Origin of the sequence: Pseudomonas abieticivorans (genome assembly GCF_023509015.1) — a bacterium.
GTDB lineage: Bacteria > Pseudomonadota > Gammaproteobacteria > Pseudomonadales > Pseudomonadaceae > Aquipseudomonas > Aquipseudomonas abieticivorans.
Genome location: NZ_CP094975.1, coordinates 178,077 through 235,174, shown reverse-complemented (window position 1 = coordinate 235,174; position 57,098 = coordinate 178,077). Strand labels below are relative to the sequence as shown.

The 57,098-nt window shown below is 63.4% G+C and carries 49 protein-coding genes (2 of these 49 cut by a window edge); 25 read left to right on the top strand and 24 right to left on the bottom strand.

Annotated elements, in window-relative coordinates:
- A protein-coding gene (locus tag L9B60_RS01025; protein WP_249675230.1) for a FecR domain-containing protein crosses the window boundary here: on the top strand, positions 1 to 319 show its final stretch. Its footprint begins 629 nt before the window's first position; only the last 319 of its 948 coding nucleotides appear in the window; its start codon lies beyond the left edge, outside the window; it ends in the stop codon at positions 317 to 319.
- A 68-nt stretch (positions 320 to 387) separates the two neighbouring features.
- Positions 388 to 2,787: a TonB-dependent receptor gene (locus L9B60_RS01020; protein WP_249675228.1), complete on the top strand. Its 2,400-nt coding sequence runs from the start codon at positions 388 to 390 to the stop codon at positions 2,785 to 2,787.
- A gap of 553 nt (positions 2,788 to 3,340) precedes the next feature.
- Here L9B60_RS01020 and L9B60_RS01015 read toward each other — a convergent pair.
- From L9B60_RS01015 to L9B60_RS00995, 5 genes are all read right to left on the bottom strand, one after another.
- On the bottom strand, positions 3,341 to 4,696 hold the full coding sequence (locus L9B60_RS01015; RefSeq protein WP_249675226.1) for a cytochrome c: 1,356 nt from the start codon (positions 4,694 to 4,696) through the stop codon (positions 3,341 to 3,343).
- Positions 4,697 to 4,699: 3 nt separating this feature from the next.
- A complete protein-coding gene (locus L9B60_RS01010; protein ID WP_249675224.1) occupies positions 4,700 to 6,298 on the bottom strand; it encodes a GMC family oxidoreductase in 1,599 nt (532 codons plus the stop codon).
- Between the two features lie 2 nt (positions 6,299 to 6,300).
- On the bottom strand, positions 6,301 to 6,843 hold the full coding sequence (locus L9B60_RS01005; RefSeq protein ID WP_249675222.1) for a sugar dehydrogenase complex small subunit: 543 nt from the start codon (positions 6,841 to 6,843) through the stop codon (positions 6,301 to 6,303).
- 217 nt (positions 6,844 to 7,060) lie between these two features.
- Complete coding sequence (locus tag L9B60_RS01000; protein WP_249675220.1) at positions 7,061 to 7,627, bottom strand: DUF4337 domain-containing protein; 567 nt, start codon at positions 7,625 to 7,627, stop codon at positions 7,061 to 7,063.
- A 122-nt stretch (positions 7,628 to 7,749) separates the two neighbouring features.
- Complete coding sequence (locus tag L9B60_RS00995; RefSeq protein WP_249675217.1) at positions 7,750 to 9,369, bottom strand: L-lactate permease; 1,620 nt, start codon at positions 9,367 to 9,369, stop codon at positions 7,750 to 7,752.
- Between the two features lie 237 nt (positions 9,370 to 9,606).
- Between L9B60_RS00995 and L9B60_RS00990 the strand changes: the two genes are divergently transcribed.
- The 3 genes from L9B60_RS00990 to L9B60_RS00980 all read left to right on the top strand — a co-directional run bounded on the left by L9B60_RS00990 (position 9,607) and on the right by L9B60_RS00980 (position 12,891).
- On the top strand, positions 9,607 to 10,626 hold the full coding sequence (locus tag L9B60_RS00990) for a branched-chain amino acid aminotransferase (protein ID WP_249675215.1): 1,020 nt from the start codon (positions 9,607 to 9,609) through the stop codon (positions 10,624 to 10,626).
- A 150-nt stretch (positions 10,627 to 10,776) separates the two neighbouring features.
- Complete coding sequence (gene katB / locus L9B60_RS00985) at positions 10,777 to 12,306, top strand: catalase KatB (protein WP_249675214.1); 1,530 nt, start codon at positions 10,777 to 10,779, stop codon at positions 12,304 to 12,306.
- 54 nt (positions 12,307 to 12,360) lie between these two features.
- A complete protein-coding gene (locus L9B60_RS00980; RefSeq protein ID WP_249675212.1) occupies positions 12,361 to 12,891 on the top strand; it encodes an ankyrin repeat domain-containing protein in 531 nt (176 codons plus the stop codon).
- 653 nt (positions 12,892 to 13,544) lie between these two features.
- Here the strand turns inward: L9B60_RS00980 and codA are convergent.
- The 9 genes from codA to rutA form a co-directional block, all read right to left on the bottom strand.
- A complete protein-coding gene (gene codA, locus L9B60_RS00975; protein WP_249675210.1) occupies positions 13,545 to 14,780 on the bottom strand; it encodes a cytosine deaminase in 1,236 nt (411 codons plus the stop codon).
- The gene (locus L9B60_RS00970) at positions 14,777 to 16,000 is read right to left on the bottom strand and encodes a PucR family transcriptional regulator (protein WP_249675208.1); all 1,224 of its coding nucleotides are present in this window, start codon (positions 15,998 to 16,000) and stop codon (positions 14,777 to 14,779) included. Before L9B60_RS00970 ends, codA begins: the two co-directional genes overlap by 4 nt.
- Positions 15,997 to 17,262 (bottom strand): cytosine permease, encoded by a 1,266-nt coding sequence (gene codB / locus L9B60_RS00965; RefSeq protein WP_249675205.1) that lies wholly within the window; start codon positions 17,260 to 17,262, stop codon positions 15,997 to 15,999. The genes L9B60_RS00970 and codB overlap by 4 nt, the downstream gene beginning before the upstream one ends.
- Positions 17,263 to 17,541: 279 nt before the next feature.
- Positions 17,542 to 18,564, bottom strand: coding sequence for a purine-nucleoside phosphorylase (locus L9B60_RS00960; RefSeq protein WP_249675203.1), 1,023 nt, complete (start codon positions 18,562 to 18,564; stop codon positions 17,542 to 17,544).
- Positions 18,565 to 18,596: 32 nt separating this feature from the next.
- Positions 18,597 to 19,109 (bottom strand): NADH-dependent FMN reductase RutF, encoded by a 513-nt coding sequence (gene rutF / locus L9B60_RS00955; RefSeq protein WP_249675201.1) that lies wholly within the window; start codon positions 19,107 to 19,109, stop codon positions 18,597 to 18,599.
- A gap of 14 nt (positions 19,110 to 19,123) precedes the next feature.
- Positions 19,124 to 19,903 (bottom strand): pyrimidine utilization protein D, encoded by a 780-nt coding sequence (gene rutD, locus L9B60_RS00950; protein ID WP_249675199.1) that lies wholly within the window; start codon positions 19,901 to 19,903, stop codon positions 19,124 to 19,126.
- Between the two features lie 15 nt (positions 19,904 to 19,918).
- Positions 19,919 to 20,302 carry a pyrimidine utilization protein C gene (gene rutC / locus L9B60_RS00945; protein ID WP_249675197.1) on the bottom strand — a complete coding sequence of 128 codons (384 nt, stop codon included), beginning with the start codon at positions 20,300 to 20,302 and terminating at the stop codon, positions 19,919 to 19,921.
- A complete protein-coding gene (gene rutB, locus L9B60_RS00940; RefSeq protein ID WP_249675195.1) occupies positions 20,299 to 21,039 on the bottom strand; it encodes a pyrimidine utilization protein B in 741 nt (246 codons plus the stop codon). The genes rutC and rutB overlap by 4 nt, the downstream gene beginning before the upstream one ends.
- Positions 21,039 to 22,121: a pyrimidine utilization protein A gene (gene rutA / locus L9B60_RS00935; protein WP_249675193.1), complete on the bottom strand. Its 1,083-nt coding sequence runs from the start codon at positions 22,119 to 22,121 to the stop codon at positions 21,039 to 21,041. Before rutA ends, rutB begins: the two co-directional genes overlap by 1 nt.
- A 243-nt stretch (positions 22,122 to 22,364) precedes the next feature.
- On the opposite strand from rutA, the gene rutR reads away from it, so the two are divergent.
- The 5 genes from rutR (at position 22,365) to L9B60_RS00910 (ending at position 27,526) form a co-directional block, all read left to right on the top strand.
- On the top strand, positions 22,365 to 23,036 hold the full coding sequence (gene rutR / locus L9B60_RS00930) for an HTH-type transcriptional regulator RutR (RefSeq protein ID WP_249675191.1): 672 nt from the start codon (positions 22,365 to 22,367) through the stop codon (positions 23,034 to 23,036).
- A 266-nt stretch (positions 23,037 to 23,302) separates the two neighbouring features.
- Positions 23,303 to 23,701 (top strand): cytidine deaminase, encoded by a 399-nt coding sequence (locus tag L9B60_RS00925; protein WP_249675188.1) that lies wholly within the window; start codon positions 23,303 to 23,305, stop codon positions 23,699 to 23,701.
- A 28-nt stretch (positions 23,702 to 23,729) separates the two neighbouring features.
- On the top strand, positions 23,730 to 24,995 hold the full coding sequence (locus tag L9B60_RS00920; protein ID WP_249675186.1) for a NupC/NupG family nucleoside CNT transporter: 1,266 nt from the start codon (positions 23,730 to 23,732) through the stop codon (positions 24,993 to 24,995).
- A 9-nt stretch (positions 24,996 to 25,004) separates the two neighbouring features.
- Positions 25,005 to 26,312 carry a thymidine phosphorylase gene (gene deoA, locus L9B60_RS00915; protein ID WP_249675185.1) on the top strand — a complete coding sequence of 436 codons (1,308 nt, stop codon included), beginning with the start codon at positions 25,005 to 25,007 and terminating at the stop codon, positions 26,310 to 26,312.
- Positions 26,309 to 27,526, top strand: coding sequence for a phosphopentomutase (locus L9B60_RS00910; RefSeq protein WP_249675184.1), 1,218 nt, complete (start codon positions 26,309 to 26,311; stop codon positions 27,524 to 27,526). Before deoA ends, L9B60_RS00910 begins: the two co-directional genes overlap by 4 nt.
- A gap of 24 nt (positions 27,527 to 27,550) precedes the next feature.
- Here L9B60_RS00910 and L9B60_RS00905 read toward each other — a convergent pair whose 3' ends face one another.
- The gene (locus L9B60_RS00905; RefSeq protein ID WP_249675182.1) at positions 27,551 to 28,399 is read right to left on the bottom strand and encodes a LysR substrate-binding domain-containing protein; all 849 of its coding nucleotides are present in this window, start codon (positions 28,397 to 28,399) and stop codon (positions 27,551 to 27,553) included.
- 104 nt (positions 28,400 to 28,503) lie between these two features.
- Here L9B60_RS00905 and L9B60_RS00900 point away from each other — a divergent pair, with 104 nt between their 5' ends.
- A complete protein-coding gene (locus L9B60_RS00900) occupies positions 28,504 to 28,902 on the top strand; it encodes a tautomerase family protein (RefSeq protein ID WP_249675180.1) in 399 nt (132 codons plus the stop codon).
- Positions 28,899 to 29,531 (top strand): DUF4865 family protein, encoded by a 633-nt coding sequence (locus tag L9B60_RS00895; protein WP_249675178.1) that lies wholly within the window; start codon positions 28,899 to 28,901, stop codon positions 29,529 to 29,531. Before L9B60_RS00900 ends, L9B60_RS00895 begins: the two co-directional genes overlap by 4 nt.
- Here the strand turns inward: L9B60_RS00895 and L9B60_RS00890 are convergent.
- Positions 29,461 to 30,963, bottom strand: coding sequence for an NCS1 family nucleobase:cation symporter-1 (locus L9B60_RS00890; protein WP_249675177.1), 1,503 nt, complete (start codon positions 30,961 to 30,963; stop codon positions 29,461 to 29,463). The genes L9B60_RS00895 and L9B60_RS00890 overlap by 71 nt on opposite strands.
- 260 nt (positions 30,964 to 31,223) lie before the next feature.
- On the opposite strand from L9B60_RS00890, the gene L9B60_RS00885 reads away from it, so the two are divergent.
- The 4 genes from L9B60_RS00885 (at position 31,224) to L9B60_RS00870 (ending at position 35,286) form a co-directional block, all read left to right on the top strand.
- Positions 31,224 to 31,583 (top strand): hypothetical protein, encoded by a 360-nt coding sequence (locus L9B60_RS00885; protein ID WP_249675175.1) that lies wholly within the window; start codon positions 31,224 to 31,226, stop codon positions 31,581 to 31,583.
- 33 nt (positions 31,584 to 31,616) lie between these two features.
- Positions 31,617 to 32,990 (top strand): purine-cytosine permease family protein, encoded by a 1,374-nt coding sequence (locus tag L9B60_RS00880; RefSeq protein ID WP_249675173.1) that lies wholly within the window; start codon positions 31,617 to 31,619, stop codon positions 32,988 to 32,990.
- Between the two features lie 166 nt (positions 32,991 to 33,156).
- Complete coding sequence (locus tag L9B60_RS00875; protein ID WP_249675171.1) at positions 33,157 to 34,332, top strand: MFS transporter; 1,176 nt, start codon at positions 33,157 to 33,159, stop codon at positions 34,330 to 34,332.
- Between the two features lie 42 nt (positions 34,333 to 34,374).
- Positions 34,375 to 35,286, top strand: a complete 912-nt coding sequence (locus tag L9B60_RS00870; protein WP_249675169.1) for a LysR family transcriptional regulator — start codon at positions 34,375 to 34,377, stop codon at positions 35,284 to 35,286.
- Here L9B60_RS00870 and L9B60_RS00865 read toward each other — a convergent pair.
- The 3 genes from L9B60_RS00865 to L9B60_RS00855 all read right to left on the bottom strand — a co-directional run bounded on the left by L9B60_RS00865 (position 35,283) and on the right by L9B60_RS00855 (position 41,335).
- Positions 35,283 to 36,209, bottom strand: a complete 927-nt coding sequence (locus L9B60_RS00865) for a cupin domain-containing protein (protein ID WP_249675167.1) — start codon at positions 36,207 to 36,209, stop codon at positions 35,283 to 35,285. The genes L9B60_RS00870 and L9B60_RS00865 overlap by 4 nt on opposite strands.
- Before the next feature lie 128 nt (positions 36,210 to 36,337).
- The gene (locus tag L9B60_RS00860; RefSeq protein WP_249675165.1) at positions 36,338 to 37,366 is read right to left on the bottom strand and encodes a LacI family DNA-binding transcriptional regulator; all 1,029 of its coding nucleotides are present in this window, start codon (positions 37,364 to 37,366) and stop codon (positions 36,338 to 36,340) included.
- Positions 37,367 to 37,615: 249 nt separating this feature from the next.
- Positions 37,616 to 41,335 (bottom strand): immunoglobulin-like domain-containing protein, encoded by a 3,720-nt coding sequence (locus L9B60_RS00855; protein ID WP_249675163.1) that lies wholly within the window; start codon positions 41,333 to 41,335, stop codon positions 37,616 to 37,618.
- A 284-nt stretch (positions 41,336 to 41,619) separates the two neighbouring features.
- Here L9B60_RS00855 and L9B60_RS00850 point away from each other — a divergent pair, with 284 nt between their 5' ends.
- The 9 genes from L9B60_RS00850 to L9B60_RS00810 all read left to right on the top strand — a co-directional run bounded on the left by L9B60_RS00850 (position 41,620) and on the right by L9B60_RS00810 (position 50,402).
- Entirely contained in the window at positions 41,620 to 43,275 is a 1,656-nt protein-coding gene (locus L9B60_RS00850) for a choline dehydrogenase (RefSeq protein ID WP_249675160.1), read from the top strand.
- Positions 43,276 to 43,314: 39 nt separating this feature from the next.
- Positions 43,315 to 44,067: an SDR family oxidoreductase gene (locus tag L9B60_RS00845; protein WP_249675158.1), complete on the top strand. Its 753-nt coding sequence runs from the start codon at positions 43,315 to 43,317 to the stop codon at positions 44,065 to 44,067.
- A gap of 10 nt (positions 44,068 to 44,077) precedes the next feature.
- Positions 44,078 to 44,671, top strand: a complete 594-nt coding sequence (locus tag L9B60_RS00840) for an NIPSNAP family protein (protein ID WP_249675156.1) — start codon at positions 44,078 to 44,080, stop codon at positions 44,669 to 44,671.
- A gap of 46 nt (positions 44,672 to 44,717) precedes the next feature.
- Entirely contained in the window at positions 44,718 to 46,205 is a 1,488-nt protein-coding gene (locus L9B60_RS00835; RefSeq protein ID WP_249675155.1) for an aldehyde dehydrogenase family protein, read from the top strand.
- 10 nt (positions 46,206 to 46,215) lie between these two features.
- Positions 46,216 to 47,250 (top strand): proline racemase family protein, encoded by a 1,035-nt coding sequence (locus tag L9B60_RS00830; protein ID WP_249675152.1) that lies wholly within the window; start codon positions 46,216 to 46,218, stop codon positions 47,248 to 47,250.
- Positions 47,251 to 47,332: 82 nt separating this feature from the next.
- On the top strand, positions 47,333 to 47,827 hold the full coding sequence (locus L9B60_RS00825; protein WP_249675150.1) for a cupin domain-containing protein: 495 nt from the start codon (positions 47,333 to 47,335) through the stop codon (positions 47,825 to 47,827).
- An 8-nt stretch (positions 47,828 to 47,835) separates the two neighbouring features.
- Positions 47,836 to 48,603: an alpha/beta fold hydrolase gene (locus L9B60_RS00820; RefSeq protein ID WP_249675149.1), complete on the top strand. Its 768-nt coding sequence runs from the start codon at positions 47,836 to 47,838 to the stop codon at positions 48,601 to 48,603.
- Positions 48,600 to 49,412: an aspartate dehydrogenase gene (locus tag L9B60_RS00815; protein WP_249675148.1), complete on the top strand. Its 813-nt coding sequence runs from the start codon at positions 48,600 to 48,602 to the stop codon at positions 49,410 to 49,412. The genes L9B60_RS00820 and L9B60_RS00815 overlap by 4 nt, the downstream gene beginning before the upstream one ends.
- A gap of 75 nt (positions 49,413 to 49,487) precedes the next feature.
- Positions 49,488 to 50,402 (top strand): pyridoxal-phosphate dependent enzyme, encoded by a 915-nt coding sequence (locus L9B60_RS00810; RefSeq protein WP_249675146.1) that lies wholly within the window; start codon positions 49,488 to 49,490, stop codon positions 50,400 to 50,402.
- Between the two features lie 3 nt (positions 50,403 to 50,405).
- Here L9B60_RS00810 and L9B60_RS00805 read toward each other — a convergent pair whose 3' ends face one another.
- The 5 genes in view from L9B60_RS00805 to L9B60_RS00785 are tightly spaced (at most 18 nt apart) and all read right to left on the bottom strand, a layout consistent with a single transcriptional unit that may run on beyond the window.
- Positions 50,406 to 51,545, bottom strand: coding sequence for an alginate O-acetyltransferase AlgX-related protein (locus L9B60_RS00805; protein WP_249675145.1), 1,140 nt, complete (start codon positions 51,543 to 51,545; stop codon positions 50,406 to 50,408).
- A complete protein-coding gene (locus L9B60_RS00800; protein ID WP_249675143.1) occupies positions 51,545 to 52,954 on the bottom strand; it encodes an MBOAT family O-acyltransferase in 1,410 nt (469 codons plus the stop codon). Before L9B60_RS00800 ends, L9B60_RS00805 begins: the two co-directional genes overlap by 1 nt.
- An 18-nt stretch (positions 52,955 to 52,972) precedes the next feature.
- Entirely contained in the window at positions 52,973 to 53,635 is a 663-nt protein-coding gene (locus L9B60_RS00795; RefSeq protein ID WP_249675141.1) for an alginate O-acetyltransferase AlgF, read from the bottom strand.
- The gene (locus L9B60_RS00790; protein WP_249675140.1) at positions 53,632 to 54,297 is read right to left on the bottom strand and encodes an SGNH/GDSL hydrolase family protein; all 666 of its coding nucleotides are present in this window, start codon (positions 54,295 to 54,297) and stop codon (positions 53,632 to 53,634) included. The genes L9B60_RS00795 and L9B60_RS00790 overlap by 4 nt, the downstream gene beginning before the upstream one ends.
- A gap of 16 nt (positions 54,298 to 54,313) precedes the next feature.
- Positions 54,314 to 57,098, bottom strand: the 3' portion of a protein-coding gene (locus L9B60_RS00785; RefSeq protein WP_249675138.1) for a cellulose biosynthesis protein BcsC. The gene runs 440 nt beyond the window's last position; the window shows 2,785 of its 3,225 coding nt (coding positions 441-3,225); its start codon lies beyond the right edge, outside the window; it ends in the stop codon at positions 54,314 to 54,316.

Genomic DNA, 57,098 nt, shown 5'->3' with positions numbered 1-57,098 from the left:
GCGCGAAGGCCAGCAGGTCAGTTTGCAGGCCGCCGGCGCCGGGCCTGTCAGCGCGTTCGATGCCTTGTTGCCAGGCTGGCGCGACGGCGTGCTGATGGCGCAGAACCAGCCACTGGGCGATTTTTTGCGCGAACTGGGCCGCTACCGGCCAGGCCTGTTGCGCTGGGAGCCTGCGCTTGAAGCCTTGCGGGTGACTGGCAGCTTCCGCCTGGACGACACCGATCGGGTGTTGGCCCTGCTGGCCGCCAGCCTGCCGCTGGCGGTGCAGTCGCGCACCCGCTACTGGGTCACGCTGGTGCCTCGAAAAAATATCACGTGAAGGCTGTCCCTTTTTTTCACCTCGCCGGTCATTCAAGGCATGTGAACAAAATACGAGAGCTTTTGCCCATGCCCGCAGTATCGCCTTGCCGTTTGCGCCCGTTGTTGCACTTGGGCCTGTTGATGAGCCTGAGTGCCAGCCCGCTGTTCATGTCCGCCAGTTGGGCCGAGGAGGGCGCCCGGCGTACTTATCAGGTGCCTGCCGGTAGCCTGGGCGCTGCCTTGACCCGGTTTGCAGGCTTGGCCGGGGTCAGCCTGTCGGTTGACCCGGCGTTGGTCAGCGGCCGCAACAGTGCCGGGCTTACCGGCGAATATGGCGTGCAAGAGGGGTTTGCGCGACTGTTGCAAGGCTCTGGCCTGCAGCTGCAACCGGTGGGTGAGCAAGCGTTTACCCTGACGCCGGTGCCCGACGCCAGCAGCCTGCAACTGCCGGCCACCTCGATCATGGGCGCCACCGCCGCCGATACCGACCCGGTCTATGCCGGTGGCCAAGTGGCCCGCGCCGGGAGCCAGGGCATGCTCGGCGAGCAGGATTTCATGGACAGCCCGTTCAGTGTCACCTCGTACACCCAGCAGGCGTTGAAAAATCAGCAGGCGCGCACCTTGGGTGATGCCGTGGCCGCCGACCCTTCCGTGCGCACCACCAACCCGGCCAGCGGGCGCTTCGAGCAGTTCACTGTGCGCGGCTTCAGCCTGTTCAACAGCGACGTGTCGTATGGCGGCCTGTACGGCATCCTGCCCACCTATGCCATCGACATGGAAATCGCCGAACGGGTGGACATCCTCAAGGGCCCGAGTGCGGTGCTGTCCGGCATTGCGCCACGGGGCAGCGTTGGCGGTGGCATCAACATCGTGCCCAAGCGCGCCACTGACCAACCCATCACCGAACTCACCGCCAGCTATGCGTCGGCCGGGCAGTTTGGCCAGGCCATCGATATCGGCCGGCGCTTTGGCGAAGGCCAGCGCTTTGGCGTGCGCTTCAACGGCGTGCGCCAGTCCGGTGACACCGAGTGGGACGACCAGTCGGTCAAGCGCGAAACCGGCGTACTGGGCCTGGACTGGCGCGAGGACCGCATGCGCCTGTCGCTGGACGTCGGCCATCAATATCGCCGTGCCGACGCGCCGCAGGAGCGCGTAGAACTGGCCCCCGGGGCCAAGGTACCGGACGCCTCGGACATTCATCACAACTTCGCCCAGCCTTGGACCTACGCGCAATCGAAAGACTCTTTCGGCGCCCTGCGCGGTGAGTTCGACGTGAATGAGTCGTTGATGGTGTACGCCGCCTACGGCGCGCGCAAAGGCAATTACGACTTCTTGCGCCATGGCATCCAGAGCACCCAGAGCAACGGCGACTTCACCTTGGTGCCGCGCACTTTTCGCCGTGACGAAGACGTGCAGACGGCTACCCTTGGCGCCCGCCAGTGGTTCAGCACCGGCGCGGTCAACCACACGCTCAACCTGAGCCTTAACCGCTTCGACATGGATTTCGACAACGCCGGCGAGCGTTACCTGCGCAGCATCGGCAACCTCTATAACCCGGTGGACGTGGCCTACCCAGGGCGGCCAAACCGCTTTGACACCAGCACCCACACCGAAGACCGTTTCACCAGCGTGGCCCTGGCAGACACCCTGGGCCTGTTCGATGATCGCCTGCTGGTGACCTTGGGCGCGCGCCTGCAGCGGGTGAAAGTCACCTCTTGGAGCAATGGTGTACGCGACGAGCCGGTGAACGACGAAAGCGCCACGTCACCGGCGCTGGGTGTGGTGTTCAAGGCCACCGAGCACGTGTCGCTGTACGCCAACTACGTCGAAGGCCTGACCCAGGGCGAAACCGCCCCTACCACCGCCAACAATGCCGACACGGTGTTCGCGCCCTACCGCAGCAAGCAGGGCGAGGTGGGCATCAAATATGATCACGGCAGCTTTGGCCTGACCGCCAGCTTGTTTCGCATCGAACAACCGGCCTACCAGTACGACGACCAGAACAACTTCAAACCCAACGGCAAACTGCGCAACCAGGGATTGGAACTGAACGTCTTCGGCGAGCCGTTGGAAGGGGTGCGCTTGTTGGGTGGGGTGATGTTCCTGGACAGCCAGCAGAGCCAGACCACCGATGGCGAATTCGACGGCAACCGTGGCACCGGTTCGCCGGTGGTCAACGCCAACTTGGGCGCCGAATGGGATATTCAAGGCGTGGAGGGCCTGACCTTGACTGCACGTGCCATCCACACCAGTTCCCAGTACCTGGACCCGGCCAACGAGCAGAAGATCGATGGCTGGGAGCGTTATGACTTGGGCGGGCGTTATGCCTTCAAGGTGGGCGAGCGGCCGGTGACGTTGCGCGCCTCGGTCGAGAACGTGTTGAACACCACCTACTGGGCGTCGGCGGCAACCTCCTCGGACAGTGCGGCGGGGTTGACGTTGTCCACGCCCAGGACGTGGTTGGTGTCGGCGACGGTTGGGTTCTGAGCCAGGCCACCCTGGCTCCGTTAGGGGGGGCACACTCGCCCATTCCAAAAGACAAATCGCATCGCCCCCATCGCAAGCAAGCTTGCTCCCACACTGATTTCATGGTGGTTGTTAGAGCCAGCTTGCTCCCACACTGATTTGAGTGGTGGTTGTGAGAGCCAGCTTGCTCCCACACTGATTTGAGTGGTGGTTGTGAGAGCCAGCTTGCTCCCACACTGATTTGAGTGGTTGTTAGAGCCAGCTTGCTCCCACACTGATTTGAGTGGTTGTTGTGAGAGCCAGCTTGCCCCCACACTGATTTGAGTGGTTGTTATGAGAGCCAGCTTGCCCCCACACTGATTTGAGTGGTTGTTGTGAGAGCCAGCTTGCCCCCACACTGATTTGAGTGGTTGTTGTGAGAGCCAGCTTGCCCCCACACTGATTTGAGTGGTGGTTATGAAAGCCAGCTTGCTCCCACTGATTTGAATGGTGGGCTGTGGGAGCAAGCTTGCTTGCGAAGAAAGCGACGCGGTTTACTTTTTAGCAGGGGCAGGTCGGCCGCGCGCACCCGGGTCTAGCGGCGACGCCGCCACACCAGCAGCAACCCAACCAACACCACCACCAGCGCCCCGATCATCCCATACCGTGCCAGCGCCACCAGCGGCGACACCGCGCCCCCCTGGCGCAATTGCGCCACCCGCTCGCTGCTGACCTGCCCTGCAGGGTTGCCAAACTGCCCCCTCAGGTAATTACCCAAGGTCGCTACCTGCGGGTCGGAGAGCAGGCTGCGAAACCCCGGCATATGAATATTCGGCTGATCCTCGGCCCGCTCGACGCCGTCCAGAATGGCCATCAGCATATTGTCAGGGTTGGCCTGGCCCAGCGCCGAGTTGTGGAACAGCGACGGCAGCGCCTTGTCTGCCGAGCCTGCGCCATTGGCCTGGTGGCATGACGCGCAGTAGGCGTCATACAACTGCGGGCCGGTCATCTGGTCGTGATCCTGGGGCAACGCAACGCCACGGATTTGCCCCAGGTAGTCGGCGGGCTGGCCCCAAGCGGTGGGCGGCTTGCTGACCCCAGGCGTGGCCACGGCGGGCAATTGCTTGAGCCACACCGCCAGCGCTTTCAGGTCAGGCTCCGACAAGTGCCGCAGGCTATGGTCGATGGCTTCGGCCATGGGCCCGGCGGCTTGCGCCTTGCCTTCGGCGTGCCCGGTTTTCAGGTAGGCCACCAACTCGTCCACCTGCCACGCGCCGACGCCGCTGTTGGCATCCGGGGTGATATTGGGCGCGTACCAGGTGCCCAGGCTGCTGCCTGCCAACGCTTGGCTGCCCACCTCGGCCATCAGCGCATTGCGCGGGGTGTGGCAGGTGCTGCAGTGGGCCAGTGCCTCGCCCAGGTAGGCGCCACGGTTCACCTCGGCGGTTTTGCTGGGGTCTGGCGTAAAGCGCTGGCCGTCGAGGAACAGCAGGTTCCAGCCGGCCATCGACAGGCGCACGTTGAACGGGAACGGCAGCCGGGTTTCAGCGGCCGCGACGTCCACCGGTTTCACCGACGCCATGAAGTAGGCATACATCGCCGCAATGTCGTCATCGGTGACCTTGGCGTACGAGGTGTACGGCATGGCCGGGTACAAGTGGGCACCGTCGGCGCGCACGCCCTCGCGCACGGCGCGGGCGAACTGGGCCTGGGTGTACTGGCCGATGCCCGCTGTTGTCGACGGGGTGATGTTGCTGGAGTAGATCGTGCCCAGCGGCGTGCTCATCGCCAGGCCCCCGGCGAAGGGTTTGCCGGCCGGGGCCGTGTGGCAGGCCACGCAGTCGGCCGCGGTGGCCAGGTAGCGCCCGCGTTCAACTTGCGCGTTGTCTGCGGCCAATGCGGTGTTGGCCGACAGCAAGGCCAGGGCCAGAATGTTCATGAGTCGAGTCATGGCTCAGCCCACCTTGATCATGTGATCGGCGGTGCGCAACGCCAGGGCCACGGCCGTCAGCGTGGAGTTGACCGTGTTGACCGTCGGCATCACCCCGGTACTGGCGATGAACAGGTTTTCGTGGTCGTGGGTGCGGCCAAACGCGTCCACCACCGAAGTTTTCGGGTCGCTGCCCATGCTCATGGTCCCGGTGATGTGCTGGTTGTTGCTGTACTTGCCGGCCGGGCTATGTTGCAGGTTGGTGCCGCCCATCAATCGCGCGATGTCTTCGTAGATGCGGCTGGACTCGACCATGCCGCGCTCCACGTAGGCGTCGATGGAGTAGCTGATGCGCGGGGTGGGGATGCCAAGCTTGTCTTTGCGCTCACTCAAGGTGACGCGGTTTTCCGGATTGGGCAGTTGTTCCAGCACGTTCTTGATGCTGACCTGGTGCGCTGCCAGGTGACGAATGCGCTGCTCCAGCTCCGTGCCGTAAACGCCTTGGGCGATCAAGGCTGCGGTGATCGAGGCCACGCGGCTGCTGTTGCTGATGTCCAGGCGAAAAGCTGAGTGTTGCGACCGGAAGTCGCCGTCGCGCATGCCCTGGATCGATGCCGGGCTCATGGGCCCGCGGCCCGGCCACAGCGGTTCGTCCACCTCGAAGGTGAGCGAGTTGCTGGGGTGGTCCATCAGGTTGCGGCCCACGGTGTCAGAGCTGTTGGCCAGGCCCTTGGGGTGCTTGTCGCTGGCCGACAGCAACAGCAGTTTCGGGCTTTCGATGCCGTTGGCTGCCAGGATGAACTGCTTGCCGGTGACCCGCGTGGAGCGTTTGTCCGGGTCGTAGAAATGCACCGCGACGATGCGGTCCTGGGCATCGTGCTCGATGCGGTAGACCACTGCATGGGTGATCAGGCGCACGCCGGATTTCTCGGCGGCGGCCGCCGCGATGCCGCCGTGGTACTGCGCATCGATCGGGCAGATCGGCATGCAATTATTGTTGCCACAGCAGGCCGGGCGGCCGTCATAGGTGCGGCTGTTGCGGGCGGTGGTGTTGGTGATCACGTCATAGCCGCCCCCCTTGAGGCGGTCGCGAAAACGCTGCTCCAGCCACGACATGGCCACCGGCTCCATCGGGAACGGTTGGCTGCGCGGCGAGCCATTGTTGACCGGGCCCGACACGCCCATCTTGATCTCGGCTTCGCAGTAGAACGGTTCCAGGTCGTTGTAGCTGATCGGCCAGTCACGCCCCACGCCGTATTTGCTCAGCAGCACGAAGTCGTTGGGCACCATGCGCCAGGCCTGCGCGGCCCAGTGCCAGGAGGTACCGCCGACCATGCGGATGTATTCGGCGGGGTAGGGGTAAGGCCCGGCTTGCTCGATGTAGCCGTTGTCGGTGGGCTTGTACATCGGGTGCGGCGCCCAGTCGGAGACGGGGTAGGGCGACATGAAGTCGCCTTTGCGCGGCGAGTTGCGAAAGTTCGCCACCAGGGTGCCACGGTCCACCCGTGGCCCGGCTTCCAGGATCAGCACCGAGGCGCCGCTCTGGGCCAGTTTTTGTGCGGCCAACGAGCCCACCACGCCGGAGCCGATGACGACGACGTCAGCGCTAAGTTGTTCGGCCATGTTCATTCTCCGGCAGGTTGTGCAGCCCACGAGCCGTATCCGCCAAAGGCGTAGCTCGGGGGTTTGAGTTGATCGTCGACCACGGCGTACATCAGGGTTTCCTCGTACGCGATGCAGCGGGCCTTGGCACCGTCACCGACGATGCCGGTGTACCAGGCCGTGACGATCTGCCGGGGCAGGCCTTTGAACGCGGCGTTTTCTGCGTCCAGCGCACCTTGCAGGGTGGCGGCCGTCAAGCTGCGCTGGGTGATGAACTGGTGCAGCGCCTGTACTTGATCGGCGAACGCCGGTGCATCGGCCAGCAGTGCGTCCAACAACCGTTGTGAAAGCGATGGGCTGAGCTGGGTGCGCCCGGTCAGTACCAGCGAAAGGTTAAGGAACGCGGCCTTGGCCGGCGTAAGGTCGGCCGCTTGCGCGGCATAGGCCAGGGGCGCCAGCTGGCTGCCAACGGCCCAGGTGCAGGCCAGCAGGCTGCCGGCGACAAAGGCACGGCGAGACAGCAGCGCACCCGTTGCGGCCGGGGCATTGTTTGGGGGGACAGGCATCAAGACCACTCTATGGCGGATTTATCGGCACGGTTCAAGCGGGCGATAGTGCCAAAAAGTGGCTGGTTTGACAACGAATTGATACGATATCGTACAACTTGGTGCGAAGATTGCCTGTAGGAACGGATTCATCCGCGAAGGCCACGCCGCAGTATGCCTGATTCACTGCGGTAAGCTTTTCGCGGATGTAGCCGCTCCTACAGGGGTGGCGTTGGGTTCAGAGGTGCATCGCCGCCAACCCGCCCAGCACCAGGCTCAAGCCGCCGGCGCCCAGCGCCAGTTTGCGCATCCACTCCTTGCGCGTAAGCAAGGTGATTGCCGCCAGCGAAATCCCCACCTGGATCGCCATCATCGCCTGGGCCCAGCGGTGGTGGGAGTGCAGCAGCCGCTCGGATTGCTCATCCCAGGCGCTGGCCTTTTCCTCCAGGGCCTCGGCCTTTTTGCGGGCCTCTTCCTTTTGCGCCTTGTAGCGCTCGGCCTCGGCGGTGTAATGCGCCGCGTCCATGCCAGGCATGTGGCTGGCCAGGTCCGCCAGGTTCTGCCGGCTGGATTTGGCCTGGTAGTAGTTCCACTGGTTCGCCGCTTCGGTCTTCTGGATGGCCGCGTTGTTCTTGTCCATGGCCGCTTCGCTTTCGCTGGAGCCTGCCTGGTAGCTGAGCAGGGCACCCACGGTGGCCATCACGGCAGTCATCACCGCGATTCTGCTGGCAAAGCTATCGCCGCTTTTATGGGCGTGTTCCACATGGTGTTCATGGGGGCTGGGGACTTCGAACGGCTCGGACATGGATGTTGCTCAACCTTCAGGAATAATCGCGCCGCGACGGGCGTTCAGCGGCGCGAATATAGGGCAAATCCATTCGATCGAATAGCAGCGGCCCTGGCCCTGAGGCAAATTTCATCCAACCGTCACACCCACTGCGACAGGGCAAAGGTCCACAGGCACACGTAGGCCAACAAGGCCAGGCTGTAGACCAGGGTGGTGCGCATGATCGAAGACTCGCCGCCCACCTGGCCCACCGCCGCGGCGGCGATGGCAATGGACTGCGGCGAGATCAACTTGGCCATCACCCCGCCGCTGGTATTGGCGGCCACTAACAGCGCGGGGCTGGTGCCGATTTGCGCGGCAGTCACTGCCTGCAAGTGGGCGAACAAGGTGTTGTTGTTGACCACGGAGCCGGTGATGAACACCCCCAGCCAGCCGATGATCGGTGCGATCAACGGGAACACCCGGCCGCTCTCGGCCAGCCCCAGGCCCATGGCCGATGAGCCGCCGGAATAATTGGCGATGTAGGCCACCGCCATCACCAGCGAGATCATGCTCAAGGGGCGCCAAAGCTCCACGACAGTGGTGCGCAGTTGCCCGGCCGCGGCGCCAAACGTGAGCCTGGGCGAGAGCAGGGTGGTTAGCAGCACCGCGATCAGGATGGCGCTGCCGGGTGCATTGATCAGGCCCACGTTCCACACGGCGGGCAAGGCGTGGGGCGTTTGCACGATGGGGGGCAGCTCCTCCACGGCCAGGTGCAGGGCCGGGATCGGCCAGCTCAACACGCTGGCGGCCAGCGGGCCCTGGGCACTGAACAAGGCTTTGAACGCCGGCAGGCTCCAGGTCAGGATCACGGCGGTGAGGATATAAAACGGCGACCACGCGGCGATCACTTGCCACAGCGTCCACGGCTTGCTGGCAACCGTGCTGGCGCCGGCTTCGCGGTAGATGTGCCGGGGTTTCCAGCATTGCATGAACAGCGCCAGGCTGCCCATGCACGCCAGCGGCGCGATGATGTCGGCCAGCTCCGGGCCCAGAAAGTACAGGGTCAGGGTTTGCAGGCCGCTGAACAACACGCCGATCAACAGCAGTACCGGCCAGGTTTCGCGCACACCGCGCCAACCGTCGAGCACGGCGATCAGCAGGGTGGGCACAAACAACGTCGACAACTGCACGATGGCGATCAGCATCAGCGACAGTTCATTGAGCGGCACGCCCCCTTGCAGCGCGCCCACCAACGTTGGAATGCCGATGGCGCCATAGGCCCCGGCCGCCGCGTTGGCGATCAGGCACAGCATCGCCGCCTTGATCGGTGCAAAGCCCAGTTGCACCAGCAATGCGGCGCAGATCGCAATGGGTACGCCGAAGCCTGCGGCGCCCTCAAGGAAGGCGCCAAAGCAGAAGGCGATCAAAATCACCTGGATGCGCTGGTCTTCGGAAATGACCGCGATACTGTCCTGAATGACCTCGAACTTGCCGCTTTTGACTGCCAACTTGTACAGCCACACCGCCATCAACACGATGTAGCCAATGGGCCACAGCCCACTGAGGATGCCCAGCAAAGCGGCGCCGAGTACTTTTTCCAGCGGCATGTGAAAACCAAACGCGGCCACGGCAAAAGCCAACACCAGGGTGATCAGCGCCGCCGTCAGGCCCTTGAGCTTGAGCAACGTCAACGCCAGCAGGAAAAACACAATGGGCACGGCGGCCAACAGCGCGGCCAGGTAGGGGTTGCCCACGGGGTCATAGATTTGTTGCCACATGAAAGCATCTTCCTGATCAGGGGTAGGGGCCCGGATCAGCTTAGCTGGGGATGGGGGCGGGGGTGTTGATCTGGGGCAACAACCCCTACCACCGTTCGAACGGCCTGCAGCGAACAGAAATTCGCCCACCGGCACCTTTTAAATCGTTAGCCTGCTTGCTGCCCGGCAGCCACCGCCGTATCTTTGCAGGCAGTCGTAAGCCTGGTCGGCCAGGCGATATTTATTGTAGAGGGCATCATGAGCGGCGAAAGCATGAATTGGGAAACCCTGGGGTTCGATTACATCAAGACGGACAAGCGTTTCCTGTCCACTTGGCGTGACGGCGCATGGCAGCCGGGCGAACTGACCGAAGACAACGTGCTGCACATCAGCGAAGGCTCCACCGCCCTGCACTACGGCCAGCAGTGCTTCGAAGGCCTGAAGGCCTACCGTTGCAAGGACGGTTCGATCAACCTGTTCCGCCCTGACCAGAACGCCGCCCGCATGCAGCGCAGCTGCTCGCGCCTGCTGATGCCGCACGTGCCGACCGAGATGTTCATCGAGGCCTGCAAAGAAGTGGTGCGTGCCAACGAGCGTTTCATCCCGCCGTACGGCACCGGTGGCGCGCTGTACCTGCGCCCATTCGTGATTGGCGTGGGCGACAACATCGGCGTGCGCACTGCGCCCGAGTTCATCTTCTCGGTGTTCTGCCTGCCGGTGGGTGCCTACTTCAAGGGTGGCCTCAAGCCGCACAACTTCAAGATCTCCAGCTACGACCGTGCGGCGCCCAACGGCACCGGCGCGGCCAAGGTCGGTGGCAACTACGCGGCCAGCCTGATGCCGGGCGCCGAGGCCAAGAAGCAGAACTTCGCCGATGCCATCTACCTGGACCCACAAACACACTCGAAAATCGAGGAAGTGGGTTCGGCGAACTTCTTTGCCATCACCGCCAACAACGAGTTCATCACGCCCCAATCGCCGTCCGTGCTGCCGGGCATCACCCGCTTGTCGCTGATCGAGCTGGCTGGCAGCCGCCTGGGCTTGAAGGTCATCGAAGGCGACGTGTTCGTCGACCGCCTGGGTGATTTCGTCGAAGCCGGTGCCTGCGGCACCGCGGCGGTGATCTCGCCGATCGGCGGCATCGAGTACAACGATCAGTTGCACGTGTTTCACAGCCTGGAAGACGTGGGCCCGGTCACCGTGCGCCTGTACAACGAATTGACCGGCATCCAGACCGGCGACGTTGAAGCGCCAGAAGGCTGGATCGTCAAGGTCTGACGCATGCCTTGGCTGGCCCGACCACGGGCCAGCCAACCCCCCCCTGAATATTTCTCAATGGCCCGCATAGGGCTTTTCAATTTAGAAAACCCGACGCTCCCTCCTAGGCTGTGATGGCGTTCACATCATAAGATCCATGAGGGATTCATCATGAAAATCAATACCTTGCCTGGCATCGCCTGGGGCGTTGCATCGCTGGGCCTGCTGTCTTTGCCTGCGGCTTTTGCCGACACCCTGACCCGTGACAACGGCGCTGCCGTGGGCGACAACCAGAACTCGCAGACCGCAGGCCCTGGCGGCCCGGTGATGCTGCAAGACGTACAATTGCTGCAAAAACTGCAGCGCTTTGACCGTGAACGCATCCCCGAGCGCGTGGTGCATGCCCGCGGTACGGGGGTAAAAGGCGAGTTCACCGCCTCAAGCGATATCTCCGATTTGAGCAAGGCCACGGTGTTCAAGCCGGGCGAGCACACCCCGGTGTTCGTGCGGTTCTCGGCAGTGGTGCACGGCAACCATTCCCCGGAAACCCTGCGTGACCCTCGCGGCTTCGCCACCAAGTTCTACACCGCCGACGGCAACTGGGACCTGGTGGGCAACAACTTCCCGACGTTCTTCATTCGCGACGCTATCAAGTTCCCCGACATGGTGCATGCGTTCAAGCCCGACCCGCGCACCAACCTGGATGACGATTCGCGCCGCTTCGACTTCTTCTCCCACGTGCCCGAAGCCACCCGCACCCTCACCGAGCTGTACTCCAACGAAGGCACCCCGGCCAGCTACCGGATGATGGATGGCAACGGCGTGCACGCCTACAAGCTGGTGAACGCCAAGGGTGAGGTGCACTACGTCAAGTTCCACTGGAAAAGCCTGCAAGGCATCAAGAACCTGGACCCGGTGCAAGTGGCCAAGGTGCAGTCCACTGACTACAGCCACCTGACCCACGACCTGGTGGGCGCGATCCAGAAGGGTGACTTCCCGAAATGGGACCTGTATATCCAGGTGCTCAAGCCGCAAGACCTGGCCACGTTCGAGTTCGACCCGCTGGACGCCACCAAGATCTGGCCCAACGTGCCCGAGCGCAAGATCGGCCAGATGGTGCTGAACAAGAACGTCGACAACTTCTTCCAGGAAACCGAGCAGGTGGCCATGGCCCCGGCCAACGTGGTGCCGGGCATCGAGCCCTCCGAAGACCGCCTGCTGCAAGGCCGGGTTTTTGCCTACGCCGACACCCAGCTTTACCGCATCGGTACCAACGGCCTGAGCCTGCCGGTCAACCGCCCGCGCGTGGCTGTGAACAACGGCAACCAGGACGGCGCCATGAATGCTGGCAACAGCACCAGCGGCGTCAACTACGAGCCAAGCCGCCTGCAACCGCGCCCGGCCGATGATGCGGCCCGCTATAGCCAGATGCCCGTGAGCGGCAGCACCCAGCAGGCGAAGATCCAGCGCGAGCAGAACTTCAAGCAGGCCGGTGATTTGTACCGTTCCTATACGCCCAAGGAGCAGCAGGACCTGATCAACAGCTTCGGTGAATCGCTGGCCACCACCGATGCCCAAAGCAAGAACATCATGCTGTCCTACCTGTACAAGGCAGACCCTGCCTACGGCACCGGCGTGACCGCCGTGGCCAAGGGCGACCTGGCCAAGGTCAAGCAACTGGCGGCCAACCTGAAAGACTGACCCATCCCCGGCACCGGGCGCAGGCCAGGTGCCGGGCTTTAGCGGGAGACTGCCATGCGCACTTTATGGATTGGCTTGCTGCTGGGTGTGTTGGCGCCCACGGCGATGGCCGCCAGCGACACCCAGGCGCAACTGCGCGAGTTGTTTTTCGAGGCTGCCCGCGAGGGCAGCACCGAGCAACTGGGGGTTTTTATCGACGCCCACTACAACCTCGATAGCCGTGATGACAAAGGCTATACCGCGCTCATTCTTGCCGCTTACCACGGCCAACAGCCGGCGGTGGACCAACTGCTGGCAGCCGGCGCCAACCCCTGCGCCCAAGACAATCGTGGTAACACCGCGCTGATGGGCGCCATTTTCAAGGGTGAGCTGCGCATTGCCCAGCGCTTGCTCAAGGCCGATTGCTCGCCCGACACGCGCAATACCTCCGGGCAAACCGCGGCGATGTATGCGGCGTTATTCCAGCGCCAGGAGATACTGCAGGCGCTGGCCGCCAAAGGCGCGGACTTGAATGCGCGGGACGCCATGGGTAATGACGTGGCGTCGTTGAAAAAGGGCGAGTTTGCCCACAAACTCCAACCGTAGCGGCGGATTGATCCGCGAAAGCCACACCGCAGAGCATCAGGTACACCGCGCCGCTTTCTTCGCGGATAAATCCGCTCCTACCGGCATACCCATTACCCTGTAGGAGCGGATTGATCCGCGAAAGCCACACCGCAGAGCATCAGGTACACCGCGCCGCTTTCTTCGCGGATAAATCCGCTCCTACCGGCACACCCATTACCCTGTAGCGGATTGATCCGCGAAAGCCACGCCGCAGAGCATCAGGTACACCGCGCCGCTTTCTTCGCGGATAAATCCGCTCCTACCGGCGTACCCATTACCCTGTAGGAGCGGATTGATCCGCGAAAGCCACGCCGCAGAGCATCAGGTACACCGCGCCGCTTTCTTCGCGGATAAATCCGCTCCTACCGGCACACCCATTACCGTGTAGGAGCGGATTAATCCGCGAAAGCCACACCGCAGAGCATCAGGTACACCGCGCCACTTTCTTCGCGGATAAATCCGCTCCTACCGGCATACCCATTACCCTGTAGGAGCGGATTGATCCGCGAAAGCCACGCCGCAGAGCATCAGGTACACCGCGCTGCTTTCTTCGCGGATAAATCCGCTCCTACAGAAACACCCGATCCCCTGCAGGAGCACCCGCATAGAATCAGGCATGCCACGGTGTGTGGTTACTGGAAGACTACCTGCTCCGGGACCCGCGTCATCAACACTTTCCCACCCCGTATAGACACCCGCGCCTTGGCCTGGCGGCGCACCGCCTCGTAGTCGCTTTCGGCGTCCAGGATCACCAGGTTGGCCGGGCGCCCGGTCACGATGCCGTAACGCTCGCCCAAGTGCATCGTGCGGGCGCTATTGTCGGTGACCAGGTCCAGGCTGCGGGCCAGGTCTTCAAAGCCCATCATGTGGCAAATGTGCAGGCCGGCATCCAGCACGCGCAGGATGTTGCCGTTGCCCAGCGGGTACCACGGGTCTTTGATCGAGTCCTGGCCAAAGCACACGTTCATGCCCGCGCGGTCGATCTCGGCCACCCGGGTCACGCCGCGACGTTTGGGGAAGGTGTCGAAGCGCCCTTGCAGGTGGATGCTCTCGGTGGGGCAAGAAACGAAGTTGATGCCCGACTGCTTGAGCAGGCGGAACAGCTTGGAGCAATAGGCGTTGTCGTAAGAGCCCATGGCCGTGGTGTGGCTGGCCGTGACTCGCGCGCCCATGCCGCGCACGCGGGCCTCTTCGGCCAGCACTTCGAGAAAGCGCGAGTGCGGGTCGTCGGTCTCGTCGCAGTGCACGTCCACCAGGCAGCCGGTGCGCTCGGCCAAATCCATCAAGAATTTGATCGAGCTGACACCTTGCTCGCGGGTGTTCTCGAAGTGCGGAATGCCGCCCACCACGTCGGCGCCCATCTCGATGGCGCGCTCCATCAGCGCGCGGCCATTGGCATAGGACTCGATGCCTTCTTGAGGGAAGGCGACGATCTGCAGGTCGATCAGGTGCCGGGCTTCTTCACGCACCTCGATCATGGCGGCCAGGGCTGCCAAGGTCGGGTCGGTGACATCGACGTGGGTGCGCACGTGCTGGATGCCGTGTTCGGCCAGCATGCGGATGGTGGTGTGGGCGCGCTGCTTGGTGTCGTCATGGGTGATGGTCGCCTTGCGCTGGCCCCAGCGCTCGATGCCCTCGAACAGCGTGCCGCTCATGTTCCACTCAGGCTCGCCGGCGGTCAGGGTGGCGTCCAGGTGAATGTGCGGCTCCACCAGCGGGGCGATCAGCAGTTGGCCGGCGGCATCGATATCGCCGGCGGTGGCGGCCAAAAGCGCCGCCTGCGCAGTGATGGCGCCAATGCGTTCACCCTCGCAGGTCACGGTGAACAGGCCGGTTTGTTTACGCAGCGTGGCGTTGATGATCTTCATGTGTGCTCCTGAAGCTGTGCATCGGTCATGCGCCACACCAGCAGCGCCACCGAGGCATTCATGCGAAAGAGAGGGTCGTCCAGCGAATGGCCGCTTTGTTGCTCGATGCGTTGCAAGCGCTGGTTGAGGGTGTTGCGGTGGATGTTCAGGCGCTGCGCGGCCTTGAGGGCGTTGCCGTTTTCCATCAGCAGCGCGTCCAGGGTGTGCAGCAAGGTGTTGGGGTGTTTGCGGCCGGCCTCCAGCAGGCTGCCCAGTGTTTGCCGGATGAAGTCGTCGATCACCTGTTTGTCGGGGATCGCCTGCAGCAGGCGCAGCACGCCCAGTTCGCTGTAGTCGCACAGCCCGCTGGCCGGCAGCAGGCTTTCGGCCACGTCCAGCGCCTGGCGTGCCTCGCCCAACGCCTGGCGGTATTGGCCGCAGTCTTGCACCAGGCTCGACACGCCGATGAACACCGTCAGCGGTGCGCTCAGGTGTTGCAGGGCAGGGTATTGGCGGGCCAGACCTAACCGTGGGTCTTCATCGGCGGCCAGCAGCAACACGAACAGGTCGCCCTGCACGGTCACTGGCAGCGGTGTTGCCAGGGCGCGGCTCCAGGCCTGCAGGTGGTCTTGCAGGGCCTGGCGAATGTGCTGCAACTGGCGTTCGGCGTCTTCGGTGGGCTGGTGGGTGAACAGCGCGTCCAGCCCGCCCAGGCGCAGTACCGCCAGGCGCCTGGGGCCTTGCAGGTCTAGTTGCTGGGCCGCGGCGCGTTGGCCAATGATCGCAAGGCTTGGGTAGTCGCCGTTGAGCAGTTGGCCGAGGATGTCGTCGCGCGAGCGCTGCCCCTGGGCCATCTGCACCAGCGCCGTGCCGATCAGGTGGGTAACAATCACCATCTTCAGCAGGTAGGGCTGCTCGATCAGCGGCAGCCCGCACTGCTCGGCCAGGGCCACCACGGATGCAGGGATGCGCTGGATGAACGCATCACCGGTCAAGATCACCAGCCCGGCAATGCCGCAGGCGTGGCCTTCGCGCACCAGGCGCAGCAAATTGGCCTCGCTGCGCGCCAGGTTGATGCCGGTGACGAACACCAGCTCGCCGCCCATCACCCAGTCGGCAATGCCGTCGTTCTCGGCCACGTAGGGCCAGCGCACACTGCGCTGGCGCTGTGCTTTGCCTGCGCGCAGGGCCATCTCTTCAAGGCCCGGCAGTTGCAGGATTTCTTCGACGGTCAGGCTCAACGGTCCCCCTGCATGGCCTTGGCGCTGCTGAACTTGCGGCTGAACTCAAGCAACACAATGTAGCTCAGGGCTGAGGCGGCGATGCCCACCAACGGCGCGATCCACGGCGAGCTGTAGGCCAGCACCGCACCGATGGCATAAGCCGCCAGGCCCGGCACGTTGAAGCGCGGCAGGTTGGCCTGGGCCAACGTTGGGTAACGGCCCTGATGGCGGTACCAGAAATCGGCCATGATCACCCCGCCAATGGGCGGAATGATCGCGCCCAATAGCAACAGAAACGGAATCAACCACTCGTACATGCCACCGATGGCCAACACCACGCCGATGGCCGCAGCCACCAGGGTCATGGTGCGCCGCCGCTCACTGCGCACCAGGTGGCAGGCGGCGGCCGAGACGTTGTAAATGGTCGGGCCCTGGATGGTCCACAGGTTCAGGCACAGCATGATCACTGCGGCAAACGACAGGCCCTGCAGCATCATCACTTCGACGATGTCGGCCTGCTGGTAAACGATGGCGCACCAGGCCCCGGCCACGATCATCAGGCCGTTGCCCAGCAGAAAGCTCAGGATGCTGGCCGTGACCGCCACCCGCCCGCTGCGCGCCAGGCGCGTCCAGTTGGTGGCTTGGGTAGCGCCGCTGGCGAAGGTGCCAAACACCATGGTAATGGCCGCCGAAAAGCTCAGGGTCTCGTGTGGGATGACCGCGCTCAGGCCCTGCCAACCACCAATGGTACGGGTGGCAATGACCATCGACACCACCAGCAAAATGAACATCAGCGGCACCGAAATGCGCGACAACACCTCCAGCCCCTTGAAGCCGACCAGCGCCGTGAGGCAAAAGCCAAAGCCGAACAGCACCATCAAGGGCGTGGTGAACCCTTCGGCCAACCCGAGCATCTTCACCAACACAATCGCCACCGTGGCCGTGCCCCAGGCATACCAGCCAAGTTCGGCAAACCCCAGGATAAAGTCTGACAGCCGGCTGCCCACTTCACCAAAACACAAGCGGCCCATCAGCACCGTGTTCAAACCGCTGCGCGCGGCAATCAGGCCCAGGCTCGCGGCGTACAGGGCCAGCAGGCTGTTGCCGATGAAGGCAACCCAGAGCATGTCGGTCACGTTGAACGCCATGCCGATCTTGCCACCGGCAAACATGGTGCCGGTAAAAAAGGTAAAGCTGAACAGCACCATGGCAATCGGCAACAAGCCCTTGCGCCCCTCGGGTGGGGCCTCGCTCAAGGCAAACTCGCTGGCAGCACTCATTTTTTTTCTCCGCAGGATGAGGTTGGGGGCAGGCCTGGGGTAGAGCAAACGGCGGGCCAGGTGCGGTTTTGCCGTGGTGAGCGGGGTGGATTGATCAGAGGTGCCAATGGGCTGTGTGCAGGTTGAACATTTTTATGGGTTTTTTGAATTCAGGTGTGTTCAGTGTGCATCGAAATGGGGAGGGTGTGCACGGTTTTGGAAAGGGGCGTATAGGCAGATTGTATTACCACTCGGTCGGCGCCCTCTCCCTGAGGGAGAGGGCTGGGGGGAGGGGGATAGCTATTTGACGCCGTTCTCCCAAGCCGCCCAATTGCTCACGATATCCTGCACCAACGGGTTCCCCGCCCGGTACAGGTTCTCCAGTGCCGGCACGAACCCCCCCTGATCGGCGTACTTGAGCAAGTTATCCACCTCGCTGTAGCCAGGGTAAGGCCGATCGAAATCAGACCCCGCGCGCACCACCGCCAAGCGCTGGATGTCGACGCGGCCCAAGCGGCTGGCGCGCAGCAGGGCTTCATAGGTGGAGTTGTCTTCTTGCTGGGTGGTGCAGTAGGTGCCTTTGTTGTCGGTCAGCAGTTTGGTCCACACCTCGGCCCGTTCGCTCAGGCGAGTGCCGGAGAACCAGGTGTTGCCGGCCAGGGTGTCGCATTCGGTGACCACTGGTGGCTGGTTGGCCGGGGCGTAGGGGTAGTGCTGGCGCCAGGCGGCGGATTCTTTGCTCTCATCGAGCTTGACCGCGCGCGACAGGGCGAAGGCCTTGGCTTGCAGTGTGGGGTTGAGCTCGAAGACTTCGGTCTTGTAGTCCAGCGGTGGTTTCTCGTCGGGGCCTTTGGTGTTGATGCCCAGGTAGCCGGTGGGCCAGTTTTTGGGCACATCGCGCGAGTCCAGTTCCCATTGGGTGCCGAACTCCACCAGGTAGTGGGCCCAGGCGGCGGTGCCGAGGGTGCCGTGCTTGGGGCTGATGCCGGCGATGCCCGCCACCACGAAATAGGTTTTGCGCAGGTCCAGTTGCGGCGCCAAGGCCAGGGCCAGGGTCGAGGCCGTGGCGTTGGTCTGGCCCATGCCGGTGGTCATCAGGCACACCTGCTGGGCGTTGCACAGCACGTTCGGGTACTCGGCCGAGAGCCCCGGCACGGCGACTTTTTCGGTCAGCTTCAGGCGCTCGATCCAGTTCTGCGCTTCGGGGCCGAACATGGTGATCAGCATCACTTTGGGCGTGACCGGTGCAGCGGCGCTGGCCAGTTGCGTGGCGGCGGCCAGGGTGAGGCCTAGGGCCAGGGCGAGGCGGTTTCGCGTAAACATTCAATTCCCTTTTGATAATGGTTTTAGATAAATCAGCAGGTCGACAGACCATGGTAGTTGCGATCGAAATACACCAGGGCCGATGCCTGGTCATCACGCTTGAGCGCCAGCACTTCGCAAAACAGCACGTCGTGGGTGCCGACGTCGACGGTGCGGCTGATGCGGCATTCAAAGCCTGCGGCGGCGCCTTCAAGCAGCGGTGCGCCGTTATCCCCGGTGCGCCAGGCGCCAGCGGCAAAGCGTTCGGCCATCGGCGTTTTGCCGCCGAACAGGTTGGACAGCTCGCGCTGATCGCCCGCCAGGGTGTTGACGCACAGCACCGCGTTGGCGGTCAGCACCGGGTGTACCGAGGCCGAGCGGTTCAGGCACACCAGCAGGGTGGGCGGGTCATCCGTCACGCTGCACACGGCAGTGGCGGTAAAGCCCACGCGGCCGTGGGGGCCGTCGCTGGTGATGATGTTCACGGCGGCAGCGAGCCCGGCCATGGCATTGCGAAAATCCTGGCGCGGGACGTGCGGTGCTGGGGCGACAAGGGCAAGTGACATGTGGTGGGCTCCCATCAGGCTGACGCGGCGAGGTAATCGAGCAGCACGCGGTTGAAGGTGGCCGTGTCGCTGACACTGGAGGCATGGCCGCCGTATTCCAGCAACACCAGTTGCCCATGGGGCAATTGCTCGGCCAAGTGCTGCGAGCACTGCCAGGGCACCAGCATGTCGTCGCGGTTGGCGATCAACAGGGTGGGTGCCTGGATTTCGCCCAGGCGCGCCTCCACGTCGAACGCCTGCAAGGCCGCGATGCGGCGCAACAGGTTGGCGGGCTCGGGAAAGTGCGCCAACGCATGGGCGTCATCCTCGGCCAGTTGCGCGCTGTGCTCGGCGATCCAGTCGGCGGGGTACAGAAACAACGCCTGGGCCTGCACATAGGCGGCGGGGCCGCTGTGGTTCAACAGGTTTTTGCGCACCGCAAAGCAACGGGCACTGTGCGGGTTGGGGCTGCTCCAGGCGTTTACCAGCACCTGGCTGCGCAGCAGGGCCGGGCGTTGCAACGCCAGCTCCAGGCCCACCAGGCCGCCCAGGGCATGGCCAACGAAGTGGCACTGGGTGATTTCAAGCGAGTCGAGCAGGCCCAGCAGCTCGGCGGCCATGTCCGCGATGCTGTAGTCGTCGGCCAGGGTCGCCGGGCTGCGGCCGCTGCCGGCGTGGTCGTACACCAGTACCCGAAATTGCTCGTTCAGCAGGGCCAGTTGCGGTGCCCAAAAGCGTGCCGAACCGCCCAGGCCTGAGCTCAGGACCACGGTGGGGGCATCGGGCTCGCGGCGCCCCAAAAGTTCGTAGTACATGCTGGCCTCCAGGGCTTAGCCGATGTGGGCGATGCTGGCAATTTCGATCAGCGCGTCGGGTTTCACCAGGCCGCACTGGATGCAGTAGCGCGCGGGTTTCTCGCCGGCGAAGTACTCGGCGTACACCGCGTTGATCAACGGGTAGTCGGCCCAGTCGCGCAGCATGATCATGTTGAAGGTCACGTCGTCCATGGTGCCGCCGGCGGTTTCGATCACGCTTTTGATCGTCTCCAGCACGTGGCGCGTCTGGGCAGTGGCATCGCCCACGTGCACCACGTTGTTGTCTTTGTCGAAGGGCAGGGTGCCCGACACGTACAACACGCCGTCGGCCATGGAGCCGGGGACGAAGGGGGCGATGGGCACGCCGGTGCCGGCGGGGATAATGGCTTTTTTGCTCATGGGCGGGCGTCCTGTTCAGCGAACGTGGTGCAGAAGTCTTCGACGGTGGAAACCCAGCCGAAGAAGGTTTCGATATTGAACAGCGCCGCCTGTTGGGCGAACGCCGGGCCGGCCTGGTGGGTGGCGTCGGCCAGCACCACGCCGAAGTATTCGAGGAAGAAACCGTCGCGCAGGGTGGACTCCACGCACACGTTGGTGGCGATGCCGGTGAACACCAGGTTGCGGATGCCACGGCTGCGCATCAGGCTGTCGAAATTGGTGTTGAAGAAGCCGCTGTAGCGGGTCTTGGGTACCACGATGTCGCCCGGTTGGGGCTTGAGTTCGTCGACCAGTTCGTAGTCCCAGCCGCCCTTGGCCAGCAGCGTGCCTTGCAGTTCCGGGCGCTGGCGCATGGTTTTCAGCGCGTTGGACTTGTGCCAGTTGGGTGAGCCAGGGCCGCCGGCCTCGACGTAGTCGCTGTCCCAGCCGTTCTGGAAAAACACCACCGGCATGCCCGCGGCGCGTGCCGTGGCCAAGGCCTTCTGGATATTGGCGATGACTGGCCCCGTGCTGCTCACGTCGAAACCGGCCAGGTCCAGGTAGCCGCCAATGCTGGCGTAGGCGTTTTGCATGTCGACCACCACCAAGGCGGTTTCGCAGGCTTTCAGGCTCAGGGCTTCGGGGCGCGCGGGCAGGGTGCGCGCCGCTTGGGTGGCCGGTGGCAGGCCGTAGCCGGACAGGTGTGCGGGGGCATTCATCAGGCGGTTTCCTTGAGCAGGTTGATGTGTTGGCGGCTGGTCATCAGCGGCTGGATCTTCTGGCCGAAGTCTTCCACGCCCTTGACGAAGTCATCGAAGGTCAGCATCACGCCCTGGGTGCCGGGCACGCTGGCCACTTCATCGAGCAGGCGCGCCACCGTGGCCCAGGAGCCGACCAGGGTGCCCATGTTGATGTTCACCGCCGAGGTGGGGTCGGCCATTTGCCGCATGTTGGAACCTGGGCTCTTGTCGGCCGCGCCCTTTTCGCTGAGCCAGGCGATGGCCTCTTCGTCGGCGCCGGCCTTGTAGTGTTCCCAGCGGGCACGGGCGGCTTCGTCGGTGTCGTCGGCAATGATCATGAACAGCACGCAACTGGTCACGTCACGGCCGGTGGCCGCGTTGGCTTCGATCAGCTTGGCGGCGGTGGGGGCGAAGGCGGTGGGGGTGTTGACGCCCTTGCCGAAGCAGAAGTTGTAGTCGGCGTACTTGGACGAAAACGCCATGCCCGCTTCGCTCTGCCCGGCGCAGATCACCTTCATCGCAGCCTTGGGCTTGGGGCTCACGCGGCAGTCGTTCATGGTGAAGTAGTCACCCTTGAAGTCACTGCTGCCGGTGGCCCACAGGTCACGCAGTACCTGGGCGTACTCGGCCAGGTACTCGTAGCGGGTGCTGAAGAATTCATCGCCTGGCCACAGGCCCATTTGCTCGTACTCAGGCTTCTGCCAGCCGGTCACCAGGTTCACGCCAAAGCGGCCGTTGGAGATGGAGTCGATGGTGCTGGCCATGCGCGCGACGATGGCTGGCGGCAAGGTCAGGGTGGCGGCCGTGGCGAACAGCTGGATGCGGCTGGTGACGGCGGCAAGGCCGGCCATCAGGGTGAAGGATTCGAGGTTGTGCTCCCAGAATTCGGTCTCGCCGCCAAAGCCGCGCAGCTTGATCATCGACAGGGCAAAGTCGAAGCCGTAGTGCTCGGCGCTTTGCACGATGGTCTTGTTCAGCTCGAAACTGGGCAGGTACTGCGGAGCGTTCTTGGAGATGAGCCAGCCGTTGTTGCCGATAGGGATGAAGATGCCAATGTCCATGGTCAAACCTCTATGCGCTGATGACTGAGTGCCCGGTGCGGCGGAGCACGCTACGCCAGGCTGATTGCAGAAAGCAGGCCAGGTTTTGAAAGCTTTTTTGAAACAATGACTTGGAATTGCACCGCGCCTTAAGGCGGACCAAATGGTCTGATAAAGAGCACCTGGATTGTGCGCGGTGCACGGCAACGGCGCATTTTGTACGGTAGAGTGGCGCCACTTTCAGTTGAAGACGGGTAGGTACCTGTGAAGCAAACCCCTCCTGCCGCCAAGGCCACCCGTGCGCCTAGCGCCGCGACCGTGAAGCGTCGCAAGCGCCTGGTGGAAGGCAAGCGTTCGGTGATTCTGGACGCCGCCCTGCAGCTGTTTTCCCGTTATGGCGTGCACGGCACCAGCCTGGACCAGGTGGCCAACCTGGCCGACGTGTCCAAGACCAACCTGCTGTATTACTTCAGCAGCAAGGACGAGCTGTACCTGAGCGTGCTGCGCAACCTTTTAGAGGTGTGGCTGCAGCCGTTGCGTGGCTTCAGCGCCGAGCAAGACCCGTTGGCGGCCATCAGTGAATACCTGCGCATCAAGCTGGAGTTGTCCCGCGACCACCCGGCCGAGTCGCGGCTGTTTTGCCTGGAAATCGTGCAGGGCGCGCCCTTGTTGATGAGCGAATTGACCGAACCCCTGCGCGAGTTGGTAGACGCCAAGGTGGCGGTGATCCAGGGCTGGATCGATGCCGGCAAGTTGGCACCGATCAAGCCGCACCACCTGATTTTTTCGCTGTGGGCGACCACCCAGCACTACACCGATTTTCGTAGCCAGATTGATGCGGTCACGGGCAAGACCCTGGACGACCCGGTGTTTTTTGCCGAGGTGCTGGAGAGCCTGCGCGCGCTAATCCTGGATGGCATCAGGCCGCGCGCATAACGCGGCCACTCCAGGCACGCCCCCAAACCGCGCACGCGCGCACAAACCAGGCGCTCTAAAGCGGATCAAATGGTCTGCAAACGTTTGCTCCCTCTCACAACCAATTGAAATATCAGCGCATTAAAATCCTGGCACACATTCTGCTATCGGCAGTTGCGCCTCAATTCCCGGGCTGCTGAACACCGTAAGGGCGATACCCAAAGCACCACCCACTGGCTGGCGCAATGACACCGGCGTGGGTTTTCCCTTTTGACAGGACACCCTGCATGACCCAAGAACAACAATTGATGGACCAGGCCAAGCTGGCCGCCCAGCGCACCTATTCACCGTACTCGCACTTCCCGGTGGGCGCCGCCTTGCTGACCGCCAGCGGCGAGATCATCAGCGGTTGCAACGTGGAAAACATCTCTTACGGGCTGACCAACTGCGCCGAGCGCAGTGCGCTGTTTGCCGCCATCAGCCAGGGCCATGCCCCCGGTAGTTTCAAAGCCATGGCCATCTACGCACCCAAGGTGGCCCTGATCAGCCCCTGCGGCGCCTGCCGGCAAGTGCTGCTGGAACTGATGGCCCGCGACGCGGTGGTCACCTGCCAGGGCAGTGACCCTGCAGCCAGCCGCAGCTGGACCCTTGAACAACTGTTGCCCGGCGCCTTCGACTCGTTCTGACACCCCCCTATTTCGTGGAGTACACCACATGATCAGTCTGGTCGGTATGGCGACGCTTATTGCCATTGCCATTGCGTTATCGCGCCATCGAAGCTCGATCAACTGGCGCACCGTTTCGGTGGCCTTTGCGATTCAGGTGCTCATTGGTGCTTTCGCCCTTTACGTGCCCTGGGGCCAAGCGGTACTTGCATCGCTATCGGGTGCGGTGTCGTCGCTGCAGGTGTATGCCGACAAGGGCATCGAGTTCCTCTATGGCGGGTTGAGCTCGCCGCACATGTTCGAAGTGTTCGGCAATGGTGGCTTTGTATTCGCCATCAAGGTGTTGCCGGTGATCGTGTTCTTCGGCAGTTTTATCTCGGTGCTCTATTACATTGGCGTGATGGGCTGGGTCATTCGCTTGGTGGGTGGCACCTTGCGCGTGCTGTTGGGCACCAGCCGGGTGGAGTCTATGGTGGTGACTTCGGCGGTGTTCATCGGCCAGTCAGAGGTGCCCCTGGTGGTGCGCCCGTTCATTGCCAAGCTGACTCGATCGGAGCTGTTCGCCGTGATGGTGGGGGGCTTTGCAGCGGTGGCCGGCTCCGTGTTGCTGGGGTACGCAGGCTTGGGCGTGGAGCTCAAGTACCTGATCGCGGCCTGCTTCATGGCAGCCCCAGGTGCCTTGTTGATGGCAAAACTGATGGAGCCGGAAACCGAGCCTGAGCGCAGCGAAGACGTGGTCCAGGAGCTGGGCCAGGCCGAAAACCGCCCGGCCAACATCATCGACGCCGCTGCCGATGGCGCCCAGGTGGGTTTGCGCCTGGCCTTGGCGGTGGGCGCCATGTTGCTGTCGTTCATCGCCCTGATCGCCATGCTCAACGGCTTGTTGGGCTGGGCCGGCGGTTGGTTCGGCTTCCCGCAACTTACCCTGCAACTGATCCTGGGCCACCTGCTGGCGCCGATCGCATTCCTGCTGGGGGTGCCGTGGCACGAAGCGGTCATGGCCGGTGGTTTCATCGGTGAAAAACTGGTGCTCAACGAGTTTGTCGCCTACGCCGACCTCTCCAACTACCTGACCCCGGCCAAGGCGGCCGAAGCCGGTGTCCCGCTGTTGTCGGCCCATACCCAGGTGATCGTGACCTTCGCCCTGTGCGGCTTCGCGAACCTCTCCTCGATTGCCATTCAGCTGGGTGGCTTGACCGGCATCGCCCCCCAGCGCCGCCATGAACTGGCCCGCTTGGGGCTGCGGGCAATGGTCGGTGGTACGCTGTCCAACCTGATGAGTGCGGCCATCGTCGGGTTTTTCATTTCGCTGTAAGGAGCAGGTATGTGGTTGCCACAAGAAGTGATTCGCCGTAAGCGCGACGGGCATACCCTGGCCACGGACGACATTCAACGCTTTGTCGCCGGCATTGCCGATGGCACCTTGAGCGAAGGCCAGGTGGCGGCATTTGCCATGGCGGTGTTTATCCAGGGCATGAATGTGCAGGAGCGCCTTGCCCTGACCACCGCCATGCGCGACTCCGGGCAGGTGCTGAGCTGGGCCTTGCCGGGGCCGGTGGTCGATAAACATTCCACCGGTGGCGTAGGCGACCTGGTCAGCCTGCCGCTGGCGCCCTTGCTGGCTGCCTGCGGCTGTTACGTGCCGATGATTTCCGGGCGCGGGCTGGGCCATACCGGCGGCACCCTGGACAAGCTTGAAAGCATCCCAGGCTACGACTGCCAGCCCAGCCTTGAGCACTTGCGCCAGGTGGTGGCGCACGTCGGCTGCGCGATCATTGGCCAGACCGCCGACCTGGCCCCGGCCGACAAACGCTTGTACGCCATTCGCGATGTGACGGGGTCGGTGGAGTCGGTCGACCTGATCACCGCGTCCATCCTGGGCAAGAAGCTGGCCGCAGGCCTGGACGTGTTGATCATGGACGTGAAGACCGGCAGCGGCGCCTTCATGGCCCAGCACGGGCAGGCGGCCGAGTTGGCCGCGAGCATTGTCGCGGTGGCCAATGGCGCAGGCGTCAGCACCCGAGCGCTGATTACCGACATGGACCAGCCCCTGGCCCGCAGCGCCGGCAATGCCCTTGAAGTGGCCGAGGCGGTGGCCTTGCTCAAGGGCCAGGTACGCAGCCAGCGCTTGTGGGCGGTGACCTTGGCCCTGGCCGCCCAGGTGCTGGTGATGACGGGCCTGGCGGGCGACCTGGCCCAGGCCCGCGAGCAGTTGCACCAGGCCTGGCAAAGCGGCGCGGCGTTGCAACGGTTCGCGCACATGGTCACAGCCTTGGGCGGCCCGCAGGACTTCACCGACCACCCCGAAGACTACCTGCCCCAGGCGCCCGTGTCGGTGCCGGTGTGGCCAATGGGGGAGGGTTGCGTCACGGCCATCGATACCCGCGCCGTGGGCTTGGCGGTGGTGGCGTTGGGCGGTGGCCGGCAGGCTGCGCACGATGTGTTGGACCTGGCCGTGGGGTTCAGCGAGCTGGCGTTCGTGGGTGAAACAGTGGGCACCGAGCGGCCATTGGGCTGGGTGCATGCCCGTGATGCGCAGCAGGCAGAGCGGGGTGCTGGCGCCCTGCGCGCGGCTTACCGTTTGGGCGCTGAACCTTTGCCTGCCCGGCCCTTGATCCAGGAGGTCACATGAGCAAGGCCATCGTGCTGGTGCTTGACTCCCTGGGCATCGGCGCCAGCGCTGACGCCGCACGCTTTGGCGACAGTGGCGCCGACACCCTGCGCCACATCGCCCAGGCCTGTGCCCGGGGCGAGGCCGATGGGCCGTTGCGCAGCGGGCCCTTGCACCTGCCCCATCTCGGCACACTGGGCTTGGGCGCGGCTGCGGCGGCCAGCGGTGCCGGGCCGTTGCCTGGCCACTGGGGCGAGGGCGTTCCCACGGGCGCCTATGGCCATGCGCGCGAGCTATCCTCGGGCAAGGACACCCCTTCCGGCCACTGGGAAATGATGGGCGTACCGGTGCTGTTCGACTGGGGTTACTTCGACTCGCCGGTCGGCTCCTTCCCCGCGCCATTGCTCGCCGATTTGATCGGGCAGGCAGGCCTGCCGGGTATTCTCGGCAACTGCCACGCCTCGGGCACCACGGTGCTGGATGAACTGGGCGAGGCGCACATCGCCAGCGGCCAGCCCATCTGCTACACCTCGGCCGACAGCGTGTTGCAGATCGCCGCCCACGAAGCGCATTTTGGCCTGCAGGCGCTGTACCGGGTGTGTGAAATTGCCCGCCGCCTGTGCGACCCCTACAACGTCGGCCGGGTGATCGCGCGGCCCTTCACGGGCGAACGTGCAGGCGAGTTTCGCCGCACCGGTGGCCGTCGCGACTACACCGTGCCGCCGCCCTCGGCGACCTTGCTGGACGTTGTGTGCCAGGCGGGCGGCAGCGTGCATGCCGTGGGCAAGATCGGCGATATCTTCGCCCACCGTGGCATCAGCCGGCTGTACAAGGCCGAGGGTAACGACGCACTGTTCGACGCCACCCTGTGCGCCACGCGCGAGGCGCCGGACAACAGCCTGGTGTTTGCCAACTTCGTCGACTTCGACATGCTCTATGGTCACCGTCGCGACGTGGCCGGCTACGCAGCGGCGCTGGAGGCCTTTGACCGGCGGCTGCCCGAGTTGCTGGCGCTCATGGGGCCCGATACGCTGCTGGTGATCAGCGCCGACCACGGCTGCGACCCTACCCGCGCCGGCAGCGACCATACCCGCGAGCACGTGCCGGTCGTGGCTTGCGGCGCAGGGCTTGCGGCAGGGTGGTTGGGTGAACGCGCAAGTTTTGCCGATATCGGGCAGACGGTGGCTGCGCATTTGGGGGTGGGGCCGTTGCCGTTTGGCGTGTCGTTCCGGTGATGTCCGCAGGCCGGTTGCGCTGCCTCAAAACGCGTCGGCGATCAACCCGCCCAACACCTTGACCGCTGGCGTTGGCTGCTCGGCGCCCCAATGCAACACCGCCCCCAGCACGCCCACCGCGGGCAGCCCGGTCAGCACCGCCAAGTGCCCCGGCAGGCCGATACGCGTGCGCAACGTCACCCCCAGCCCGGCGTTCACGGCCGCCCACAAACCCGCGACGCTGGGGCTGGTAAACGCCACCCGCCAGGCGATGCCCGCGCCATCGAGTGCCTGGGTGGCGGCGCTGCGCAACACGCACGGCGCATCGAACAGCACCAGTGGCAACGGCGCGTCGCCAGGGAAGGGCGTGGCGTGGGCCTTGCCGATCCACTGCATCGCGGTTTCGCTCAGTGTCTGGGCGTAGGGCGTGTGCTGCCCGGTGTCCCAGGCCAGTGCCAAGTCGACTCGGTCACTGGCAATCATCGCCAGCAAGTCGCGGCTGCGACCGATGTGCACCTCCAGGCTGACCTTGGGGTAGAGCCTGGCAAAGCGCTGCAGCAGATCGCTCAACAGGTGTTCGCCAAAGTCTTCCTGCAACCCCAGGCGCACAGTGCCCTGTACCTGGGTTTCGCGCAGGCTGCTGAAGATCTCGTCGTTGAGCTCCAGCAACCGGCGGGCCTGGCTGAGCAGCGCCTCGCCCACCGGGGTCAAGGCCAGCCCGCGGCCCGAACGCTCCAGCACCGGGCTGCCGACCTGGTCTTCCAACTTCTTCAACTGCGCGCTGACCGCGGAGGTAGACCGGCCCAGGCGCTCGGCTGCCTGGGCAAAGCTGTTGTATTGAACACCGGTGACGAAGGTGCGCAACACGTCGAGATCAAAGCTTTGGTGGCGCATGGCAAATGTCCCGAAAAACAGGATGGTTGGTACCAATCAATCTGATATTCAGCATGATGGTCGCGCGATAGGCTCAAGGCGTCAACTCACTTGGAGCTTTGAACATGCCCTTGGCACGTATCTCATTGAATCGCGGCAAAACCCCCGAATACCTGCAACGCCTGGCCCAGGGTGTACACGAGGCCTTGGTCGCCGCGTTCGAGGTGCCGGCCACCGACCGCTTCCAGGTCATCCACCAGCACGACGCCGGCGAGCTGATTGTCGATGCGCAATACCTGGGTGGCCCGCGCAGCGCGAACTTCGTGCTGATCGCCATCACCGCCGGGCGCACGCGCAGCGTCGAGGTCACCCAGGGCTTTTACCAAGCGCTGGTGGCGGGTTTGCACGAAGTGCTGGGCATCGACCCGGAAGACGTGATGGTGATCATCACCACCACGGCCGCCCACGAATGGTCATTTGCCGGTGGGCGCGTTAACCCGGCGGTCAAGGCGCTGGCCTCATGATCGCGCTGCAGTACACCATTGAATTGGCCGACGATTACGACATGGCGCAGATCGCGAGCAGGGTTGGGGCCAAGCATCACCTGTTCGACGCCTGGCCTGACCTGGTATTCAAGGCTTTCCTGATGGCGGTGCGCACCGATTGGGTGGTGCCGAGCCAGGCCAACCTGTACGCACCGTTCTACCTGTGGGCCAACGCCCCCGCGCAGCAGGATTTTTTGCGCAGCGAAGCGTTCGCGGGTGTGGCCCAGGCGTTTGGCAGGCCCCCTGTCAGTACGTGGTCGACGATCCAAGTGCAAGGGCTGGACGACCTGCACTTGGCGCGGTTTGCCCGCCGGGAGGTGAGCGCGATCCCGGCCGATGTCTCGGTGGCCACGCTTTGCCAGGCGCAGGTACAGGCCAGCCGGCGGTTGATGAGCCAACCGGCGGTGGTAAGCACCGTGGTTGCTTTTGAACCCACGACCTGGACGCTGGTGCGGCTGGTGTTTTACCGCCAGTGCGAGGGGTTCGAGGTGGGGGCGGGGGTGCAGCATTATCATGTGCTGCACCTGTCACGGCCTGTCAGTGATTTGAGCCCTGCACCGCAATCGCTTCCCCACTCACCTCCACAAACACCTGCCGACGATCACTGATCAGCAGATACACCGCCGCCCCGATCGCCGCGCCAAACAGCCAGGAAAACGCCGACACCGTCTCGAACGCCGGGATCAGGGCCAAGACGATGGCAATCACCGCCGCCGGGATAAACGCCAGCACCGCCCGCGGGTTGACGCCGCGGTGGTAGTGGTAGGCGCCGGTGGGGTCTTCGCTGTACAGCTGCGGCACGTTCACCCGGCTGGCGCGCAGCAGCCAGTAGTCGGCCATGATGATGCCGTACAACGGGCCGAGCAGGGCGCCCAGGCCGGCCAGGAAGTACACGATCACCACCGGGCTGTTGTAAAGGTTCCAAGGCAGGATCAATACCGCCAAGGTCGCGCTGATCATGCCGGCGCGGCGGAAGGTGAGCAGGCGCGGCGCCAGGTTGCTGAGCACGAATGCAGGGGCGACGAAGTTGGCCATGATGTTCACCGCCACGGTGACGATCAGAAAGGCCAGGCAACCGAGTACCAGCAGAAAGGTGTTGGGGATCGCCTGAATGATCTCCGTGGGGCTCTGGATGATGTGACCGTTGATCGAAAACTGCGCGCCGCACAGCAGCACGGTGATGCTGGCAAACACCAGGATGTTTACGGGCAAGCCCCAAAAATTGCCCAGGCGGATACTGCGCCGTGAGGGCGCACAGCGGGCGAAGTCACAGAAGTTGAGGATCAGCGTGCCGTAGATCGCCAGCCACAAGGCGCCGCCGGCAAAGATATTGCGCCACATCTTGGCACCCTGCAGCGGCTCGCGGATCGACCAGGCGATGTGCCCGTCGGCCTTGAACACCATCCACACGGCCAGGCACGTCACGGTCAGCAGGATGATCGGCCCGGCAAAGGCCTCGAAGCGGCGAACCATTTCCATGCCATAGGCCAGGATCACCAGTTGCACCAGCCAGATACTGACGAAGCAGGCCCAACCCAGGTGCGACAGGCCCAGGACCAGGCCTTGGTCGTAGACGCTTAGCGCGGGCGCGACGGCGGTCAGCAGTACGCGCAGTACCACCGAGGCCAGGTAGGTTTGGATGCCGAACCAGGCGATGGCGATCACCGCACGGATCAACGCCGGCAACTGCGCGCCGTGGATACCAAAGCTGATGCGGCTGACCACCGGGAAGGGCACCCCGGTTTTCTGGCCCATGTAGCCGGACAGGTTCATGCACAGGTACACCAGCGTTGCGCCGATCAGCAGCGACAAGAGGATCTGCCAGCCACCCAGGCCCAAGGCGTACAGGCCGATGGCGAAGGAGTAGTTGGCGATGTTGTGCACGTCATTGGTCCACAGCGCGAAGATGCTATACGCGCCCCAGCGCCGGCCTTCTACCGGCGTTGGGGCAAGGTCGGCGTTGTGCAGGCGTGGGCTCAGGCAGGGCAGGTCGGCGGTTGCATCGGGGTAGCGGGCGGTGGCGGGGCTGTGTAACTGCATTCGAGTCGACTCCACGCAAATTGTATTTGTTGTTGTATACAAAGTCGTTTTTCCGGTTGCCAGATCTGTGCCAGGAAAGCCTGCCAAACGAATGGGTTGTTGTGCGGTTAACCTGCAAATGCCGCTAAGCCACTGAAAGTCGGTGATAAATAATTGACCCTTTGATCAGCTTAAGCCTATGAAAAAATAAGCTATTTCTGTTTTCATCGATTTATTGCTAGCACACATGTATACAAAGCGTTACCTCAGGTTACGTCGGGGTGGAGCGGACCACCATTGAAGAGATCTTCACCACGGCGGCAACGATGGATATGCCTGAACGGGAGCGTTCAAACATTGAGATGGCTGCAGTCCCAATGCTGCAGCCCCTCTGCCCGTGCCTTGTTTTTGTTCCCCGCAGGCGCGCCGGCACCGTTTCCGTGCACCGCGCCGGGAACACCGCTGTTACCAAAGCAGACACTTGCACGGCCTTTTTTGCCGCCCGCGCCAACCGGGCCCCTGCCTTAGACCCGCTTGCGCAAGCGTTTCGCGGTTTATGGCACGAACGCTGCTTTGTAATCCTTTACAAGAAACCGTTCATGCTCGTACGAGGGGAGTGGTTTCTTTTTTTAGCGCCCTGAATGTAATCCTTTACATAGCCTGAGAGGCCCACGATGGACATCGAGAAAAGAAGCATAGAATTCGTGCCGCTGGCGGAACGCTACGGCCACCCGCGCCGGTTGTTTACCATCTGGTTCAGCGCCAACATGCAGGTCACCACGCTGGTGGTCGGCACCTTGGGCATTGTCGCCGGGTTGAGCTTGGCCTGGACCTGCCTGGCACTGATCCTGGGGTGCGTGATCGGCACGGTGTTCATGGCCGCGCATTCCACGCAAGGCCCGCACTTGGGCATCCCGCAAATGATCCAGAGCCGCGCGCAGTTCGGCGTGCTGGGGGCGGGCTTCCCGCTGTTGATTAACTACGTCTCGTTCATTTTGTTCACTGCCGCCAACGGCGTGGTAATGCGCGACGCCATCAAGTCATTCATGGACGTGGGCGACAACACTGCGATCATCCTCTTTGGCCTGGTGTCGTTCATCATCGGTTTTATCGGTTATGAACTGATCCACCGCCTGGGCGCGATCATGTCGGCGCTGTCAGGGATCATCTTCTTGATTGTCGCTGCGCTTGCCCTGCAACACCCCCTGCCGGTCGGCGCCATGGACCTGAGCACCGGCTTCACCTTCGCCGCCTTCGCCTTGACCGTCACCCAAGCGGCGTCCTGGACGCTGGGCTTTGGCCCCTATGTCGCGGACTACTCGCGCTACCTGCCGCCGCACATCTCCAGCAAGCAGACGTTCTGGTTCAGCTACGTCGGCAACCTGCTGGGCGCAGGCCTGGTCATGCTGCTGGGCGCGCTGCTGGCCACCCAGTTTGCGGATGTCACCAACAACCCCGGTAATGCAATCGCCAGCTTCTTCGGGCCCTGGGCGAAAGTGGCCATGGTGATCGTGGTGCTGGGCGTGCTGGAGATCAACTCGCTCAACCTCTACAGCGCCTACATGTCGTGCATGACCATCTTCTCGGGCTTGCGCGGCATGACGCGCATCAGCCGCACCACCAAGTTCATCGCCATGGGTATTTCGGCTCTCGCCGCCACCGCCATCGCCATCGCCACCCAGTACGATTTCAACGCCTACTTTGCCGACATCCTGATTGCCCAGGTGTACTTCCTGGTGCCGTGGAGTTCCATCAACCTGGCCGACTTCTACTTGGTGAAGAAGGGTAAATACGTGGTCGAGGACATGTACAACGTCGACGGCGTGTACGGTAAATACAACGTGTCGACCCTGGTGATCTTTATCATCGGCGTGGCCTCCACAGTGCCGTTCATGGACATGTCGTTCTACCACAGCTATTTCGCCAAAATGATTGGCAGTGACGTGGCCTGGATCCCAGCCCTGATCGTGCCCGCCGCCCTCTACGTGGGCTATGCCCGCTACAAGGCCAACCGCTACGTGAGCAACATGGCGCGCCAGGTTGCCTGAAAAAAACACTGTTTCGCCCACGTGATCAGGTTTAGGATGTAAACGATTACGAGCCAAACAGCGACCCGGATGACCGGTGCAGTGGATTGGAACGAATCCTGCTGCGCCAAAGCATCCGGGTCGTTGTGCGTGAGTACAACAAGAACAACAGTAAGACGAGGTTTGAATGCTGCGCACCAACGCTTTGCAACGGGCACGGATCGCCACCTCCAGCGTGTTTTTCGCTAACGGCATGGTACTGGCCATCTGGGCCACCAACATCCCCGGCATGAAACAGGCGCTGAACCTGAGCGACCAGCAACTGGGCCTGGCCCTGAGTGCCTTCGCTGCTGGCACCATGCTCACCCTGTACCTGGCCGGTGCCTTGGTCACCCGGCTGGGCAGCCACACCACGCTGATCATTGGTGGCTTGCTGGTGGCGCTGGTCGTGCCGTTTTGTGCGCTGGCCCATTCGGTGTGGGCGCTGACGGCGGCAATCTTCTGCCTGGGCGTGACCAACAGCCTGCTCGACGTATCCATGAACACCCACGGCTCGATGATCGAGGCGGCGCGGGGGCGGCCAATGATGTCGGGCTTCCATGCGGTGTTCAGCATCGGCGGGCTGGCAGGGGCGTCCACCGTGGCGGGGCTGTTATCCGATCAACTGGGGCTGCTGCAATGCCTGGCGTTGGCCGGCGTGTTGATGGGGGGTGTTACCGTGTTGGCTGCAGGCGCCTTGGGTAACCTGCAACCTGCCAGCGCGCTGCCGGCGGCGTCGAGATCGCCATTCACCTGGCCCAACCGCACGTTGCTGTGCATTGCCGGGCTTACGTTCCTGGCCTTGTTCATCGAGCGCACGGTGATCGACTGGAGTTCGCTGTACCTCACCGACGTCAGCCATGCCAGCGGCAACATCGCCGCGTTTGCCTTTGGCGCATTCAGCCTGGCCATGGCCCTGGGGCGTTTGTCGGGGGACGCCATTATCCGCCGCTTGGGCGTCAACGCGGTGCTCAGTGCTTCGGGTGCGCTGGGTGCGCTGGGCCTGTTGTTGGTGATGTTGGTGCCGCAGCCACTGCCTTGCATCGCAGGCTTCGTGCTGGTGGGTCTGGGGCTGGCCAACATGGTGCCGTTGCTCTACAGCCAGGCCAGCCGCGCCTACCCCCATGCCCCCAGCCTGGGTTTGGCCATCAACGGCACCCTGGGCTACACCGGTTTTCTGCTGGCACCGCCGATCATCGGGCTGTTGTCGGCAAGCATTGGTTTGCAACTGGCGATGCTGTTGCCGGTGCTGGCGTTCGTGCTGTTGATGAGCAGCCACCTGCGCAAGTCTCGCCAGCAGCGTCGTAGCCTGCAGTTGGCCTGAAACCGGGTATCATCAGCGGCTCCGGCAGCACGAGGCTTACCCGTGGATTACTTCGCAGCATTGACCGCCTTCGTCGAGGCGGCCAACGGCAATAACTTCTCTCGGGCGGCTGAGCGCCTGGGCATCAAGGCCTCTACGGTGTCGCGCTACGTCAAGGAGCTGGAGCAAGACCTGGGCATCGCCTTGTTCAACCGCTCCACGCGCACCCTGCGCCTGACCGAGGGCGGTGCAACCTTCCTGCACCATGCCCAACGGGTGCTCAGCGAGCTGGATCAGGCCAAGGCTGCGACATCCGCGCTCAACCAGCACCCGCGTGGCCTGCTCAAGCTCAACTTGCCACCGGCGTTTGCGCGTCATCATGTACTGCCTTTGCTGAGGGGGTTCACCGAGCGTTACCCGGAAATTCGCTTGGAGCTGGTGCTTGAAGAGGCCAAGGTCGATTTGATTCATTCGGGCGTGGACCTGGCGATCCGTATCGGCGTATTGACCGACTCCAGTTTGAAAGCGCGGCGCATTGGCGATGAGCGGTCGGTGCTGTGCGTGTCGGCGGGTTTTATCGAGCGCCATGGCTTGCCCGATACGGTTGAAGCGGTGGGGCAGGTGCCGGCGATTCTCGGGCATTCGGCGGGGGATGAGCTGCTGTTGATGCGCACAGGTGAGGCGCACAGCGTGATGCTCAAGGGCGTGATCAGCCTGGCGGATTTGGATGCACGCCTGCTGGCCGCGCAGCAGGGACTGGGCGTGGCAGTGCTGCCCGATTGGTTGGCGGCGCAAAGCTTGCGTGACGGCCGCCTGCAAGTGTGTTTGCCCGAATGGACGCTGCACGTCAGCCAGCCGCTGTGGTTTATCTACCCGCCCAAGCGGATCGTGAGTTCCAAGGTGCGCTGTTTTATCGATTTCGTGGTGCAGGCGTTGGGCCAGGGTCTAAAGCCAGGCCCATCAGCATCCGATTAGCTGAACCGAATATCCAGCGAGCGCAAGTACGTTTGCAGCCCCGCATCCTGGATCGGAATCAAAAACGCCTCTTTATCCGACTCGTTGTAATGCGCATGCCAGTACCCCGGCGGGGTTACAAAGGCCAACCCCGGCGTCCAGTCCACTCGCGTGGGGTTGCGGATCTGACCATTGGCATCAAGCTCTGTGCCCACCAGGGTGTAACAACCCTCAGGGCTGTCGATGATGAAGTCCAGCGCAATCGACTGGTGCCGGTGGGGTTTTTGCACCGAGCCCGGCGGCAATATCCCGTACATGGCCCACAGCACATGGGTCACGGTGCGGGTTTGCGGGAAGTGGCGGTTGCCCAGCAAAATGCTGATGCGGCTGCGGTCCTGGGCGCGCGGGTCATCGGCGGCTTCGCGCAGTTTGGCGTTGGCAAGTTCTGCCGGATACAGGGTTGCGCTGAAGCGTTGCTCGCAGGCCTTTACCCCCAAGTAGCGCAGCAGCGGCTCGTCGTGCACGTAGTAAAAGCGGCTGTCCTGGCGCGCAGTCAATTGCGTGGCCGTAAGACCGGGCAGGGCGATGAAGCAGCCCTTGTCCCAGTCGAACGCTTGCTCACCCTGGGCCAGCGCGCCGCTGCCGGCAATCACGTACAGCACTTGCGAGGTGGCATTAGGGGCCAGCGTCAGGCTGTCGCCGGCGTTCAGGCGGATAAAGTTGGCGCACAGGCCCGGGCCGGTCGCCGGGCCCTGGCAGCCAAGGGCCTCGCTCAAGTCCAGCGGCAAAACCCGGGAAGGGCCGCTGTCGCAAAGCGAGGCTGGAAAGCTGTGGTAAGGGATACGGCTAATCAGGTTGGCGCTGATCGGGTTGGCGGCCTTGCTGTACTCGAAATACTCGGCGTCCAGTTGGTGGGCGTCCAGGTGCTGGGTCAGGCTATTCATTGTTCTACTCCTTCGCGGTGGTCACGGTAGGGCCACTATACGAAGGGCCGGGTCGCAGATTAAGCGCCCGGCTGGCACAGCAGTTGTGCGAAAAAGGGAGGTATGCACAGCGCCCGTTTTGATTCCCGTCAGATCGAATGGCTGGACTGGCGAATCATCAACTGCGTACCCAGCAGTACCGGCTTGATCTCGGTGCCATTGCGCAAGTTGGCAATCAACGCCTCGGCGCTGCGCAAGCCCATTTCGCTGGCCGGGATGGCCAAGGTGGTCAGCGGTGGGTCCAGGTACTCGGCGAACTCCAGGTTATCAAAGCCCACCACCGACATCTGGCGCGGCACATCGATGCCCAATTTCTTGCACGCCGACAGCACGCCAAAGGCGATGACGTCGCTGTTGCAGATGATCGCCGTGGTGCCTGGCGCTTCCAGCAGAATCCGCCGCAGGGTGCGCTCGCCGAATTCGATGGTGTAGCCATCGGCGCTTTCATACAGGGTGTGGCTGCATGACTGCGTCGATGCTTGCAGGGTGTCCAGGAACGCCTGGCGCCGAGCATGCTGGCGGTCGTTGCCTTTCATGGGGCCTGTCAACATGGCCATATTGCGGTGGCCCAGGCCCAGCAGGTACTCGACTAACTGGTGGGTGGAGGCGTAGTTGTCAAATCCGATGAAGGGGAAGGGCTTGTCATTGAAGTACGAGTACGTGCACACCACCGGCATGCGGTACTCCTGCAAATAGCGCGTCAACTCGGCATCGGCAATGTCCCCCACTACCAACAACGCCTCGGCCCCGCGCTCCACCAGCAGCTTGACCTTGTCGTAGATCGCGCCGGCATCGAACCCGCAACTGAGCACATACACCACGTAGCCGTACTCGGCCATCTTGTCCTGGAAGGCGTTGATCATCGTCGCGTAGATGGAATGGTCCAGCGTGGGGATGATCGCGCCGATCACATTGGTCTTGCGCAGGCGCAGTGCCTTGGCGGCAGAGTTGGGGGTGTAGCCCATTTTGCTGGCGATCTGCAGGACCTTTTCGCGCACGTCATCGCGCACGTGGTGGGGCAGGTTGAAACTGCGCGACACCGTGGCAACGGAGACGCCAGCGGCCTTGGCGACGTCGGTCACGTTGACGCGGGGCTGGGCCTTGGGTGGGGTGGTCACGGTGGAGTGTCCTTTTGGATGTTAGGGTCCTGAAGGTGGATTTTGCTGGATTGGGGGGCAGGACGCATTAGAAATCTGCAAAGGATTACAGTGAACGATGTCGCCGGGCGTAGGAGCGGATTGATCCGCGAAGAGCACAGCGCGGTGTATCAGATAAACCGCGGCGCATTCTTCGCGGATAAATCCGCTCCTACGGGGGTTCCTTTAGTGTTCTACCGTATGCCCAACAATCGGCGATGACCGCTCGTTTCAAGAGGGCACCAAGCAATACATGGGGAACGATTGGTTCATCGACCAGCACCGTTGTTGCTCGCTGAGATAGTTATAAGCGATACCCGAGGCACCATCACAGTTACCGTGGTAGCCGAGCCAATACCAATCTGAGGCGGATTGGTGAGGATGAGGGTAGGTGTAGTACCTCAATAGGAGGGATATGTCCGCCTGTGATACGGGTTGACCACCCAAGTTGGCGACCGTGGCGAGCATGCTCTGGTAGGGAATCAACGAATAATTAACGTAAAGCTGCCACACATTGCTGACGGTTATCGTATAGCTCGCTTGAGCACCATTGCGATCAGTTACCGTGATGGTCGCGGTGCCGTTGCGCATCCCTATCACTCGGCCTGAAGATGCATTGACCGCTGCAATGGCAGGGTTGCTCGATGTGTAGCCATAAGGTGTTATGCCTCCGCTAGCTGCGCGAGTGTCGTAGTTTCCGATATATTCCTGCCCCGTTCTTTTGTAATCCCAACTGGTATTTCTGATGGCTTTACCTGTCAGTGACATTACACCGGGCGCGATGACTAGGTCCACAACGCTGAAGGTCCGTGCTGGCGACGTCGGGTTGTTGCCATAAAGCCCCTTTGCGGTGAAGCTGTGGGCGGCCACCGCGAGCCCGGTCACTTGCAATACCCAGTCGCCACTGGCGTTGGCCCCGGCGGTCCCCTTCGAGGTAGTGCCATCGAATATTTCAACCTGTTGGTTGTTCGAAGCCTTACCGCTCAAGGTGACGGTGGTGGAGGTCGTGAAGCCTGCGTTCGGGATCTCTACATTGGCTGCATCTTTCACGGAGCTGATCGACGGCGTTAGCGTCGCCACTACATTCAATGTCCGGGCTGGCGAAGTAGGGTTGTTGCCATAAAGCCCCTTGGCTGTGAAGCTATGGGCCGCCACGCTGAGCCCGCTCACCGGTAATGTCCAAATACCGCTGGCATTGACCGTTGCGATGCCCTTGGAGACGGTGCCGTCGAAAATCTCGACGCGCTGGCTGTTCGAGGCGCTGCCGCTCAAGGTGAGGCTGGTCGAGGTGGTGGTCCCGCCATTCGCCACCTCTTGGGCGCCATCGTGTACGGAGCTGATCGACGGAGTCACGATGGCAATGACGGCCATGGTCAACGCCCGCTCCGGGAAGGTCACCGCCAACGCTTCATTGCTGGTGCCCTCGAAGTTCACCAGCAGTTCCACTGTCAGCGTGCTGTGGTGCTTGAGCAGATCCAACTGGGTCCGCGGCAGGATGACGTTCAAGCCATTGTTGGCTTGGTTGAGATCCACTGGTGAAGCAATGAGTAAGCTAATGGTGGTGGGTACATCATTGGAGCGGGTGCCGATGGCGCGAAGCCAAACCCGTTGCCCCACTGCAATCAAGGGCCAAGCCGCTACTGTGACCTGCGCATCACCGATAAAGCTGCCCAAGTCCAGTACGTCGTTAATGTCAGCTTGTGGCACCTCTGGAATGGGCAGGTCGCTTTGCTCGAAGGCCAATACCGTCAGTGTATAAGCCTGGGAAAGCGTCGGCACGCTGTTACGGACCATCGCGCTGTAAAAGTACAGCTCGCTGTCCAGGTTCTTTGCAATCACCTCGACGGGTATCGTGAATGACAGGGATTTGAAGGGGCTGCCGGGGGTGGCGGGGCTTTGGTATGCCAATACATTGGCGCGTGTGAACACGGCGATGGAGTACTCATCCTGCAATTGCATGTCGGCAAAATCCACCTGAGCCACCACCGGTTGCTGGTTTGCCAGCACCGGGTCGAGCACTCCGTTGGTGGCCAATGGCACCGACGGCGGTGGGAGCACGATAGCGCCGCTGCCAATCGGCAGCACGAGCTCGCGGGAGGTACCGATGATCACGCCTGCACGCTCCACGCGGTACAAGGCCGTCACCTGGCCATTGAGGTTCGGGCTGATCTGGGCAATAGGGATATAGAATGGCGTGCTGGTGCCGCTGTTGGCGACGGTGTAGTCCGAATACAGCGGCGTGTTGCTGCCAGTCCAGTAAAAGGTCAGTGTATCGCCGGCCCGAATCACGCCATCGTGGTCGATGCGCAGGGTGGCCCGGTTGCCGACCAGTGTGTCGGGGTTTAGGTAGCCGTCGACCGCCTCGTCCACGCCGGGGGCTGTCAGGGTACCGGCGGCGATGCCCACGTTCAGGGTCAGGGTGTCCGATTGGCGCACGGTGCCGTTGATGGTCGCCAGGTAGTAGACCTGCACGGTGCTGCCGCCCAGGGGCAAGATGTCTTTGGCGAGGGTTAGGCGATTGACGAGGGTATCCACCTCGCTGCCAAGAACTGGGGTGGACTCCTCGAAGTACACCAGGCTACCCCCCTCTGTGGTCCCGGTCCAGATCATGCTCAGCGGTTGGCCGGCGTACATGCCCAGCCAGGGTGGGATCTGTACGGTGGCATACGGCAGCGCCGGGTCGAGGGTGCCGCCGCGAGCCTCGAGTACGCTAGGCGCGGGCAGCTCCAGTACTTGGCCGACGATGCGCCAGGTGGCGCTGCGCGAGCGGTTGACGCTGCCGTCGCTGGCTTTGGAGCGGGTGTAGCTCAGGCGCACGCGGCCATTGGGCAGCTTGCGCGCCTCGGCGTTTTCGATGATGAAATGCATCACCCGGCCAGCGGGCACGGCCTGGGTTCTGTCGAACTCCACCGGGGCATCGTCGGCGGTTCGCCCGGCCCAGGCCAGGGTCAGGGAGTCGCCAGGGGTGAACTGGCCCGGCGTCAGGTAAATGGCAATGTCCAGGTTGCGAGCGCCGAGCAGGTCGAGGTCTATGACCTCTTCGTAAAACTCTTCGGAGTACGGCGCATCCAGCAGGTCCTGGCCCACCTCCACCTCAACGTAGCGGGCCACTGACCACGGCAGGCCGTTGCCGTCGATAGACTGGTTTTGCACCTCGTCGATGACCTTGTAGATCACCTCCAAGCGCAGGCTGTCACCGGCTTGTTCAATCACGCGGCCGGGCACGTGCACGGTAATCGGCGCCCCGTTGTCGATGTCATTTTTGGTCAACGTGTAGGTGACCGTCACCCCGCCCCAACTGAGGGTGATGGTGTCGCGGATGCGGATGTTCAGGTAGCGCGCAAGGGTCACGTTGAGCCCACTGACCACGTGCTCCGGCAGCACCTTGTCGACCGGTACTATGGGCGCCAGCAGGTTTTGATGCCCAGGTTGGCCGGCCTCGGGGTCGTAGCCGCCGGGCAGGGTGAGCTTGACCAGTACCTGGATAGGGTTGGACTCATCCGGCAGGCCGCCGTCGGTGCGGATGACTCGATGGAACACGCTGGCCTGGCCGTTTTGGATAGCGGCGGGTGGTACCAGCAAAAACACCTCGTTGTTCGGCTCGCCCGGGCCCAGGGTCTTGGACACGGCAGGCAAGTTACTGTCGTTCCAAAACACATAGACCGAGTCGCCTTCGTTCATGGTCAACCAGGTGGGTACCCGCACCAGCAGGCCGCTGCCGCTGGACAGCAGGGCGATGTTGACCCCGGCCTGGCCCGGCACTTCGTTGCCCTGGTCGTCCTCGACGAGGACAGTAATGTTTTCACCGCGCGGGATGCCCAGTGGTGTCAGCAGGCGAGGTGCGCCTGGCGCCAGCGCCTGTGGCAGGCTGGCCAGTGTTGTCGGGGTGGGCTGCAGGCTGTGCGTGAAAGCCTGCAGCGGCGAGTGTGGAAACGGTACGGGAGAGCCCATCGTGCGTGTCCTTTGTTTTCGGGGAGGGACACTTATTGAATACCTGCGAAGTCAGCCTTGCTACTGTCAGAAATACCAGTTTTAAAATTTACGGAGGCACGGAAATGAAAGCGATTGTTTAAAAGGTGTTCCCTACAAAAGCGTCGGCCCTGTGCAGGCGACCACTCATAGAATTTTCTTCAACCCCCTTCCCACAGCCTCAATTTTTGCTATGCTGTGACTCACATTGTAAACGTTTACAAGCTGACTTGTACAAGCCAGTGCCCAAACCTTCAGGTGACCCCATGCGTGATATCAACGGCCGGCCCCTCAACACCACCTACGACTACATCGTCATCGGCTCCGGTTCTGCCGGCAGCGTGGTGGCGGCCCGCTTGTCCGAAGACCAAGGGCACTCGGTGCTGATGCTGGAGGCGGGGCCTTCGGACAACAGCATTTTTATCAAGATGCCGGCCGCGCTCGGCTTCCCGCTGATGAATGACCGCTTCAACTGGTACATCCATTCTGAACCCGAGAAAGAGCTGGGTGATCGCAGTATCTACGAGGCCCGTGGCCGGGTGCTGGGCGGCTCGTCGTCGATCAATGGCATGAACTGGGTACGCGGCAACCCGTGGGACTACGACAACTGGGGCGCCATGGGCCTGAAGGGTTGGAGCTATGACGAATGCCTGCCTTACTTTCGCAAGGCCGAAACCTTTGACCAGGGCGCCGACGACTACCGTGGCGACAACGGGCCGATGCACATCGAAACCTGCAAGGCCGATAACCCGCTGTACAAGGCGTTTATCGAAGCTGGCGTGCAGGCGGGCTACCCCTACATGAAGGACCACAACGGCTACCGCCAGGAAGGTGTGCACATCACCCAGCGCAACGTGCACAAGGGTATCCGCTGGAGCACCTCGCAGGCCTACATTCACACCAACAAAGGCCGCGCCAACTTGCACGTGGCCGACAAGGCCCAAGTGACTCGTATCGAGTTCCAGGGCAAGCGCGCGGTCAAGGTGCACTTTCTGAGCGATGGCCAACCGCAGGCGCTGGCGGTGAAGCAGGAGGTCATCATGTGCGCCGGCGCCATTCACTCGCCGCACCTGCTGATGCTGTCGGGCATCGGCCGTGCCGAGCACCTGGCCGAGTTCGGCATCCCTTGCGTGGCCGATCTGCCCGGGGTGGGGGAGGGCATGAAGGACCATGTCGCCGCGCCCGTGCAGTACCGTGCCACGCAAAACGTGTCCATCGCCAAGCAGCTCACGCCCTTGGGCAAGTTCAAGCTGGGCGCGATGTGGACGCTGTTCAAAAAGGGCCTGGGTGCGACCAACTTCTTTGAAGTGGGCGCGTTTATCCGCACCCACGACGGCATCAAGGTGCCCAACGTGCAGTTCGAGTTCATCCCCATGCTGGGCGAGTTCCAGCACGGCAGTGTGAAGCTGGAAAACGGCTTCCAGTACTTTTTCAGCCTGATGCGCCCCACCAGCACCGGGCGTGTGTGGCTGGGTTCGGCCGACCCGTTGGCGGCGCCCAAGTTTGCCTTCAACTTCCTGTCTACCCAGCAGGACAAGGACGATGCGATTGCTGCGGTCAAGGCCATCCGCCATGTGGTCAGCCAGCCGGCCTGGGACCCCTACCGCGGCGAGGAGGTGACCCCAGGCCCGGCGGTGCAGACCGACGAGCAAATACTGGAGGCGCTGCGCGGCCTGGCCGGCACCAACTACCACCCCTCGTGCACCTGCCGCATGGGCACCGACGCCATGAGCGTGGTCGACGCCCAGGCCCGCGTGCATGGCCTGGAAAACCTGCGGGTGGTGGACGCCTCGATCATGCCGGAGATCGTCAGCGGCAACCTCAACGCGCCGGTGATCATGATGGCCGAGAAAATCGCCGACGCCATTCGCGGGCGCCAGGCGCTGCCTAAAACCAACGCCCCCTATTACCAGGTGGCCTGACACCAGGCCCATCCCTCAACGCAGCACAGGAAGCACACCATGAAACTGCAAGATAAAGTGGCCCTGATCACCGGGGCCGGTGCCGGCATTGGCGAAGCCACCGCACGTTTGTTCGCCCGTGAAGGCGCCAAGGTAATTGTCGCCGACCGCAACATCGAACTGGCCCTGAACGTGGCTGAAAGCATCGGCAGCCAAGCCTTCGCGGTACAGGCGGACGTCGCGGTAGCGGCCCAGGTGCAAGCCATGGTCGAGCAGTCGGTCGCGCATTTCGGCGGCCTCGACATCCTGGTCAATAACGCCGGCTTCGGCACCCTGGGCACCGTGGTCAGCCTGGACGAGGACACCTGGGACCAGGTCATCGACGTCAACCTCAAGGGCGTGTTCCTGTGCTCCAAGTACGCCATCCCCGAGATCGTGCGCCGGGGCGGCGGGGCTGTGGTCAACCTGGCGTCGACCATCTCGGTGGTGGGCATCAAGGACCGCGCCGCCTACGTGGCAGCCAAAGGCGGCGTGGCCGCGCTGACCCGCGCCATGGCCCTGGACCACGCCCTGCAAGGCGTGCGGGTGAACAGCGTGGCGCCGGGTGTGATCGCCTCCAGCTATTACGACAAGATCTTCGAAAACGTACCGGATCCGGTGGCATTCAAGCAGGGCCTGGAAGCCCGTTCGCCGCTCAACAAGATGGGCGAGCCGGTGGACATCGCCAACATGATCCTGTTTCTGTCCAGCAACGACTCAAGCTTCGCCACCGGCGCCATGTTCACCGTGGATGGCGGCTACACCGCCTGGTAAGGAGGCCGTGATGATCGATGAATTGCGCGAGTACCGCTTCACCCCGCACGCTTGGGAGCAGTACTGGGAACTGTTCGTGAACCTGTGCCTGCCCATTCGCCAGGACAACTATGGCGTGCTGCAGGGGGTGTGGCTGGAGACCGAGGCAGGCAGCGTGACCTTTCGCCACCTGTGGCGCTATGAGTCGCTGGATGAGCGCACGCGCTTGCGCGGTGAGTTGCTCAAGGTCGATACCTGGCGCAAGCACTTTTTGCCGCAGGCGGCGCCGCTTGTCAGCCAGCAGCAGTTGCATGTGCTCAACCCGCACCGGGCGTTGGGCGAGGCGACGGCGCGATACCTGCATACCTACTGGTGCCCCACTGGCCAGGCGCAGAACGCCATCGCACAAATCGACGCGGTGATCGAGCAGGGCCGCCATGGCGCCTGTGGCGTATGGGCCACCGAGTTCAGTGACCCCAACCAGGTGTGGGTGCTGGGCACGCAGGCGGCAGCGCCCCAAGTAGATTTGCAGGTGCCGTTCGCGATTCATACCCGAACGCTCGTGCCCCTGAGCACGACCGTCGCCCCAAACCTTGCTGAAAACAGAAAAGCTGTCTTTTTTTGACGATTGATTGTAAACGTATACAGCGCATGAATCCGGAGAAATCAGCATGACCTTCAGAACCTATCAGCATTGGATCAACGGCGCCGAACAGGCACCCGCCAGCCAGGCCTACATCGAGCGCGTATCGCCGGCCCATGGCGGCCTGTTAGCCAAGTTCGCCAGCGGCAACGAGCACGATGTCGACGCCGCCGTGGCCCAGGCCAAGGCCCTGCACACCTCGGGTGCCTGGCAGTCAGTGCCAGGCTCCGAGCGCGCCAAGCTGCTCACCCGGCTGGCCGACCTGATGGAGCGCGACGCCGATCGGCTGGCGGTGATCGAGGCCGAGGAAGTCGGCAAGCCCATCGCCTATGCCAAGGGCGAGGTGCTCTGGTCGGCTGAACTTACCCGCTTTGCCGCCTCCCTGGCCTGGCAGATCAAGGGCGAGGCCTACACCCATTTGGGCGACGACAAGCTGGGCCTGGTCACCCGCGAAGCGCGCGGCGTGGTCGGCCTGATCGTGCCGTGGAATTTTCCGCTGGTGTGCTTGTTCCAGAAGCTGCCCTATGCCCTGGCGGCCGGTTGCCCGGTGGTGATCAAACCTTCGGAACTGACCTCTGGCAGCGCCCTGGAAATCGCTCGATTGGCCGCCGAAGCAGGCTTCCCGGCCGGCTTGATCAACGTGGTCACCGGCCGTGGCGCGGTGGTAGGCGAGCGCCTCACGCGCCACCCGGACGTGTCGATGATTTCCTTCACCGGCTCCACCCGCGTGGGCAAGCAGATCGCCGCCACGGCCGCGGCCGACCTAACCCGCGTGGCCCTGGAACTGGGCGGCAAGGCGGCCAACGTGGTGTTCGCCGACGCCGACCTTGAGGCGGCGCTCGATGGCGTGCTGTTTGGCGTGATCCTCAACCAGGGCGAGGAATGCGTGGCCGGTACCCGGCTGTTGATCGAAGCCTCGGTCGCCGATGAATTCGTCAGCAAACTGGTGGCGCGTGCCAACAAGGTGGTGGTCGGCCTGCCGCTGGATGAAAAGACTCAGATCGGTGCGCTGATCCACGCCCAGCACCTGGAAAGCGTGCTCAGCTACATCGACATCGGCAAACAGCAAGGCGCGCGCCTGGTATGTGGCGGCGAACGCCTGACCGACGGCGAGCTGGGCGAAGGCTATTTCGTTGGCCCGACCATCTTCACCGAGGTGCAACCGCACCACCGTATCTTCCGCGAGGAAATCTTCGGCCCGGTGCTGACCGTCACCACGTTCACCACGGTGGAGCAGGCGATCAGCCTGGCCAACGACACCGACTACGGCCTGGGCAATGGCCTGTGGACCAAGGATGTGGACAAGGCGCTGCAGGTGTCGCAAAAGCTGCAAAGCGGTACCGTGTTCGTGAATACTTACCTGGAAACCGCGCCACAACTGCCCTTCGGCGGCTTCAAGCAAAGCGGCTACGGGCGTGAGAACGGCGTGGACGGTTTGCATGAGTTTCTCGAAGTCAAATCCACGTTTATCAAGCTGGGCGCGCGCTCCCCGTTGCTGCCCAACACCCTGGGTTGAGGCCTGACCAATGAACTTCAAGCGGATGGTCAATGTGGTGGGCGTGCATGCGGCAGGCGAGCGCAATGACGTGATTACCGGCGGCGTGCTCAACGTGCCCGGCACCACCATGTTCGAGAAAATGCAGTACCTGCAAAGCCAGGGCGATGACTTGCGCAAGTTCCTGTTGCAGGAGCCGCGTGGCAGCGTCACCCAATGCGTGAACCTGGTGCTGCCCTCGTCGCATCCGGAGGCCGACGCAGGCTTTGTGATCATGGAGTCGGAGTTTTACCCGCCGATGTCCGGCACCAACACCATTTGCACGGTCACCGCCTTGTTGGAAACCGGAATGATCCCGATGGTCGAGCCCATCACCCGGCTCACCCTGGAGGCGCCGGGTGGCTTGGTGCGGGTCGAGGCCCAGTGCCGCGCTGGCAAGTGCCTGAGTGTGAAGTTTTCCAACGTGCCGTGCTTCGTGTTTGGCCTGGACCAGCACGTCGAGGTGCCTGGCCTTGGCACGTTGACGGTGGACGTGAGTTACGGCGGCATGATTTATGTGCTGGCCGACGCCCAGGCCCTGGGCTTTGCCATCACCCCGGACGAAGCCGCGGATCTGGTGGCGGTGGGGGAGACCATCAAGGCCGCCGCCGCCGAGCAGTTGCCAGCCGTGCACCCGGAAAACCCGCAGATCCACACCATCAACCAGACCCTGTTTGCCGGGCCCCTGCATGATGACCCGCAAGGCAAGCGTTCACGCAACGGCGTTATCGTGTCCCCAGGGCGCCTGGACCGATCGCCTTGCGGGACCGGCACCAGCGCGCGGTTGGCGGTGATGCATGCGCGCGGGCAGATCAAGCCTGGGCAAAAGTTGGTGCATGAGTCGATCTTGAGCACCGAGTTCATCGGCGAGATCGTCGAGACCCTGAGCATTGGTGGCCGGCCGGGCATCCGCCCGACCATCAGCGGGCAGGCGTGGATCACCGGGTTTCACCAGTACGTGCTGGACGCCACCGATCCGTTCCCTACGGGTTATACATTGAGTGATACCTGGCGCAAGAACGGCTGAGCGAGGTGCCTTCGGGCCCTCACTGCCCGCGCATTTTTAATTAACGAAAATGTAATCGTTTACGGACCAACAGGACGCAACCATGACCCAGCCCAACCAAGGCAGCCTGATCTACGTCACCCGCCAAACCGAAACCAGCTACTGGCAGCCCAAACCCGCCAACGGCTATGTCTCGGTCGCCGTCTCGCCACAGCAGTTCAAGATGAACCGTGACTTCTCCGTGGGCACGCAGATGCTGCCGCCCGGCGGCCGGGTACGCGAGCACGCCCACTCCACCAACGAAGAAGTCCTGCATTTTGTCAGCGGCACCGGCTCGGCCATTGTCGATGGCAAGACCTACAAACTGGAGCCCGGGGTGACCTTGTTCCTCGGCGAGAATAACTCGCACACCTTCCTCAACGACGGCGACAAGGACCTGCACTGGGTGTGGTTCATGAACCCCAGCGGCCTGGAAACCTTCTTCCGTGACATCGGCCGCCCCCGCCAGCATGGCGAGCCCACCCCGGAACCGTTCGAGCGCCCGGCCAACATCGAGCAGATCGAGTCCACCGGCATCTTTGCCTACACCAAAAGCTGAGGCAGGCCATGTCGAGCTCGATCTACAGCGCAACACAGGGGCAGGGCGCAGCGGTGGTGTTGATTTCCGGGCTGGGTGGCCTGGCCTCGTTCTGGGCACCGTTGGTGGCGCCGCTGAGCCGCGATTACCAGGTGCTGACCTTCGATCACCCAGGCGTGGGGCACAGTCGGCTTGATGGCCCGCCGAGCATCCCCGGCATTGTCGATGCCGTGCTGCAGTTACTCGACGAGCACGGTATCGAGCGGGCGCATGTGGTGGGGCACTCCACCGGTTCCCTGGTGGCCCAGAGCCTGGCATTGGACCACCCACAACGCGTTGCCAGCGCCGTGCTGAGCAGTGGCTGGGCCAAGCCTGACAAACGGTTCGAGGACTTTTTCGCCTACCGCCAGTACTTGCTGGCGCAATTGGGCGGGGCGGCGTACACGGCGCTGACCCGCCTGGTGGCGTACCCGTCGGCCTTTTACAACGAACAGTTCGCCACCGCCGGTGCGCTGGATGTCGAGGCGCCCAGCGAGGTCGACGTTGCCATGACCCAAGCACGCATGGCCATGCTGCTGAACTACCACCGCCGCGACGAGTTGCACCGGCTGCGCCTGCCAGTGGCGGTGGTGGGGGCTGGCGATGACTACGTGATCGCGTTCCACCATTCGCAGGATCTGGCCCGGCTGATACCCGGTGCGCAGTTGGTGGAACTTAGCGGCGGGCACTTCGCCCCCGTCACCCGTACCCACGCCTACCACGCCGTACTACGCCACTTCTGGGAGTCATTAACATGAGCAGCAAAACCATCCACCGCGTCGGCATCATCGGCCTGGGCGCCATCGGCAAACGGGTCCTTGAAGCGCTGCAAAGCGAGCACCTGCCGGCCGCGTCCTATGCCGCCATCGATCACGCCCCCCACAGCGACGCCTTCATCCAGGCCCATCGCCTGGAGCTGTTTACCGACGTGCAGGGGTTGCTGGCATGGCAACCAGACCTGGTGATCGAGTGTGCCGGCCACGGCGCGGTGGTGAACACCGTGCCCACCTTGCTCAAGGCCGGTATCGACGTGGTGATCGCCTCCATCGGCGCCCTGGCAGACCACGCCCTGAGCACCGCCCTGGAGCAGGCCGCCGAGCAGGGCCAGGCCCGGTTGATTTTGGTGTCGGGCGCCATCGGTGGCCTGGATGCCTTGCGCTCGGCGCGCTCGGCCGGCCTGGACACGGTGGTGTACGTGGGCCGCAAACCGCCTCGCGCCTGGGCAGGGTCGCCGGCCGAAGTGGATTTCGACCTGGCGCAAATCAGCGTGCCTACCACCATTTTCCGCGGCACGGCCGCCGAGGCGTCGATTCGCTTCCCGAAAAACGCCAACGTGACTGCCGCAGTCGCGCTGTCGGGCGTGGGCTTTGAGCACACCCAAGTGGAACTGGTGGCCGACCCTGGCGTGGACAAGAACGTGCACGAGGTGCAAGCCTGCGGCGCCTTCGGCGAGCTGTCGATTCGCCTGGCCAACAACCCGCTGCCCGACAACCCGAAAACCTCGTGGCTGGCGGCCCTGAGCATCGAAGAGGCGGTGAGCAAGCAGTTGTTGAGCCTGGTCTTTTGAGCCGCTGGTTTTGACAGACGGGCAAAGCTGCGGTGTACTCGCCGCATTTGAGTAACTGCCCACAGTGAGCCGTTGATGACCTTGCACCTGCACACCCCGCTGATCGAGTCGCGCCCCTTGAGCCTGGCATCGGGCCGTTCCATCTGGCTGAAACTCGATGCCTTGCAACCGCCCGGCTCGTTCAAGATTCGCGGGATTGGCGCGGCGTGCGAGCACTATGCGCAGCAGGGCAAGCGGCGCTTTGTGTCGTCTTCGGGCGGCAACGCCGGCATCGCCGTGGCCTATGCCGGGCGCTGCCTGCACATCCCGGTGACGGTGGTGGTCCCTGAAACCACCACCGAGCGGGCCAAGGAACTGATCCGCCAGGAGAGCGCCGAGGTCATCGTGCACGGCGCGTCCTGGCAAGAGGCCAACGCCCTGGCGTTGTCGCTGGTGGGCCCGGACGACGCCTTCTTGCACCCCTTCGACAACCCGCTGCTGTGGCAGGGCCACGCGACGTTGATCGACGAGGTGTTCAGCAGCGGCTTCAAGCCCGATGCGGTGGTGCTGTCGGTGGGCGGTGGCGGCCTGTTCAGCGGCGTGGTCGAAGGCTTGCAGCGCAACGGCTGGCACGATGTGCCGGTGGTGGCCGCGGAAACCCGCGGTGCCGACTCTTTTGCCCAAACCCTGCAGTTCGGCCAGCGGGTCACCCTGGACGCGATCACCAGCATCGCCACCTCGCTGGGCGCCCGCCAGGTGTGCGAACAGGCCTTCGCCCTCAGCCAGCGCCACCCGGTGCGCAGCCACGTGGTCAGTGACCAGGCGGCATTGGCCGCGTGCGAGCGCTTTCTGGATGACCAGCGCCTGCTGGTGGAACCGGCCTGTGGCGCCAGCCTGGCGTTGGCCTATGAACCGGGTGCGCTGGATGACTACGAGCAGGTGCTGATCGTGGTGTGCGGCGGGGTAACGGCCACTGTCGATCAACTGCGCGCCTGGCAGGCGCGAGTTTGAGGGTTAGCGAAAGCCGATGGCCTGGTTGTAAGCCGATTGCAGGTCGCGCTCGGGGATCTCCCAGATGATCTGCCTGACGGTGGACGCCTTGAACGCCGGGCTTTTGAGGTAGGCGTTCATGGCGCCCGAAAACCCGCCGCCATCCAGGGCGAAGGGGCCGATCGGCGCGCCTAGAGCGCGCTGCAGAAAGCCTGCGAAGTTGGAGTTGCGTGAAAACGAGGTGCCCACCAGCGCGGTGTCAGGCAGGTCGTCGTCACCCAGTAATGCCCCAAGGCTGACCGGCGCGGGAGTGGAGCCCTCATCGCGTGGGCTGACGACACTGCGGGTGGCACGCTCGGGCGTAGGCTGCAGGTTCAGCGGCAGGTCGTCCAGGCCTGCCAGGTGCACCAGGTCGCCGGGCCGCAGGGCCGGGGCAACGTTCTGCAGATCGAAGGCTTGCCGGGGCAAAGCCGTAAGCTTCAGTGCGATGAAGCGCGCGCTGATGGCCTCTGCCGCCGCTTGGGCCCCGCGCTCGTTCCAGTGGGTGTCGGTGCGCCAGAACGCGTTGGCGCCAAGGGGGCTCAACACCGCGGTCAGGTCCAGGGTGTGTACACCGTGGCGGTCGAGTTGCGCGGCCCATTGGCGTATGCGCGCGTCGAGCACGGCCGGGCGTGGGAGGGCACAGCGTTGTGCGGCCGCTATACGTGTCTTGTCCGGCACGATCACCACCAGCAATTGCACGCCGCGCCGCGACAGTTGTTGGTTTAAGTCGATCACGGCCGCCGCCTTCTGATCGGCATGGGCCTGTGCTTGTGGGTCGATCGCCAACTCGTCACTGAGAAACAGCCAACCAGGGCAACCTTGGCGAACCCGCGGGCCCAGGTCGCCGAACAGCCACCAACCGGCGCCGCGTTCAATGCGGGCGAAAACAGTGGGCATTTGGGCATCGGCCAATTGCCTGGCCCAGCCTTGGGTGATCGCGCCATGCAGTGTTGAGAACAGTTGCCTGCTCGCAGGCGCCGTTATCAGGCCTTGGACGCTGATCAGGTGGCCGCTGCTAAGCAGCCCGAAAAACAGAAACAGCAGCAGGGCAAGGCCTGCCAAGGGGCTGGTTCGGCGCGCCGGGGCATCGGGCGGCGTGGGCGTGCGCTCTGGTATGTTCATCAAAATTGGAAATACAGAAAAGGCACGGTTTCGCGGCTGGCGATCAAGGCGAACGACAGCAGGAACCCCATGACGGGCCAAAGGGCGGCAACCAACGGCGCGAGGTTGCCGAAGCGTTTTTCAGTGCAAGCCACCAGCACGGGTGCAAGGATGCCCAGCACGCCCAGGCCGGCCGCCAAGGAGTGCACCGGGCGCAGCGTCACGATCAATGCGTCGCCCAGCGCCCAATCACTCAAGCCCAATTGCGCGGCGTACATGCGCAGGGCGGTGGCAAAATCCGGGGCGCGAAACAGCGTCCAGGCCAGGCACACGAACAGCAGCGTCAAGGCATGGGACAAGGGCCGTTGCAGGCGCGGCATCGTCGAGCGGGCCCATGCCCGGGTCATGCACAGTGCCAGCCCATGGGCGCTGCCCCACAACAGGTAGTTCCAGCTGTCGCCGCCATGCCACAGGCCAGCAATTGCCATGGTCAGGAACAGGTTGCAATAGGTTCGCCACGTCCCCCCACGGTTACCGCCCAATGCAATGTACAAGTAATCGCGTAGCCAGCTGGACAGTGATAAATGCCAGCGCCTCCAGAAGTCCTGGAGGCTGCGGGCAAGGTAGGGGTGGTTGAAGTTTTCTGGAAAGTGAAAGCCCAGCATCAACCCCAGGCCGATGGCCATGGCGCTATAGCCGGCGAAGTCGAAAAACAGTTGCAGCGAGTAAGCCAGGCAGCCGAGCCAAGCATCGGCGAACGTTGGGGCCGGCAACTTGAACGCGACGTCCACAAGCGGCGACAGGGTGTCGGCCACCAGCACTTTCATGCTCATGCCGACCATGAAACGCCGGGCCCCCAGGGCAAAACCCTGGAAGTTGAACGCCCGGCGATGCAACTCGCGGCGTACCCAGTCATAGCGGATGATGGGCCCGGCGATGGAGTGGCCGAACATGGCGATATACGTGGCGAAGTGGATGAAACTGCGTTCGGCAGGCACGGTTCGGCGGTACACGTCCACCAGGTAGGAGATGGCCTGTAGCACAACGAATGACAGCCCTGCCGGCATGATCACGTGTTGCCAGGCCACGGGTAGCAGGCCGTGGGCGGCGAGGGCCTGGTTAAGGCTGGCGGCCAGGATATTGGCGTACTTATACCAACACAGCACGGCGGTGAAAAACACCACCATGGCTTGCAATAGCCGCAGGGGCCGTTTGCCCTGGTCCACCAAGGCCTCGATCAGCATCCCGCTGACCCAGGCCACCAGCGTGAGCAGGACATGCAGCAGCAAGAACAGCGGGCTGAGCCAGGCATAGAACAGCCAACTGCCGACTAGCAGCACCAGGTTGCGGCCCCCCGCCGGGCACAGCGCATAGCAGAACACAAACAGCGGCAGGAACAACGTCAGGAATTCGAGTGAGGCAAACACCATGGTAGGGGTACGATCCGGTCAATGGGCCAAGGTGTCGAGGGTGCGCAGCAACACGGGGCCGTTTGCCCCAGGCAGCAACAGCACGGTATAACGCTCACCGGCCTTGAGCAGGCCCAGGTCCAGCGGCGGGCCTGCGTCCACATCGCCGCAGCGCCCTTGCACGGCCAGGTGCAGCGGGTTGATGGCTCGCCGTTGCAGTTCGCCCGTGGCGAGGGCTGAGAACAGCTCGACATTCAGCCCCGCGGGCCGCAGCCCGGCCCGGGCACAGCCCTTGTCGGCATTGACGAAGGCCACCGAAGCCTTCAGCGCGTTGAAGTCGTCTGGTTGCTCGCGCACCACCATGGGCTCGATGCCTTGTCTGGTCGTGCCCAGGGCGATCACGGTGGCGAACTCCCCGGGGGCCACCTGAATTGAAAGCATCTGGCGCTTGCCGTCGCGCAATAATGTGCCCTTGATCGCCTGGTTGGCCGGCACCGTGAGGTAGTTGGAAACCGGCTGCGTACTGTCCAGGCGCAGCCGGTTGTCGGGGCCGCCTGCGATCAGGTCCAAGGGCGAAGCTTGCGGGTTGATAAAGCGCAAAAATGCCGAATCCTGGCTGGGCCCCGTCGGGTACAAGGCGATGTCGGCTGCCTGGGTGCTGGCAGTGGCGACTGCTAGCAGGGCTATCAGCAAACGGCTCATTGGGCGGCCACCTTATGCACGCTGGACGCTGGCAACTTCGCCAACGCATCAGCGATGGCATTGCCCCAGGCCTGGTAGCCTGCCACGGTAAAGTGCTGGCCATCAGTGGTGACCCACTGGCCGGGTTTGGAAAAGCTCAACGAATCGATGTAGGTGCAAGGCGCCACGTTGGCCGCCAAAAACTGTGACATCAACTGGGTGCGCGCATCGTTTTTCTGGTACATACCACCGGCTTTGCCCCACGCCGGCCCCACCCAGGCGCACCGGGTACCGGTGGCGGCAATGGCCTTGGTCAGGCTAGTCACGCTTTGCCAGGCCCACGCCTTGGGGAATACCGGCTTGTCGTAGGAGGCCATGGTGTCGCCGATCACCAGCACGACCAGGTCGGGCTTGTCGGCGGCGATCAGCGCCTGAATAGGCGCGGTGGTGGCGTCGCGGCCCTTGATCAGCAGCTTGCCGGTGCCGGTGCGTTCGGCGCCGCAGTCTACGGGCTTGGTGATCAGCCAGTCGCCGGCGCTGGCCCCGCAGGCCCCGATCGAATGCACCAGGGCGCCTTGGCGGGTGAGGTTGTCATGCAAGGGTTCGAGCAGGTGATCGGCCAGGCTCATGTGGCTTTCACCCAAGACCAGCAAGGTCAGGCCGGCGAGTACGGAAGAGGGCATGGCAAGCTCCAGGGGGTCAGTTGGCGTAAGGTGAGGCGTAAGGGCTGATCGGCAGGGCAAGGGGCCCGTCGTTCGGTTCGAGCAGGTAGCGCAATGACAACGCACCGCTGACCTGCTGGTAGTCACGGGCGTTGTCCAGGCCCAGGTTGGCGCCCAACACGATGTGGTTGCCCACGCGGTATTCGGCTGCCGCCGCCAGGCTGTAGCCGATGCCGGTCTTGGACTGGCCGCTGTAGGTGAGCCCGGAGCTCGCCTGGCGGGCACTGTCGGTGGGGAAGTAGTCGGCGCCGTCCTGCTCCAAGTGCTGCACGCCCACTGAGCCCTTGACTAGATAACTCAGGCGCCCACTGCGCTGGGCCCAGGTGAGGGGGATGCCCAGGGCAAAAAAGGTTTGCGGGCTAAAGTAGCCGCCGTGGCCGTAGGTGAAGTAATCCTGGTTATTGGCGTAGCTCATGCCGGTCAAACTCAGCCCCAGGGTCAACTGGCGGTCGGTGGCGTTTTGCAGGTAGCCGTACACGCCGCCACCCAGTTCGCGGCGCTGGTTGTTTTCGACATGGTGCCCTACCAATGCGTACCAGGAGGCGTAGCCATAGGCGCCGACATCGCCGTCGTCAAAGTTCAGTTGGCCACGTGCGCCGTTGGCGGTGACGCCGCCCCAGGCCAAGCCCTCGCGTTTGTCGGTGGTACCGGCAAACGCGGTGACGCTGTCGGTGACCGCGCGGCGCGAGACATTGATGCCGTAATGCACGGTGCCTTCGTCGCTGAGCGGTCGCTCGATGCTGATACCGCCCACGGCGGTGCTGTACTCAAACCCCAACGGCGTAATGCCAAGGTCGGTTCTAAGGCCTGTGCCTGGTTGTTTCCAGGCCAGCGCAACGCCGGTGCCCTGAGCTTTTTGCGAGCCCGGCGAGCCACTGTCGGCCGCAGTGCCGAAGCGGGCCAGGGCCTCGCTGTTGGCACTGCCAGCGTTGAGCGAGACTGGCGTTACGCGCAGGGCCACGCGGTCATCGCCTACCGGCAAGTCGATTTCCAGCGGGGCCTGGATGTCGGTCAGCTTGCTCAGGCCCGCTTCGCTGTCGTTGCTGCGGATGCTCAAGCCCTGGCGCACGTAGGCGCTGCGCTCACGCAGCAGGGTGTCGAGCGCCTGTTGGGCGGGGCTGTCGTTATCGAGCAGCGGTGCCGCCGACCTGAACGGGTTGGTTGCCGCTTGACTGAACGGGTTGCTTGTCGGCAGCCCGGTGACGGGGTTGTCTGGGCGGCTGCGCGAATCGTTGTGTTCCAGAGCCACGGCACGGCGCAGCAGGTCAGTGGCCGTGCCATTGTGCCCCAACAGTTGGTACAGGCGAGCGGCTTCGGCCAGGCTAGCAGCCGTGGCACTGTTGATTTTTTGCCAGCGGGCCAAGGCATCCTCGGCAAAGGGCCTGTCCTTGGCTTGTAAGCCGGCATCGGCGGCGGTCAGCAGCAGCGCAGCATTGCCCTGCTGACGTTGCAGCAATGCCTTGTACAGGGCCAGTGCCTTGCTCGTTTCGCCGTGGGCGGAGTACATGCGCGCCAGGGCTGACACGGCGGCGATGTTGTCCGGGTGTTGCGCCAGCACCGGTGCCAACACCTCGTAGGCACCCGCCAGGTCACCGCGGTTGCGTAATTGGTCGGCTTGGGCAATGCGCAACTGTTGCTGCACGTCGTCCAGGCGCTTGCCGCTGGCAGCATTCAGTGGTTGGCCCTGCAGTTGCTGAATGATGCCTTGCACTTGATCGACGTCGCCGCTCGCCAGCAGCATGCTGGCGTATTGCAGCACAAAGTCGGCCGAGGGCGCGGCATGCCCTTGCAACTGCTCGCGCATCAAGGTGTGCGCGCTGGCCGTGTCGCCCACGTTCAGGTAGGCGCCGGCCAGGCTGGCTACGCGGTCGGGGTTGTGAACAACGGTGGGCTGCAGGCGGTCGAGCAGGGTCAATGCCTCGCTGCGCTGGCCGCGATTGGCCAGGTCCAGGGCCTGGCCCACCTGAATGTTGAGGTTGATGTCGGTGGCCAGGGCCTGCATATCGGGGGTGCGCTGGGCTGGTAACACGCGGGCCAGGTTGGCCTGGGCGCTGGTGTAATCGCCAGTCTGCACATTCAGCAGTGCACTGGCGTACAAGGCATCCGGGCTGGCGGGGTGGTTTTTAAGTTGCACGTCGAGCAGTGCCTTGGCCTGTTGCGGTTGGTTCAGGCTCAGGTAAATGCGCGCCAGGGCGAAGCGGGTCCAGACGTTGTCGGGTTCAAGCGTCAGGGCCTGCTGCAGGGCCTGGCGGGCACCTTCGCGGTCGCCGCGCCGCTCTGCCGCCGCGGCCTGTTGGGTTGCGCGCAATGCCAGTTCCTGGTGGTTGGGGCCGTTGGGCGAGGGTGCCTGCGGTTGTACCGTGACAGGCTCCGGTTTTGCCTTGGCCGCCGGCGCATGGGCTTTTGCCGCTTGCTGCAAGCCCTTGTCCAATTGCGCGCGGATTGCTGCGTCGTCCGGGTGGGCCTTCAGGAATGCCTCGAACAGCGGCCGTTGCGCAGGTTCAGGTGGGCCCATCCAGGTTAGCGCCAGGCGCCAGCTTTCGTCGGCATCACCGGCGATATCCACGCGTTGGGTCAGTTGTTGCAAGGCGCGGATTCCCTCGGCGCGGGAGTCTTCGCGGCGCACCTGTTGCTTGGCGTAAAACAACGGCACGATGGAGTCATCAGGCATTTCGCGTATCAGGCGCTCGAAGCCGGCCTTGGCCTCGGGCCAATCGCCGTCGTTGAAGGCCAGGTTGTTGAAGTATTCGCGCGCCAGCAGG

What these genes read in the sequence shown, in the direction of transcription:
- L9B60_RS00825 (WP_249675150.1), top strand. Translation starts at nt 47,333, where the DNA reads ATGACCCAGCCCAACCAAGGCAGCCTGATCTACGTCACCCGCCAAACC.
- L9B60_RS01010 (WP_249675224.1), bottom strand. Translation starts at nt 6,298, where the DNA reads ATGGCCGAACAACTTAGCGCTGACGTCGTCGTCATCGGCTCCGGCGTG.
- rutA (WP_249675193.1), bottom strand. Translation starts at nt 22,121, where the DNA reads ATGGACATTGGCATCTTCATCCCTATCGGCAACAACGGCTGGCTCATC.
- L9B60_RS00925 (WP_249675188.1), top strand. Translation starts at nt 23,303, where the DNA reads ATGACCCAAGAACAACAATTGATGGACCAGGCCAAGCTGGCCGCCCAG.
- L9B60_RS00840 (WP_249675156.1), top strand. Translation starts at nt 44,078, where the DNA reads ATGATCGATGAATTGCGCGAGTACCGCTTCACCCCGCACGCTTGGGAG.
- rutD (WP_249675199.1), bottom strand. Translation starts at nt 19,903, where the DNA reads ATGTACTACGAACTTTTGGGGCGCCGCGAGCCCGATGCCCCCACCGTG.
- L9B60_RS00865 (WP_249675167.1), bottom strand. Translation starts at nt 36,209, where the DNA reads ATGAATAGCCTGACCCAGCACCTGGACGCCCACCAACTGGACGCCGAG.
- L9B60_RS00895 (WP_249675178.1), top strand. Translation starts at nt 28,899, where the DNA reads ATGATCGCGCTGCAGTACACCATTGAATTGGCCGACGATTACGACATG.
- L9B60_RS00815 (WP_249675148.1), top strand. Translation starts at nt 48,600, where the DNA reads ATGAGCAGCAAAACCATCCACCGCGTCGGCATCATCGGCCTGGGCGCC.
- L9B60_RS00830 (WP_249675152.1), top strand. Translation starts at nt 46,216, where the DNA reads ATGAACTTCAAGCGGATGGTCAATGTGGTGGGCGTGCATGCGGCAGGC.
- deoA (WP_249675185.1), top strand. Translation starts at nt 25,005, where the DNA reads ATGTGGTTGCCACAAGAAGTGATTCGCCGTAAGCGCGACGGGCATACC.
- L9B60_RS00835 (WP_249675155.1), top strand. Translation starts at nt 44,718, where the DNA reads ATGACCTTCAGAACCTATCAGCATTGGATCAACGGCGCCGAACAGGCA.
- katB (WP_249675214.1), top strand. Translation starts at nt 10,777, where the DNA reads ATGAAAATCAATACCTTGCCTGGCATCGCCTGGGGCGTTGCATCGCTG.
- L9B60_RS00800 (WP_249675143.1), bottom strand. Translation starts at nt 52,954, where the DNA reads ATGGTGTTTGCCTCACTCGAATTCCTGACGTTGTTCCTGCCGCTGTTT.
- L9B60_RS00795 (WP_249675141.1), bottom strand. Translation starts at nt 53,635, where the DNA reads ATGAGCCGTTTGCTGATAGCCCTGCTAGCAGTCGCCACTGCCAGCACC.
- L9B60_RS00880 (WP_249675173.1), top strand. Translation starts at nt 31,617, where the DNA reads ATGGACATCGAGAAAAGAAGCATAGAATTCGTGCCGCTGGCGGAACGC.
- L9B60_RS00920 (WP_249675186.1), top strand. Translation starts at nt 23,730, where the DNA reads ATGATCAGTCTGGTCGGTATGGCGACGCTTATTGCCATTGCCATTGCG.
- codB (WP_249675205.1), bottom strand. Translation starts at nt 17,262, where the DNA reads ATGAGTGCTGCCAGCGAGTTTGCCTTGAGCGAGGCCCCACCCGAGGGG.
- L9B60_RS01020 (WP_249675228.1), top strand. Translation starts at nt 388, where the DNA reads ATGCCCGCAGTATCGCCTTGCCGTTTGCGCCCGTTGTTGCACTTGGGC.
- L9B60_RS00810 (WP_249675146.1), top strand. Translation starts at nt 49,488, where the DNA reads ATGACCTTGCACCTGCACACCCCGCTGATCGAGTCGCGCCCCTTGAGC.
- L9B60_RS00790 (WP_249675140.1), bottom strand. Translation starts at nt 54,297, where the DNA reads ATGCCCTCTTCCGTACTCGCCGGCCTGACCTTGCTGGTCTTGGGTGAA.
- L9B60_RS00995 (WP_249675217.1), bottom strand. Translation starts at nt 9,369, where the DNA reads ATGTGGCAACAAATCTATGACCCCGTGGGCAACCCCTACCTGGCCGCG.
- L9B60_RS00910 (WP_249675184.1), top strand. Translation starts at nt 26,309, where the DNA reads ATGAGCAAGGCCATCGTGCTGGTGCTTGACTCCCTGGGCATCGGCGCC.
- L9B60_RS00990 (WP_249675215.1), top strand. Translation starts at nt 9,607, where the DNA reads ATGAGCGGCGAAAGCATGAATTGGGAAACCCTGGGGTTCGATTACATC.
- L9B60_RS00820 (WP_249675149.1), top strand. Translation starts at nt 47,836, where the DNA reads ATGTCGAGCTCGATCTACAGCGCAACACAGGGGCAGGGCGCAGCGGTG.
- L9B60_RS00875 (WP_249675171.1), top strand. Translation starts at nt 33,157, where the DNA reads ATGCTGCGCACCAACGCTTTGCAACGGGCACGGATCGCCACCTCCAGC.
- L9B60_RS00845 (WP_249675158.1), top strand. Translation starts at nt 43,315, where the DNA reads ATGAAACTGCAAGATAAAGTGGCCCTGATCACCGGGGCCGGTGCCGGC.
- L9B60_RS00890 (WP_249675177.1), bottom strand. Translation starts at nt 30,963, where the DNA reads ATGCAGTTACACAGCCCCGCCACCGCCCGCTACCCCGATGCAACCGCC.
- L9B60_RS00855 (WP_249675163.1), bottom strand. Translation starts at nt 41,335, where the DNA reads ATGGGCTCTCCCGTACCGTTTCCACACTCGCCGCTGCAGGCTTTCACG.
- rutB (WP_249675195.1), bottom strand. Translation starts at nt 21,039, where the DNA reads ATGAATGCCCCCGCACACCTGTCCGGCTACGGCCTGCCACCGGCCACC.
- codA (WP_249675210.1), bottom strand. Translation starts at nt 14,780, where the DNA reads ATGAAGATCATCAACGCCACGCTGCGTAAACAAACCGGCCTGTTCACC.
- L9B60_RS01005 (WP_249675222.1), bottom strand. Translation starts at nt 6,843, where the DNA reads ATGCCTGTCCCCCCAAACAATGCCCCGGCCGCAACGGGTGCGCTGCTG.
- L9B60_RS00960 (WP_249675203.1), bottom strand. Translation starts at nt 18,564, where the DNA reads ATGTTTACGCGAAACCGCCTCGCCCTGGCCCTAGGCCTCACCCTGGCC.
- L9B60_RS01000 (WP_249675220.1), bottom strand. Translation starts at nt 7,627, where the DNA reads ATGTCCGAGCCGTTCGAAGTCCCCAGCCCCCATGAACACCATGTGGAA.
- rutF (WP_249675201.1), bottom strand. Translation starts at nt 19,109, where the DNA reads ATGTCACTTGCCCTTGTCGCCCCAGCACCGCACGTCCCGCGCCAGGAT.
- L9B60_RS00905 (WP_249675182.1), bottom strand. Translation starts at nt 28,399, where the DNA reads ATGCGCCACCAAAGCTTTGATCTCGACGTGTTGCGCACCTTCGTCACC.
- L9B60_RS00805 (WP_249675145.1), bottom strand. Translation starts at nt 51,545, where the DNA reads ATGAACATACCAGAGCGCACGCCCACGCCGCCCGATGCCCCGGCGCGC.
- L9B60_RS01015 (WP_249675226.1), bottom strand. Translation starts at nt 4,696, where the DNA reads ATGACTCGACTCATGAACATTCTGGCCCTGGCCTTGCTGTCGGCCAAC.
- L9B60_RS00850 (WP_249675160.1), top strand. Translation starts at nt 41,620, where the DNA reads ATGCGTGATATCAACGGCCGGCCCCTCAACACCACCTACGACTACATC.
- rutC (WP_249675197.1), bottom strand. Translation starts at nt 20,302, where the DNA reads ATGAGCAAAAAAGCCATTATCCCCGCCGGCACCGGCGTGCCCATCGCC.
- L9B60_RS00900 (WP_249675180.1), top strand. Translation starts at nt 28,504, where the DNA reads ATGCCCTTGGCACGTATCTCATTGAATCGCGGCAAAACCCCCGAATAC.
- L9B60_RS00980 (WP_249675212.1), top strand. Translation starts at nt 12,361, where the DNA reads ATGCGCACTTTATGGATTGGCTTGCTGCTGGGTGTGTTGGCGCCCACG.